This window comes from Streptomyces sp. NPDC048383 (genome assembly GCF_040651775.1).
In the GTDB taxonomy this organism is placed as follows: domain Bacteria; phylum Actinomycetota; class Actinomycetes; order Streptomycetales; family Streptomycetaceae; genus Streptomyces.
On sequence record NZ_JBEZKS010000047.1, the window covers coordinates 1 to 55,183 of the forward strand.

Genomic DNA, 55,183 nt, shown 5'->3' on the forward strand with positions numbered 1-55,183 from the left:
TCCGCACGGCCCGCACCACCGGCATCGACGCCACCCCGGCGGAGGCGGCGCTGTTGTGCGGGCCCCTCCGGCGCATCCGCCGATCGGGGTCGGTCCGTCGGCTTCGTCACGGGACGCGGCGCGTCAGGACACCGTCGTCCGGGCCCCGCACAACAGCGCCGCCTCCGCCGGGGTGGCGTCGATGCCGGTGGTGCGGGCCGTGCGGAGTTCCGGGAGGGTGAGCCCGTACAGGGCGCGGACCGCGATGAGCGGGACGCCGTTCGGGCCGCCGACGAAGTGTCACGAAGTGTTCAGCCACGGGTGGAGCATGACGTCCCGGGGTCCTCGGGCGCATCGGGATAACGTCGGCGGCATGACGCAGTCGTTCCCTTCCACCGCCCGTGACGTGCGGGTCGTCGCCCATCGGGGGGCTTCGCACGAGCACCCCGAGCACACCGCCGCCGCCTACCGGCAGGCCATCGCCGACGGGGCCGACGCCCTGGAGTGCGATGTGCGGCTCAGCGCCGACGGGCGGCTCGTGTGCGTGCACGACCGGCGGGTGGAGCGGACTTCGGACGGGCGCGGGGTGGTGTCGGAGCTGACGTACGAGGAGCTCGCCGTCCTCGACTTCGGTGGCTGGAAGGGCGCGGAGCACCGGGGAGCCCGGGTGCTGCTCTTCGAGGACCTGCTCGCGGAGGTACTCGCCGCGCCCCGGCGCGTCGGGCTGGCGGTGGAGACCAAGCACCCCACGAGGGCCGCCGGCCGGCTGGAGGCCGAACTCGTACGGGTCCTGCGGGCGCACGGCCTGGCGGACGGCGCGGACGGCCGCGTCGAGGTGATGAGCTTTTCCCGCGGCGCCCTGACCCGGCTGCACCGGCTGGCGCCCGGGCTGCCCGCCGTGTACCTGATGGAACGCCGACTGCGGCCCGCGCGGCCCCCGTACGCGACCCACGCGGGCCCGGGCATCGAGTTGGTGCGTCGGGATCCGGGACTGGTGGGGCGGCTGAAGGCGAAGGGGCTGGCGGTGCGGGTGTGGACCGTGGACGAGCCCGAGGACGTGGAGTTGTGCGTACGGCTCGGCGTGGACGCGATCATCACCAACCGCCCCCGGGACGTGCGGAAGCTCCTGCGCGACCTGTGAGACGGCCGCACGGCCGGAACGCCGGCCCGCCGAACCGGCGGGCCGGACGGTGGATCACCCGGCCGGGGTGCGCCGGCCGGGCGTGGGGGGACGCGGGGACGTGGGGGCGTGCCCCAAGGGCGGGCGGGGGTGTGGTTACGCGAAGCGCTGGTTCGCGGCACCGTTGCAGGGTTGCAGGCGCAGTTGCTCGTGCGCGGCCGCCAGCGTCAGGCACATGCCGGTCGCGGCGGCGGGGCGCAGGGTCGCGCCGTCCCGGACGAACTGCTGGTTGGCGCCGCCGTGGCAGTTCCAGAGGATGAGGCCGCTGCCGTTGCCGTAGCCGCCGGGGACGTCGAGGCAGCGGTCATGGGTGAGTTCGACGCGCAGGGACTTGCGGGCGGTGTCGTACCACCAGCCCTGGTTGCGGCCGCCGTGGCAGTCCCAGCCGACGACCTTGGTGTTGTTGGCGCTGGAGGAGCCGGAGGCGTCGAGGCAGTTGCCGGTCGCCGCGTTCGTCAGGGGTGCGTGGAGGTCGTCCCAGGCGCCGGCCTGGAGGACGGGGGTGCCGGTGCTCGCCGGGTCGGCGCAGGAGGCCTCGCGCAGGCCGGAGTCGTAGAGCTGGGTGAGGCAGGACGCGAAGGCGCCGTGGCCGCGGTGGTTGGGGTGGAAGGACTGGCGGGCGGTGTTCTCGTCCCACGGGAAGTGGTCGCCGAGGTCCAGGTAGAGGCCGCGGGCCCAGGGGTCCTCCATGCAGACCTCGTGGCCGTGGAAGAGCCGCGAGTTGTCCAGGTAGAGGGCGCCGGAGTCGCGGGCGGCGGCGCGCATGCCCTTCTCGAAGGTGGGGACGGCGTGGTTGCGGCCCCAGGCGGCGTCGGAGTCGTAGCCGGCGCAGCCACCGGGGAGCTTGCCGGGGAAGTTCGGGTTGTCGCCGAAGTCGGGGCCGATGGGGCTGGGGTAGCCCATGACGACGAGCTTGTAGTCGGATTCGGCGTACCCCGCGTCGCGCATGACGGTCTTCAGGTCGGCGACGGTCGACTGGACCTTGGGCTTCAGGCCGTCGACGCGGGCCTGCCAGCCGGGGGCGTACTTGGGTTCGCAGGTACCCTGGATGAGTACCCATCGGGTCACGCAGTCGGTCATGACGGGGCCGAACTGCAGGTCGTCGTTGGCGCCGGCGACCAGCACCACCATCTTGATCCTCGTGTTGCGCGCCTTGATCGCCAGGCTGTCGCTCTGGACGAGTTCGTCGGCGTACTGCTTGCTGCCGCCGATCCGGATGTTGCCCGTGTACCCGCCGGAGCAGGCCACGTTGAAGGTCAGGTCGGTCGGGATGCCGGTGCGGTGGATGGCCGCGTCGGGCGAGCGGTGGCACTGGTTGGTGGGCGTGTTCGTCGCGGGGTCGTAGGCGCCGACGCCCTCGCCGGAGATCTCGCTGTCGCCGAGCGAGATGAGCCCGGTCTTGCGCTGGGCGGGCGGCCGGATCGCCGGGTCGCCGTAGATCCGGGTGGCCTCGGCGGCCCGGACGGTTTCCAGTTCCGGCGGCAGGGGGGTCACAGCGGCCGCGGCCACCGGAGCCGCCCGGGCCGCCGGAGCCGCTTGGGCCATGGGGGTGATGGCGGTGACGCCCCCGAGGGCGGCCGCGATCGCCGCGACCGAAGCGAAGGTAGATCTGCATCTGGATTTCGTACGCGCACGTGCCATGAACGCCTCCCCGAAATCGGTGTTACCCACGGTATTTACTGGTGGGTAGGGGAGTTGGGAACACTTTGAACAAGACAATTGCTCAACTTTTCCAGGAGGTCACGCACATGACTGAAGATCAGCAGCCCGAAGCGTTCCGGATCGAGCACGACTCGATGGGTGACGTACGGGTGCCCCTGCACGCCAAGTGGCGCGCCCAGACGCAGCGCGCCGTGGAGAACTTCCCCCTGTCGGGACAGCGACTGGAGCGCGCGCACATCGCGGCCCTGGCCCGGGTCAAGGCGGCCGCCGCCGTGGTGAACGCCCGGCTGGACGTCCTGGACGCGGACCTCGCGGAGGCCGTCCGGTCGGCCGCCGAGGAGGTCGCGGACGGCCGTTGGGACGAGCAGTTCCCCCTCGACGTGTTCCAGACGGGGTCGGGGACCTCGTCGAACATGAACGCCAACGAGGTGATCGCCACCCTGGCCACCGAGCGGCTGGGGCGCGAGGTGCACCCCAACGACCACGTCAACGCCTCGCAGAGCTCCAACGACGTGTTCCCCTCCTCCATCCACATCGCCGCCACCGCCGCCGTCACCGGCGAGCTGATGCCGGCGCTGGAGCACCTGGCGGCCGCGCTGGAGCGCAAGGAGACCGAGTTCGCCGAGGTGGTCAAGGCCGGCCGCACGCACCTGATGGACGCCACCCCGGTCACCCTGGGGCAGGAGTTCGGCGGGTACGCCGGCCAGGTCCGCTACGGGGTCGAGCGGCTGCGGGCGGTCGTCCCCCGGCTGGCCGAACTCCCGCTCGGCGGCACGGCGGTGGGGACCGGAATCAACACCCCGCCGGGGTTCTCCTCCGCCGTGATCGCCGAGGTCGCCCGGGCCACCCGGCTGCCGCTGACCGAGGCCCGCAACCACTTCGAGGCGCAGGGCGCGCGCGACGCCCTCGTGGAAACCTCCGGAATGCTGCGGACCATCGCCGTATCACTCACCAAGATTTCGAACGACCTGCGCTGGATGGCCTCCGGACCGCGCACAGGATTGGCCGAAATCAATCTCCCGGATCTGCAACCGGGGTCCTCGATCATGCCCGGCAAGGTCAATCCGGTCGTCCCGGAAGCCGTTCTCATGATCGCCGCCCAGGTGATGGGGAACGACGCGACCATCGCCGTGGCAGGTGCCGCCGGCAATTTCGAACTCAACGTGATGCTCCCGGTGATGGCGCGGAACCTGCTCGAATCGATCCGCCTGCTCGCCAACGGCAGCCGGCTCCTGGCCGACCGCACGGTGGACGGGATCACCGCGAACGCCGAGCGTGCCAGGGAGTACGCCGAGTCCTCGCCCTCCGTGGTGACCCCGCTGAACCGCTGGATCGGGTACGAGGAAGCGGCCAAGGTCGTCAAGAAGGCGCTCGCGGAACGCAGGACGATCAGGGAGGTCGTCCTGGAGTCCGGCTACGTGGAGCGCGGAGACCTCACCCTCGAACAACTCGACGAGGCACTGGACGTCCTGCGGATGACCCGCCCCTGACCCGGCCCCGAGCTGTTACCGGACAGGGGCCGAATCCGGTCGTTTACCGTCCCCGGCCACCTCGGTGACCTGCACCGCAGCCACCGTACGGGCGCCAGCCCTAAGATCTGCGCATGACAGGTACCTTCCGGCCCGGGGACGGCCCGGCGCGGCACGGAGCGCGCGACGGGGCGCGTGGCACGCACTGGACGCCCGGGGAGCAGATCCTCTGGCGCTACCGCGACCACGCCCCCGGGCTCCAGGGGCCGGTGCACATCTGCCGCCCGGTCACCGTCGTGCAGGACACGGACGAACTGCTCGCGGTGTGGATGGCACCGGGCACCGAGTGCGTCAAGCCGGTCCTCGCCGACGGCACCCCCGTGCACCAGGAGCCGCTCGCCACCCGCTACACCGCGCCGCGCACCACCGTACGGTCGCGCTGGTTCGGCAGCGGCGTGCTGAAGCTGGCCCGGCCCGGGGACCCGTGGTCGGTGTGGCTGTTCTGGGACCGGGGCTGGCGGTTCAAGAACTGGTACGTGAACCTGGAGGAGCCCCGCGCCCGGTGGGCCGGTGGAGTGGATTCCGAGGACCACTTCCTCGACATCGCCGTCTATCCGGACCGCAGCTGGGAGTGGCTCGACGAGGACGAGTTCGCGCAGGCCCAGCGGACCGGCCTGATGGACCCGCACCAGGCGCGGCGGGTGCGGGAGGCGGGCCGCGCGGCGGTCGAGGTGATCGGCGCGTGGGGGGCTCCGTTCTCCGGCGGCTGGCCCGACTGGCGGCCCGATCCGACCTGGGACGTTCCCCCGCTCCCCGAGGATTGGGACCGCACCCCGGCGCATATGACCTCATGAGACCCTTGATGCGCCCCCGGGGTGGAAACGTAGGATCGACCTCCGCCGGTCGCGCGCGGGGCGAAAATCAGGTCCCGTGAACGCAATTGACCTGCGGCGACCGGGACTTGACCGGAGGTCAACGCCGAACGAGAGGTAACGAGCGGGACGCGGAACCAGGGGGCGGAGGTGTCCCCGCCGCTGAGCGGGTATACCGCGACTGACCGAGTTGAGTGCAGCGCACATCCAGCGCAAACGGACGGAATTCCACGCGTGACGGAGTACCCCACCTCTCAGGAGGGCCCGCAGCCCGCCGGTGTCTCCGGCGGGGGTTCGGACGAGGCAGGCCACGGCAAGGCCCCGATCGCGGCCGCCGAGGCCGTACGCACGCATGCGCAGGTTCCGGTCTCCGGCCAGGGCGGCGCCGCCGAGGTACCGCGTCCGCGCGGCACCGGCGCCCCGGGCCCGGGCTCCGGGCAACCCGCCGAAGCCGCCCGGGCCTCCGGGCACGGCGCGGCGGACCCCGGTCCCGGCGGCGCCCGCACCCGCGACGACCAGGCCGCCCGCAACGCCGGCCGGCGTGACGCGGCGGACGCCGGTCCGGGTCCCGCGGCGCCGGCGCGCACCGGTCCGCCGGGCCCCCGCGCCCCGCTCGGAACGGCCCCCCTGCTGCCCTCGGCGCCCGAGGGCCCCTCCCCCGCCGGCGGCGGGACGGCGATACCGGGCTCGGGGACCGGGGAGGTGACGGCGGCGCGGCGCGAGGGCGACCGGCTGCGGTTCGTCGGCGCGGCGACCCGGCGCATCGCCCGCGGCATCGACCTGGACGAGATCGTGCTCGGCCTGTGCCGGGCGACGGTGCCGACCTTCTCCGACGCGATCCTGGTCTACCTGCGCGATCCGCTGCCCGTCGGCGACGAGCGGCCCGTCGGCCCGGTCGTCCTGCGGCTGCGGCGCACCGACCGGCTCCGGCCGATCGACGACCTCACCGACGGCGGGACCGGCGACCCCGCCGGGGCCGCGGGCGCCGCGGGCGAGCTCGACTTCAGTCAGCTTCCGCTCGTCGGCCCGCAGGGCGACCTGCCGGCCGCCGAGCTGTGCGAGATCCAGCCGGGCGGGGCCCTCGCCGAGGTGCTGCGCGGCGTACGGCCCGTCTTCGGGTCGGCCGCCGGGGCCAAGGACGCGCTGCCGGAGCTGCTGGGCTCCGAGCATCCCGTGCCGCGCGGCCAGCGGGCCATCCTGGCCCCGCTGCGGGGCCGCCGGCGCGTGATCGGCGCGGCGGTGTTCCTGCGCACCCCGGACCGGGACGCGTTCGAGCAGAACGACCTGCTGGTCGCCGCGCAGCTGGCGACCCACACCGCGCTCGGCATCGACAAGGCGGTGCTGTACGGCCGCGAGGCGTACATCGCCGACGAGCTCCAGCGCACGATGCTGCCCGACAGCCTGCCCCAGCCCACCGGGGTCCGGCTCGCCTCCCGCTACCTGCCGGCCGCCGAGACGGCCCGGGTCGGCGGGGACTGGTACGACGCCATACCGCTGCCCGGCAGCCGGGTCGCGCTGGTCGTCGGCGACGTGATGGGCCACTCCATGACCTCCGCCGCGATCATGGGCCAGCTCCGCACCACCGCGCAGACCCTGGCGCAGCTGGACCTGCCGCCCGCCGAGGTCCTGCACCACCTGGACGAGCAGGCCCAGCGGCTGGGTTCCGACCGGATGGCCACCTGCCTCTACGCGGTCTACGACCCGGTCTCGCACCGGATCACCATCGCCAACGCCGGCCACCCGCCGCCGGTGCTGCTGCACCTGGGCGGTCGCGCCGAGGTGCTGCGGGTGCCGCCCGGTGCCCCGATCGGCGTAGGCGGTGTCGACTTCGAGGCCGTGGAGCTGGACGCGCCGGCCGGCGCCACCCTGCTGCTGTACACGGACGGGCTGGTGGAGTCCCGGCTGCGGGACGTGTGGACCGGCATCGAGCAACTGCGCGAACGGCTGGCGACCACCGCCCAGCTGACCGGGCTGGACCACCCGCCGCCGCTGGAAGCGCTCTGCGACGACGTGCTGGACATGCTCGGTCCGGGCGACCGGGACGACGACATCGCCCTGCTGGCGGCCCGGTTCGACGGGATCGCGCCGAGCGACGTCGCGTACTGGTTCCTGGACCCGGAGGAGACCGCTCCGGGCCGGGCCCGCCGGTTCGCCCGCCGGGCGCTCGCCCGGTGGGACCTGGAGGAGCTCAGCGACTCCCTGGAGCTCCTCGTCAGCGAGGTCGTCACGAACGCCGTGCGGTACGCCGAACGGCCCGTGACGCTGCGGCTGCTGCGCACGGACGTGCTGCGCTGCGAGGTCGGCGACGACTCCCCGCAGTTGCCCCGGCAGCGGCGGGCCCGGGACACCGACGAGGGCGGGCGCGGCCTGTTCCTGGTCAACCGGCTGGCGCGGCGCTGGGGCGCGACCCGGCTGAGCAGCGGGAAGGTGGTCTGGTTCGAGCTCCCGTTGCCGGGGGCGCAGGACCTGCGTTGACGGGTGTACGCGCGGGAGGGTGCCTCGCTGCGGCGCGAGCCGGGAGGCAGCCACTGATCCCACCGACTCCCGGGGAGGGCCGCTCGTGAGCCAGGCCGCGCCGAAGGTCCCGTACACGCCGAGCCGGCCCCGGTCGCACGTCCCGACCCGGACGCACCACCGCCCCGCGGCGTGATCGCTGCGGGGCGGTGGTGCGTACGGCCATGGGTACGGGCGGGCCGTACCCGGGGCTACTCCTCCTGCGGCGGGTTGGGCCGGGGGAAGATGAACGACCTCGTCGGATCGGCCGACTTCGTCGGGTCGACGGTCTTGGTCGGATCGACGGTCTTCGTCGGACCGGTCGACTTCGTCGGGTCCGGCTTGGTGCTGCTCTGCGACGGGTTCGGCGAGGTCGCCGGCCGGCTCGGGCTGGTGCTCGTCGTCGGGCTGGTCGCGGGCGAGGTGGAGGGGGCCGGCGGGGACACGCTGCGGCTCGGCGCGACGGGAACGCCCATGCGCGCCTCGGTCAGGCTGAACTCGGCCGTGTCGACGCCCTTGAGCGCGGCGAGGGTGTAGGCCTTCCAGATCTCGGCGGGGAAGCTGGAACCGCCCGCGCGGCCCTTGCCGGCGGTGCCGGTCAGGGTGACCTGCTTGTGCGTGTTGGGGTCCTCACCGAACATCGCGACGATGGTGACCAGTTCCGGGGTGTAGCCCGTGAACCAGGCGGCGACGTTGAGTTCGGCGGTGCCGGTCTTGCCCGCGGCCTGGTAGGCGCCGCTGCGCACCGCCTGGCCGGAGCCCTCGGCGACGACCCCGGTGAGCACCTTGGTGACGGTGTCGGCGGTCTGGCGGGTGATGGCCTGGCCGCCGATCGGATTGACCGGCTCGAACTCGCCGTCCTTGTGCTCGGCCGACTTGATGATGGTCGGGGTGACCTTCTTGCCGTGGTTGTCGAGGGTGGCGTAGACGGCGGCCATCTCGACGGTGTTGGCGCTCATGGTGCCCAGCGACATGGCCGGCTGGTTCTCGTCCCAACCCTTGCGGTCCACCATGCCGAGCTGGAGCGCCGTCTTCTTCACGTTCCTCGGCTTCGTGTCGACGATCATCTGCGCGTACACCGAGTTGACCGAGGAGTTCGTGGCGTCCTGGACCGTCATCATCGGGTCGCCGTAGTTGATGTCGTCCTGGTTCTGCGGGCTGAACGGGATGTCGCTGCCGACGACCTTGCGCTTGCTCGTGCCGTCGTACAGGGCGTTCGGAGTGATCTCCTTGCCGTCCTGCGTGGTCGCCCCGTTCTCAAGGGCGGAGGCCAGCACGATCGGCTTGAAGGTCGAGCCCGGCTGGTAGTCGTTGCGCAGCGCGTTGCTCGCGGACTTCTCCGTGAGGCCCTGGCCGCCGTACATCGCGACGATCGCGCCGGTCTTGGGGTCGACCGAGGTGGCGCCGGCCTGGACGTTCTGGTCGACGGGGCGGTCCTTGGTGTTCTTCCGGTCGAGCTTGGACTCCAGCTCGTCCTGGACCGCCTTCTCCAGCGCGGCCTGTTTCTTCTTGTCGATGTTGAGGACGATCGTCCAGCCGCCGGCCGCGATGTCGGCGTCGGTGATCTTCTGCTTGTTCAGCTCGACCTCGGCGGCCTGGACCAGGTAGCCCTTCTGCCCCTCCATACCCGGGCGGGGCTTCGGCTTGATCGGCTCCTGGAACTGCAGGGTCTTGCGCTTGGCCTCGTCCAGCTCGCCCATCTCGACCATGTTGTCGAGGACCGCGTTGAAGCGGATCATGACGAGGTTCTTGCCGTTCGGTCCGGCGGTCGCCCAGTCGTACTGGCTGGGGGCCTGGATGACGGCGGCGAGGTAGGCGCCCTGCTCCAGGGTCAGCTTCTCGGCGTCGACGCCGTAGAAGGCCTGGGCCGCGGCCTGGATGCCGTAGGCGTTGCGACCGTAGAAGTTGGTGTTGAGGTAACCGGCGAGGATGTCGTCCTTCTCCATCCGCTGGTCGACCTTGAGGGAGATGATCAGCTCCCGGATCTTGCGGGTGGGCGACTGGTCCTGCGTCAGGTAGTAGTTCTTGACGTACTGCTGGGTGATCGTCGAGCCACCGGCGGTGCCCTTGCCCCGGACGGTGTTGAAGAGGCCGCGGCCCACGCCCATCAGGTCGATGCCGCGGTCCTTGTAGAAGGACTTGTTCTCGATCGCGATGAACGCGTTGCGCACGTCCTCCGGGATCTTGTCGATCGGAAGGTTCTCGCGGTTGATCTCGCCGGTGCGGGCCATGACCGAGCCGTCGGCGTACTTGTACGTATTGCTCTGGAGCGTCGCCGTCTTGTTCGGGTCGGTGGGCTCGTCCACGAGGAAGTAGAGGAGGACGACCGTGCCTATGCCGAGCAGGATCATCACGAAGAAGGCGCCGAGGATCTTCTTCCAGGTGAAGAAGCGGCGTATGCCGGTTGGTCTGCCGGCGCTGCCATTGGCGCGCCCGCGCGGCGTATTCCGCGCACCGCTGCGCTGCTGCGCTCGTCGCGCTTCTGCTCGGCCCATCGCTCCCGCTCCGCTCGATTACCCCCCCGACGTCAGCTCAGAAAACTAACACCGCAGGCTGTGACAAAGGTTGGTCATCCCTGATCAATACCGGTCAATTCGGACGTGAGAATCAGCACCCACTCCAATGGAACCGACGCTCACGATGCCTGAAGGGTTGCGGACTCCGCAAAAAGTGATATCACTTTGATAGACGCTTCGGCCCGTCCCGATCGGACGCCGAGCAACAAACGGGGGTATTCCATGACAGCGACAGTGGGCACACGACCGAGCGAGGTACGGGAGTTCGCGGCGCGCAGCGTCGGCGGCGGGGCGGCCCTGCTGGGCGGACTGGTGGGGGTGGTCGCGGGAGCGGCCGTGATCGTCGTCGGCGCGAACGCGTCGACCGTCGCCGCACAGGCCTCCCTGATCCTCCTGGGCATCCTCCTGACCCTCCTCTCGATCGTCGCCATGACCGGGCTCAACACGGTGGCGCCGGGCGAGGCCAGGGTCGTCCAGTTGTTCGGCCGCTACCGGGGCACGATCCGCGACGACGGGCTGCGCTGGGTCAATCCGCTCACCTCCCGCGAGAAGATCTCCACCCGGGTCCGCAACCACGAGACCGCCGTCCTGAAGGTGAACGACGCCTACGGCAACCCGATCGAGCTGGCGGCCGTCGTGGTGTGGCGCGTCGCCGACACCGCGCGGGCCGTGTTCGAGGTGGAGGACTTCACCGAGTTCGTCGAGACGCAGACCGAGGCCGCCGTCCGGCACATCGCGATCGAGTACCCCTACGACTCCCACGACGAGGGCGGACTCTCGCTGCGCGGCAACGCGGAGGAGATCACCGAGAAGCTCGCCGTCGAACTGGCGACCCGCGTCGAGGCGGCGGGCGTGCACATCATCGAGTCCCGCTTCACGCACCTCGCGTACGCTCCGGAGATCGCCTCGGCGATGCTCCAGCGCCAGCAGGCCGGGGCCGTCGTCGCCGCCCGCAAGCAGATCGTCGAGGGCGCGGTCGGGATGGTGGAACTCGCCCTCACCCGCCTCGCCGAGGAGGACATCGTGGACCTGGACCCCGAGCGGAAGGCCTCCATGGTCTCGAACCTGATGGTGGTGCTCTGCGGCGACCGCGCGGCCCAGCCCGTCATCAACGCGGGCACCCTCTACCAGTGAGTCCCGCAGGCGGCGCCCGGCCCGGCGACGAGCCCGAGGGCCCCGAGCCGGGGCGGGGCGGTGCGGAGCCGGGCGCCCCGGAGCAGGGCGGCCGGCCCCGACCCGGGAAGCAGGCGCGCAAGCAGGTGCTGCTGCGCCTCGACCCCCAGGTGTACGAGGCCCTCTCCCGCTGGGCCGGGGAGGAACTGCGCAGCGCGAACGCGCAGATCGAGTTCCTGCTCCGCCGGTCCCTGTCCGACTCCGGCCGGCTGCCGGGCGGAGCCGCCCCGATCAGGCCGCGCGGCCGCCCGCGCAACACCCCCGAGCCCTGAGGGCCCCCTGACGGCTCCCCGCGCCCGCCCCGGGGCAAGTCGGCCCCGCCCTCAGTCGGTGGGCCACACCGGCAGCGGACGCACCGCCTCGCGCAGGGCGCCCGCGATGGCCCGGAACTCCTCCTCCCGGGCCGTGCCCGTACGGATGGCCAGGGCGATCCGCCGGGAGGGGGCCGGCTCGGCGAAGTACCCCGTCGACAGGTGCTCGTTGCGGGCGGTCTCCAGTCGCAGCGCGGTGCGCGGCAGCAGGGTCACGCCCAGTCCCCCGGCGACCAGTTGTACGAGCGTGGACAGCCCGGCGGCCGTCGTGGTGACGTCCGCGCCGACGGTCCGCCCGGCCTCGCGGCAGATGTCCAGGGCCTGGTCGCGCAGGCAGTGCCCCTCGTCGAGCAGCAGCAGTTGGAGCCCGCGCAGCTCCTCGCGGGGGATGTCCCGGCGCCCCGCGAGCGGGTGTCCGCGGGGCGCGAGCAGGACGAAGTCCTCGTCGAAGACGGGCAGTTCGGTGACCCCGGGGACGCCGAGCGGGACGGCGAGCAGCAGCAGGTCCAGCCGGCCGCCCGCGAGGCCCTCCAGCAGCGAGGCCGTCTGTTCCTCGTGCACCTGGAGGTCCATGCCGGGGTAGCGGCGCTGGAAGAGCCCGAGCGCGGTCGGCAGCAGGTACGGGGCCACCGTGGGGATCACCCCGAGCCGTAGGACCCCGGTGAAGGGGGCCCGTACCGCCTCGGCCTCCTCCAGCAGCCCGCCCAACGCGTCGAGCACGCCCCGCGCCCGCAGGGCGATGCGCTCGCCCGCCGGGGACAGCAGCACCTTGCGGGTGGTGCGTTCCAGCAGCCGCACCCCGAGCGCCTCCTCCAGCGCGGACACGGCCCCCGACAGCGCGGGCTGGCTCATTCCGATCGCCGCGGCGGCGTCCCGGAAATGCAGGTGCTCCGCCACCGCCGCGAAGGCGCGCAGCTGCGCCAGCGTCGGCTGCTTCGGTTGCTTGGACTGCTTGGACTGCTTGGACTGCTTCGGTCCTCTACTACTGACAGCCACTGATAGGTACCTCCGATCACCCGACACAAGACTAGCTATTTCCGTAATCAATGCAGCTGTGTCAGCATGTGAGATCCGTCCAACCCCTTCGGAAAGCCCCCATAAGGGTCACTTTCCATTTCGCAAGGAGAGTTCGTGCTCACTGTCGGTGACAAGTTCCCCACCTACGATCTGACCGCCTGCGTCTCGCTCGAAGCGGGCAGCGAGTTCGCTCAGATCGACCACAAGACCTACGAGGGCAAGTGGCGCGTGGTGTTCTTCTGGCCGAAGGACTTCACCTTCGTCTGCCCGACCGAGATCGCCGCCTTCGGCAAGCTGAACGACGAGTTCCTGGACCGTGACGCCCAGATCCTCGGCGTCTCCGGCGACTCCGAGTTCGTCCACCACGCCTGGCGCAAGGACCACGCCGACCTGCGTGACCTGCCCTTCCCGATGCTGGCCGACTCCAAGCACGAGCTGATGCGCGACTGCGGCGTCCAGGGCGCCGACGGCTTCGCGCAGCGCGCCGTCTTCATCGTCGACCAGAACAACGAGATCCAGTTCACGATGGTGACCGCCGGTTCCGTGGGCCGTAACCCCAAGGAGGTCCTGCGGGTCCTCGACGCCCTGCAGACCGACGAGCTGTGCCCCTGCAACTGGACCAAGGGCGAGACCACCCTCGACGCCGGCGCGCTGCTGGCCGGTGAGTGACGGATGTCCCTCGACTCCCTGAAGTCGGCCGTACCGGACTTCGCCAAGGACCTGAAGCTGAACCTCGGTTCGGTCATCGGGAACCAGAGCACCCTGTCGCAGCAGCAGCTGTGGGGCACCGTCCTGTCCTGCGCCATCGCGGCCCGCTCCCCCCGCGTCCTGCGTGAGCTGGAGCCGGAGGCGAAGGCGGCGCTGACCCCGGAGGCGTACGCCGCCGCCAAGTCGGCCGCCGCGATCATGGCGATGAACAACGTCTTCTACCGCACCCGCCACCTGCTCTCCGACCCGGAGTACGGGACGCTGCGCGCGGGCCTGCGGATGAACGTCATCGGCAACCCCGGTGTCGAGAAGGTCGACTTCGAGCTGTGGTCGCTCGCGGTCTCCGCGATCAACGGCTGCGGCCAGTGCCTGGACTCGCACGAGCAGGTCCTGCGCAAGGCCGGCGTCGACCGCGAGACGGTCCAGGAGGCCTTCAAGATCGCCTCGGTGATCCAGGCCGTCGCCGTCACCCTCGACGCGGAAGCCGTCCTCGCCTCCGAGTGACCTCCCGCCGCGCGTACGAAGGGGCCCCCGCCGCCGATTCCGGCGGCGGGGGCCCCTTCGTTCACTTCCTGAGCCGGACCATCAGGGCCCGGGCGTCCTCGATCAGGGCCGCCGTGACGGTGTCCTCGTCCCGGCCCGGATCCCCGGCCGGGGAGAACCACTGGAGGTTGACCGTGAAGACCGCGCCCCCGTCGAGCACCTGGATGCGGGGCGACTCCACGTTCCGGAAGAACAACGCCCGCTCCCCCAGCCCGGGAACCTCCTGCACCTCGCCGGTGACCGGCCAGTTCAGGGAGGTGATCGGGGGGCCGGCGCCGAACTCCGCCTCGGGGTCCGTCCGCTTGTGCAACTCGACCAGGACCTGGCCGTAGTAGGCCGTCCGGCCCTCGGCCTCGTCGTTCGTCGTGGCGAAGTCGCAGTACGACCAGTCCATCGCCGGACTTTCGGAGTGCCGCCTCGGCCCCTGCTCCTCCAGGGGCCCCGCGAACTCCGAGACGGCCTTCAACTCGGCTTCCTCGCACAGGTCCTCGGAGTGCCGGTAGGCCAGCGGCGGCGCACTGGGGAAACGGTCCTGCACGACCAGTACCCCCGCCCACACCGCGGAGGCCAGCACGACCCCGCCCAGCGCCCAGAGCCAGGACCGGCCGGGCCCGCCCCCGCCCTCCCGCGGCGGCGGCCCGAGCGCCCCCGCCGACTCGGCGGGGCGGTCCGAGGTCCACTCCCCTTCGAGCTCAGGCTCGCTGATCATCCCCGGCCTCCCGCACGGCGACCTCCACCGCGGTCGCCCCGTGCGGACCGGGGCCGCTCAGGGCCGCGATGCCGCGCTGCTCGCGGGAGTACGCCCGCAGGTAGCCGACCACCGTGTTGGTGACGGCGGCCAGCGGTACGGCGACCACCGCTCCGCCGATGCCCGCGACCATCCCGCCGGCCGCCACCGCCAGCACCACCGCGAGCGGGTGGACGCGTACGGCCCGGCCGAGGATGAAGGGTTGCAGGACGTGCCCCTCGATCTGCTGCACCGCCAGCACCACGAGGACGACCATCAGCGCGGTGAACGGTCCCTCCGTCACCAGCGCCACCACCACCGCCAACGCGCCGGAGATCACGGCGCCGACGAGCGGGATGAACGCGAACAGGAAGATGAACACGGCCAGCGGCACGGCCATCGTCACGTCGAGGAAGTAGAGCCCGAGGCCGATGAAGACCGCGTCGATGAGCGCGACGAGCACGGTGCCGCGCACGTACGCCGTCAGCGTGCGCCAGGCGCGCGGACCGGCGCCCGCGACACCGGGCCGGGCCGCGGCCGGGACCAGGCCGAGGACCCAGGTCCAGATCTTCTTGCCGTCGTAGAGCAGGAAGAGCGTGGAGAACATCGCGAGCAGCATGCCCGTCATCACCTCGACGAGCACCGTCACACCCTGCAGACCGGCGGAGGTGATCTCCTCGGTGTTGGTGCCGATGGTCTCGCTGAGGTTCTTCGCGACGTCGTTGATCTGCTTCTCGGTCACGTGGAACGGGCTGTCCAGCGCCCAGGTCTTGAGTTCGTTGATGCCTTCGCGAAGCCGGTTCGAGAGGTCGTCGAGGTTGTCCATCACCTGCCAGACGACGAACCAGCCGACCAGCCCGATCACCACGAACCCGAGGATCGCGGTGACGGCGGTGGCCAGGCCGCGCGGCAGCCCCAGCCGGCGCAGCCGGACCACGAACGGCTGGAGGAGCGCGGTCACCAACATGGCGGCGGCGAAGGCGAGGACGACCAGGCGCACTTCGCTGATCACCCTCATCAGCACCCACAGCAGTCCGGCGAGCAGCAGCAGCCGCCAGCTGGCCTCCGCGGCGACGCGCACCCCCCAGGGGATGACGCTGACCGGGTCGGGGCGCTCCGGGGCGCCGCCCGGGCCCGCGCCGACGCGCGCGGGCGTCGCCCGCTCCTCGGCGCTCACCGCGGGGGCGGGCGGCGGCGGTTCGCCGACCGCGCCGCCGGCGGACTCGGCCTCGACCTCGGCCCGCCGTTCGTCCAGGCGCGCCTCCATCCGGCTGAGCCTGCTCCCGAGCCGGCCGAGCCAGCCTGCCGTCTTCGCCATGTCGTTCCCTTCCCCCCGCCCGCCGCGTCGGCGTGCCTCGTCCGGCCGCGCCCCGCACGACCGTACACGCGAGCAGCCCCGCACCGGAGGACGGTGCGGGGCTGCTCGGGGTCGGGCGGACCGACTAGTACCAGTTGTTGGCCTGCCAGAAGCTCCAGGCGCCGCAGGGGCTGCCGTAGCGCTCGTTCATGTAGTTCAGGCCCCACTTGATCTGGGTGGCCGGGTTGGTGCGCCAGTCGGCGCCGGCCGAGGCCATCTTCGTACCGGGGAGCGCCTGGACGAGACCGTACGCGCCCGAGGAGGCGTTGACGGCCTTGTAGTTCCAGGTGGACTCGTGGTTGATGATGTTGGAGAAGCACTGGAACTGGCCCGACGGCACCATCTGCTGGGCCATCGCCTTGACCTGGGCGACCGTGTAGGAGCCCTGGACGGGGAAGTCGGCCGAGTCGCGGGACGCGGACCGGCTGGCGATCTCGCCCTCCTCCTCGCGCTCCGCCTTGGCCTTGGCCTCCAGGTCGGCCTTTTCCTTGTCCTTCTTCGCCTTGTCGGCCTTCTCGGCCTCGGCCTTCTTGGACTTGGCGTCCTCGGCGGCCTGGACGCGAGCGGCCTCCTCCGTCGAACGCTTGGCGTCGGTGTCGGCGGCGTGGGCGATGGCGTCGGCCTGCTGCGCGAGGGTGGCGCTCTGGACCTGGGCCTGCTCGTCGACCGGGATTTCAGCGAGGAGAGTCGCGCCGGAAGCGGTCGTCTCGAGATCGTTCGAGGAGGGGTCGCCGGTGGCGACTCCCACGACTGCGCCGACGGTGGTGACCGCGGTGGCCGAAGCCACTGCGAAACCCCGAACCGAGATCCGGCTCACACGGTGTCCTTCCAGCAGCGTCCGCAGTGACCGCGCGGGCGCAAGAGTGCCCCTCGACACTGGCCTCCGTGGTGGTGCGGTCACTGGAGGCGCGGGCCCGTGGGCAACTCCCCTGCGGGAGTCGCCGCGTGCTGCTCGGGCGGCATACGGCCAACGGTTGTGGAGTTGTGGTGCTGCGCGTACCTCACGGGAGGTACAGGTGTGCCGTATGCGGGGCCTGACGGGAAACAGACTCTGCCGGACCCCGACGCCGCAGGGCAATTCTCCGTTGCGTGGGAAAGGTCACACCTGCCCTGCGGCAGTCGATTGCGACAAAGGGCTGTGCGACGCGACGCCGCCCGGCTAGGCTCTTGGCCTTTTGCCGGGCGGCGTCAACTGGTGCTGCGGTTAGGGGGCTTTTGGCCCGTTCGGGATCAGAGGTTCTCCAACATCTCGGTGACCAGCGCGGCGATCGGGGAGCGTTCGGAGCGGGTCAACGTGATGTGCGCGAACAGTGGATGCCCCTTCAGCTTCTCGACGACGGCGACGACTCCGTCGTACCGGCCGACCCTCAGGTTGTCCCGCTGGGCGACGTCGTGGGTCAGGACGACCCGCGAGTTGGCGCCGATCCTGGAGAGCACCGTCAGCAGGACGTTGCGTTCCAGGGACTGCGCCTCGTCCACGATGACGAAGGCGTCGTGCAGCGAGCGGCCCCGGATGTGGGTGAGCGGCAGGACCTCCAGCATCCCGCGGTTCAGCACCTCCTCGATGACCTCGCGGCCGGCGACGGCCGAGAGGGTGTCGAAGACCGCCTGCGCCCAGGGGCTCATCTTCTCGGAGGCGTCGCCCGGCAGGTAGCCGAGGTCCTGGCCGCCGACCGCGTACAACGGCCGGAAGACCATCACCTTCTGGTGCTGCCGGCGCTCCAGGACCGCCTCCAGGCCGGCGCACAGCGCCAGCGCGGACTTGCCGGTACCGGCCCGGCCGCCCATGGAGAGGATGCCGATCTCCGGATCGAGCAGCAGGTCGAGGGCGATGCGCTGCTCGGCGCTGCGGCCGTGCAGCCCGAAGGCCTCGCGGTCGCCGCGTACGAGCTTCACGTTGCCGTCGGCCGTGACCCGGCCCAGTGCCTTGCCGCGCTCGGACTGGAGGACCAGTCCGGTGTGGACGGGCAACTCGGCGGCCTCCGGGACGTAGAGGCGCTCCTCGGAGAAGAGGAGGTCCACCTGTTCGCCGGAGAGGGCGAGCTCGCTCATGCCCGTCCAGCCGCCGTCGGTGATGGCGAGCTCGGCGCGGTACTCCTCCGCCAGCAGCCCCACGGAGGAGGCCTTGATGCGCAGGGGAAGATCCTTCGACACGACCGTGACGTCGTAGCCCTCGGCCTGGAGGTTGCGGGCGACGGCGAGGATCCGCGAGTCGTTGTCCCCCAGTCGGAAGCCGGCGGGCAGGACGCCCGGGTCGGAGTGGTTGAGCTCGACGCGCAGGGTGCCGCCCAGATCCCCCAGCGGGATGGGGGCGTCGAGACGTCCGTACCGGACCCGGAAGTCGTCGAGCAGGCGCAGGGCCTGGCGCGCGAAGTAGCCGAGTTCGGGATGGTGCCTCTTTGCCTCCAGCTCGGTGATCACCACGATCGGGAGCACGACCTCGTGCTCGTCGAAGCGGGTGATCGCGTTGGGGTCTGCCAGCAGGACGCTGGTGTCGAGGACGTAGGTGCGCCTGTCGGGCAGGCGGCGCTTTGTGCTGGTCACCACGGAAGGACGTACCCCCTCGGAAGAGGTCGGGCCATGAAGACCGGACCGGTCAACGGCGCCAATGCGCGGGCCGCGTTCCGGCCCTCCCGTCCGACCGTGCGAACCGCACGCGCGTCCTGGTGCAAAGGGCCTCCCGGGCGGACGGCCCTGTGCCGTCCGCTGAGACTCGACACCCGTGGATCGGACGTCGACCTGCCAGGGTTATGCCCTCGAACACGCGCGGCCATGCCACGGCATATGACGGACGCTCGGTGAACCCCTGGTGAAGGCCTTGCGCGGGGGACGAACGGGGGCAGAGGGGATGTTCACGTACGGAGCAGCCGCCGGCCGCCGCGAAGGCGGCGGCGGGGGCGGCGCCGGGAGGGATCAGCTGCCGTAGCGCCGGTGCCGGGCGGCGTAGTCGCGCAGCGCGCGCAGGAAGTCGACCTTGCGGAAGGCCGGCCAGAACACCTCGCAGAAGTAGTACTCCGAGTGGGCGCTCTGCCACAGCATGAACCCGGACAGCCGCTGCTCACCGCTGGTGCGGATCACCAGGTCCGGGTCGGGCTGGCCGCGGGTGTAGAGGTGCTCCGCGATGTGGTCGATGTCGAGGACCTCGGCGAGTTCCTCGAAGGAGGTGCCCTTCTCGGCGTGCTCCAGCAGCAGCGAGCGGACCGCGTCGGCGATCTCCTGACGACCGCCGTAGCCGACCGCGACGTTGACGAGTATCCCGTCGACGTCGTGCGTGGCCTGCTCGGCCTCCTTGAGCACGGACTGGGTCCGCGAGGGCAGGATGTCGAGGTTCCCCACGTGGTGGACCCGCCAGCGGCCGTCCGCCGCGAGGCCCCGGACCGTGTTCTCGATGATGTTGAGCAGCGGGCGGAGCTCCACCTCGGGCCGGTCGAGGTTGTCCGTGGAGAGCATCCACAGGGTGACGACCTCGACGTCCGTCTCGGTGCACCAGCCGAGCATCTCCGAGATCTTGTCGGCCCCGGCCTGGTGGCCCTGCTCCGTCGTGCCTCCGGACGCCTTGGCCCAGCGCCGGTTCCCGTCCAGGATCACGCCGATGTGCTTGGGCGACGCGTCATGGTCGAGGCGGCCTTCCACCCGGCGTGCGTAGAGCCTGTACACCAGGTCGCGCAGCTTCACGATCTTCGAGCCCCTCCGTGCAATGCCCCCGAGCGAATTGCGGTCTCCCCCGAGGCCGCCACATTACTGCGCGGTGGGATGGGGTACCCAACTCGGTCTGTCACAAGTCCGTGATAGGGAGGACATCGTGACTGATACCAATCCCTATCGGGCAGAGCCTTCGCGCTACGACTCCATGGAGTACCGCCGCACCGGCCGCAGCGGCCTCAAGCTCCCCGCCGTCTCCCTCGGCCTCTGGCACAACTTCGGCGACGACGCGTCGCTGCAGAACCAGCGGGCGATCCTGCGCCGGGCCTTCGACCTCGGCGTGACCCACTTCGACCTGGCCAACAACTACGGGCCGCCCCCGGGCTCGGCCGAGCTCAACTTCGGCAAGATCTTCGCGCAGGACTTCGCGGCGCACCGCGAGGAGCTGGTGCTCTCCACCAAGGCCGGCTATTTCATGCACCCGGGTCCGTACGGGGAGTGGGGCAGCCGCAAGTACCTGCTCGGCTCGCTCGACGCCTCGCTGAAGCGGATGGGCGTCGATTACGTCGACGTCTTCTACTCGCACCGCTTCGACCCGGAGACCCCGCTGGAGGAGACCATGGGCGCGCTCGCGTCCGCGGTCCAGCAGGGCAAGGCGCTGTACGTCGGCGTCTCCTCCTACACCGCGGAGCAGACGGCCGAGGCGGCCCGGATCCTGACCGGCATGGGCGTGCGGCCGCTGATCCACCAGCCCTCGTACTCCATGATCAACCGCTGGACGGAGGAGGACGCGCTGCTGGACACCCTGGAGGAGGCCGGCATGGGCTGCATCTCCTTCGCGCCGCTCGCCCAGGGGCTGCTGACGGGCAAGTACCTCAAGGACATCCCGGCGGGCTCGCGGGCCACCCAGGGCAAGTCCCTGAACCCCGAGCTGCTTTCGGACGACGTCGTCCGTCGACTGAACGGCCTGAACGAGATCGCCGCCCGACGCGGGCAGTCGCTGGCGCAGTTGGCGCTCAAGTGGGTGCTGCGCGACGACCGGATGACCTCGGCGCTGATCGGCGCTTCGAGCGTGAAGCAGCTGGAGGAGAACGTGGCCGCGTTGGCGGCGGCGCCCTTGTCGGAGCAGGAGTTGAAGGAGATCGACTCCTTCGCGGTTTCCACCCCCGGCACCAACATCTGGGCCCAGCGCGGCTGACCTGCGGCGATGTCGCACGACTGAGGTGGGGGCGCGGTGAACAAAAAACGGGCCGGTCCGTGGGGGGGATACGGACCGGCCCGAGGGGGGGGTTCCACCATAACCCTTCGTAAAGCATGCTGCGTGCATCGGCGCGAAATGATTACGCTCCGAATCCGCCCAGCAGCACTCCGGTGAGCGCACCGGCCGTCATGAAGGGGCCGAAGGCGAAGCCCTGCTTGCGGGTGGCGCGGCCCCTGAGGAGCAGGCCCAGCCCGTACAGGGCCCCGTAGAGGAAGCCCAGGAACGCGCCGACCATCCATACCCCCCACCCGTACCACCCAAGGGCGACCCCCAGGGGGAGCGCCAGCTTGACGTCGCCCAGGCCCATCCCGGCGGGGTTGATCAGGAACAGCACGAGGTACGCCGCCCCGAGCGCGCCCCCGCCGAGCAGCGCGAGCCGCCAGGAGCCCGCGGCGCCGGGGAGCAGGGCGGCGGCGCCGAGGAGGCCGGCGGTGGCGGCGGCGAGCGGCAGGGTGAGCACGTCGGGCAGGCGGTGCACGGCGAGGTCGACGAGGGCCAGCAGGACCAGGACGGGCGCGAGGGCGACGAACACGGCCGCCTCGGGGCGCGGCGCGACGGCGGCGGCGAGAACGGCGCAGAGGGCGGCGGTGCCGGCCGCCGCCGCGGCGGCCCCGGAGCCGGTGGTCCCGTAGCGGTGTTCCCCGAGTGGGGCGGGGCGGCAGCGGGCGGGGCCCAGCCAGCCGGGGATCGGGTGCCCGTCGGGGCAGTGCGCCCGCCAGGACTCCCGCGACGGCACGGAGAGCCGGTAGGCGGCGCGGGGCAGCAGCAGCCCGGCGCCCGCGCCGTAGGAGGCGGCGAGGATGGCCGCGAGGATGCCCATGCCGTGACGGTAGGCGCTGCGGGGGGCCGGCGGGGAGGTTCCGTCGGCCGCACGCGGTCCGTGCCCCCGCGGCCCCGACCCCCCGCCCCCTGGCCGGGCGCCCCGCGACCCGGCAAGGTGGCCGCATGGGGAAGTGGGCGGACGGGTACGGGACGCTGCGGGCCGGGGCCGTGACGGTGCGGCTGGAGGTGGCCGCCTCGTACGGGGCGCGCACGCGGGGGTTGCTGGGGCGCGACGGGATCGAGGGAGCCATGCTGCTCGCGCCGGCGGCGAGCGTGCACACCTTCCGGATGCGCTTCCCGATCGACGTGGCGTACCTGGACCGGCACTTGGGGGTCCTCGCGGTCCGCACGATGGTCCCGGGCCGGCTCGGCCTGCCCCGCCCGCGTGCCCGGTACGTCCTGGAGGCGGAGGCGGGCGCGATGGGGCGGTGGGGCGTGCGCGCGGGCACCCGCGTCGAGCTGACCGGGCCCGGGCGGCGATGAACGGGGTCGGGGCGACCCCGACCGCGGCCCGCGCCGCGATGACCGGAACCGGACGCACCCCGGACGGCCCCCCGAACGGGCCCGGACGACCCCCCGACGGCCCTTGGGCGGCGCCGGCGTCGGCGTCCACCGGGCGGGACGGCGGCGCCACGTGCTGGGGCCACGGGCTCACGGGCGGTAGGTTGGGGCGGTTGAGCTGGGGTGGCAGGGGAGCGGCATGAGCGGTATGAGCGGCATGACGGAGAACGCGCACATCAAGGCGCTGGAGCAGATCATGCCGGCGACGCACGGCGCCGACGAGGACATCGACTGGCAGGCGGCCGAGGCCGTCTGGGGAACCCGGTTCCCCTCCGATTACGTGGCCTTCATGGGCCGGTTCGGCGCGGGCTCCATCAACGGCGAGGCCGGCGTGCTGCTGCCGCTGCCCAAGCCGGGGTTGCAGTGGGACCCGGCGGAGATGGCCGAGGAGACCGGCAACGCCCGTCAGGTGTGGGAGGCCGAGGGCGGTCGGGCCGCCTTCGACGTGGACCCCGAGTCGATCATCGCCTGGGGGGTCACCGGCGGGTCGGACATCCTGTGCTGGCTGACCTCCGATCCCGATCCGGACCGGTGGCCCGTCCTGGTGGTCGGGCGGCACACCGCCGACTCCTTCGCGGTGCACCCGTACGGCATGGCCGAATTCCTGCTGCTGCTGTGCTCCGACGAGTTCGACGTGAGCCCCGTCAGCATCACCTTCTGGGACGCGGGCCACCTGAGCTTCGTGCACTGGCGCAAGGCGCAGCAGCGGTGGCAGGAGGGCCGCAATCCGGAGACGGGCGAGCCCGACCCGTACGCGGGCGAGTTCGCCGACTGATTTTTTCCGGACACCCACAGCCCGTTTCCTTGGCCGGAAACGGGCTTTTTGGTGTGTCTACGCGCGTCCGATTTCTCGATCATTTATCGGAAAACACCAGCTGGAATAGGAGCACTTGGAGCATTGAACATAACTTCCGCCCCCATGGAATCAGCCACCCGGTGGACAGGAGAGAATTCCGGCCAACGGGCCATGGCGGGACACCCCGGCCCCGAGCAACTCATAAGTAATAACGGGACTCAAAAGAAAATCAGGGGAACCCACCGTGCGAAGAAGAATGTTCGGCCCGGCCGCTTCGGCCGCCGTGCTAGGCCTCCTGCTACCGCTGTCCGGCTGCGGAGGTTCCGACAGCACGGCGGGGGACGACGGCACGCTGCGGCTGGTGGCCGCCGAGTACGGCAACACTCCGGCCAACAGCTCCAAGGCCTTCTGGGACAAGGCGACGCGTGATTTCACGGCCGCCAACCCCGGCATCAAGGTCGAGGTCCAGCTCCTGCCGTGGGCGGACATCGACCGCGAGGTCACCCGCATGGTGAACGCCGGCAAGGCCCCCGACATGGCCCTCATGGGCTCCTACTCGGACTTCGCCGCGCAGGGCAAGCTGTACTCCGCCGACGAACTCCTCTCCATCACCGCGGAGGCGAACTTCCTCCAGCCGCTCGCCGAGGCCGGTTCGGTCGGAAGCACCCTCTACGGCCTGCCGTTCGTGGCGAGCAGCCGCCTCCTCTTCTACAACGAGGCGCTTTTCGCGAAGGCCGGCATCCAGTCCGCCCCCAAGACCTGGACGGACCTGAAGACCGACGCCAAGGCGCTCAAGGACAAGGGCGTCAAGTACCCGTACGCGATGCCGCTGGGCCCCGAGGAGGCGCACGCGGAGGCGATGATCTGGGAGCTGAGCAACGGCGGCGGGTACGCCGACAGCAGCGGCAACTACAGCCTGGCCTCCGAGCAGAACGTGGCGACGTTCCGTTGGATCAAGGAGAACCTGATCACCCCGGGTCTGGTCGGTCCGACGCCGCCGGCTCAGCTCAACCGCGCGGACGCGTTCGCCGCCTTCCTGCGCGGCGAGGTCGGCATGGTCAACGGCTACCCGTCCCTGCTGCACGAGGCGACCGCGAAGGGCATCGGGGTCAAGGCCGTGCCCATGCCGGTGTCGGACAGCCTCGGGACCGGGGAGAGCACGCCGACCGTGGGCGTGGCGGACTGGATGATGGCGTTCAAGCAGAACGGCAAGGGCAAGCAGATCGGCACGTTCCTGGACTTCATCTACCAGGACAAGATCCTTTCGGACTTCGCCGACCGCTACCACCTGCTGCCCTCGACGGTCACCGCCGCGCGCAACCCGGCGGGCGGCGGACTCGGCTCCACCGACGAGGCCTTCCTGACGGCCCTGCGCGGCGCGCAGCTGTACCCGGTGAACGACCCGTCGTGGGTGACGGTCAGCGACTCCATCAAGCGCAACATCGGCCGCGCCGTGGAGCCGTCCGTCGATCCGAAGACCGTGCTGGAGGAGATCGCCACGAAGGCGAACGAGGCCGGCAAGAAGCACTGAAGGACCCGGAGGACCCCCCGAACACGGGACCTTCGACTCCCTGCCCCACCCCATCCCGTGCGGCAGAATGGCTGACGGCACTTGATCCAAGGCCGTGGCCCAGTCGCCCGCCGAGCACCCACAAGGTGCGCGGGGCGACCGGCCTCCCTCCTCCCCCCGTGGTCACCGCCTCAGCGCTGCCGCCCGTTCTCCGCGGAGAAAGCCGTCCGGTACTGACCGCAGTCGGAGTCCCAGCGCAGCGTGCCCGTGAGCGTGCCGTAGCCCGAGCGGGTCAGCGACCATTCCACCGTGTACTCGCCGGTGTCGCACGCGATCCGCTTGCCCGCCTCGACCTTCCGGCTGCTCGACGCCGGCTGATCCGTCAGTTCCCGGTGCACCTCGGCCGCCTTGGCGCCCTTCGCGGTGCGCAGGACGGCGTGCACGACGATCGGGTGCTTGCCGTCCTTGGTGGTCAGCGCCTTCTTCAGCAGCTTGGAGTCGGACACCGACCAGGCGAACTCGTACGAGGGCTGCCAGGCCAGCGTCTTGGGGTCGGGGACCTGCCGTTCGTACTCGCGGGCGCCCTCGGGGCCGGGGCCGGTCACCGTCTTGTACTGGATGCCCGGGTGGAACCGGAAGCGGCCTTCCACCTTGTGCATGTCGTCCTTGGTCCACAGCGACTTCATGGCCTTCTCGCCGCCGGCCGGGTCCTGGAGGTACGAGGTGCTCGGCGCGGCGCCGGCGACGCCCTGACCGAGGGCGGGGGCGAGGGCCGCCGCGGCGGCGACGAGGGCGAGGGCGGCGGTACGGGTGTGGTTCACGCCCCGCCCAACGGGCGCCCGCGGCGGGCCGGAACGAAGGGCCGGGCGCGTTCACCCGTACGGAGCGGACGCGGCGCCCCCAGGTGACGAACGCCGCGCCGGCCCGGAACGCGGTCCGGACGCCCCCCGCGACGGGCATCGCGTACGGGTACACCCGCCGCCGGCGCCGATGCGGGGAACGTGTCGGGCGGCGTCAGGCCTGGCCGGTCTCGAAGCGGGTGACGCGACCGTCGGGGGTGACGTCGAAGCGCCAGGCGGTGCGCATCTCGCCCCAGGTGTCGTTGCGGTAGTCGACGACGAGGGAGCGACCGTCGGCGGACTCGGACGCCACGGACATGTGGCCGTTGCAGGAGAACACCTCCTTCTCGGTCCACTGGCTGACGTCCCGGTCCGAGCCGTCGTCGGACATGGTCGCGCCGGGGGCGAGGACGGCCTCGAAGGCGGCCCGGTCACCGGCGTTGACGGCGGTGACGAAGGCGCGGACGGTGGGGTCGGTGAGCTGGGCCGGGTCGATCACGGGAGCCTCCTGGTCGGGCGTACGGGCCCTCGTACGGGCCCGCTGCGCGCGACCAGGGAACACCGGGGGCGGCGCCGGGGCGCCGACCCTCACCCGTTCGCCGCCGGACGGCGTGTCAGGGGTCGGGGGCCCGGGGCTCGGTGCGGCGGGCGTCAGGCCCGGTCGGGGGCGGTGCGGACCGGGAAGCCGGTGGGGCGGTCCTGCTCCCTGAGCCAGGTCAGCACCTGGTCCAGGGCGTCGACGGTCTGCCGGCGGTCGCCGCCCCCGTCGTGGAACAGCACCGTGGGACCGTTGCCGATCTCGCGCTGGACCGCGGCGACGATGGCGGCGGCGCCCGGCTTGCCGAAGTCCTTGGTGTCGACGTTCCAGCCGAGCGGGCGCATGCCGTGGGCCGCCGCGATGCGCCGGCTGTCGGGGGTGAACGCCCCGCCCGGGGCCCGGTAGTACTCGACCTTCGCGCCCGCTCCGGCCGCCTCCTCGATCAGCCTCTTCGCGTCGAGGATCTGCGCCCGCTGGTAGGCGACGGGCTTCTTGTCCATGGTCGTGTCGTGGTCCATGGAGTGGTCGCATAGCCGGTGGCCGGCCGCGACGACCTTCTTGACGAGGTCCGGATGGGCCTTGGCCTGGAGTCCGACCATGCAGAAGGTCGCCTTCACGTCGTGTGCGGCGAGGACGTCGAGGACCTCGGGGGTCCAGCGGGGGTCGGGGCCGTCGTCGATGGTGATGTTGACGGCGTTGCCGCCGCCCTCGGAGGCGTGCGCGATGGTCTCGGGGACGGTGGTGGGTGATGCGGGGGCGCCGGGCGCCGCGCCGGGGCCGGTCGGGCGGGCGGCGGGGGCGCGGGAGCCGTCCGTACCGATGAGCGCGGTGACCCCCACCGCGGTCACCACGACGGCCGCGGCCGACGCCGCGACGGCTGTGCGACTCCGGAGACCGAGCTTCTGCGTACGCGTCATGAGTCCACTCCCCATCCGCCCTTGAAGGGTTATGTGGGTCAGGACGCCTTCGGACGCACTGGGGTTCCACCCAATTGCCCTATAAATTGCAGGTAATGAGGACTTTGGTCCTTCATAGGCGCAGATGACACGACAGGCGCGGCAGCCTCGGCAGGCACGACGGCCCCGGCCGCCCCGAGGAGCTCCCGCGCACCTCGGGAACGCGAACGGCGGGCCCGGCGCGGGGGGGTTCGTCCCCGTGCCGGACCCGCCGGTTCGGTGTCCGTGCTGCGTGCTGCGTGCTGCGTGCTGCGTGCTGCGTGCTGCGTGCTGCGTGCTGCGTGCTGCGCGGGTGTACGGCGTGCCGCGTGACGTGTGACGCGTACTGCTCGGTGTGAGGGTGCCGGGTGCCGGCCGGCGGCCGGCGGCGCGGGCGTCAGTGCGCCGGCGTGTCCTGCGGGGTCGGGCCCGCGCCCCGCAGCGGGACCTCCTTGACGAACCAGGCCGCCACGAAGCCCAGTACGGCGACGGCCGCGCCGAGCAGGAAGGCCGAGTGCGTACCGGCGGCCACCGCGTGCTGGTAGGCGTCGCGCACGGCCTCCGGCAGCTTGGCGAGGCTCGCCGCGTCCAGTTGGGCCGAGCCCGCGGCGGCGGCGGCCTGCGCGCCCTGCCGCTCGACCATGGTGTCGGTGACCTGGGTGGTGAACAGGGAGCCCATGAGGGCGACGCCGAAGGAACCGCCGAGCGTACGGAAGAGGGTGGCCGAGGACGAGGCCACGCCCATGTCCTTCATCTCGACGCTGTTCTGCGCGACGAGCATGGTGATCTGCATCAGGAAGCCGAGGCCCGCTCCCAGGACGGCCATGTAGACGCCGGAGACCAGACGCGAGGTGTCGGTGTCCATCGTCGCGAGCAGGAACAGGCCGACGACCATGAAGGCCCCGCCGACGATCGGGAAGATCTTGTACTTGCCGCTGTTGGTGGTGACCCGGCCCGCGATGAGCGAGACGAGCATCATCGAGAGCAGCATGGGCAGGAGCAGCAGCCCGGAGTTGGTGGCGGAGGCGCCCTGGACGGCCTGCTGGAAGAGCGGCAGGTAGAGCACGCCGCCGAACATCGCGAAGCCGACGAGGAAGCCGATCACGGACATGAGGGTGAAGTTGCGGCTGCGGAAGATGTGCAGCGGCATGATCGGCTCGGCGGCCTTGGTCTCGACGTACAGGAAGGCGGCGGTCGACGCGATGCCGACGGCGATCAGACCGAGGACCTCGACGGAGCCCCAGGCGTACTCGGTACCGCCCCAGGTGGTGACGAGGACGGTCGAGGTGATGGCGATGGTCAGCAGCGCCGCGCCCAGGTAGTCGATCTTGCTCTTGGACCGCTTCTTGGGCAGGTGCAGCACGGCGGAGACCATGGCGAGGGCCACGGCGCCGAGCGGCAGGTTGATGTAGAAGGACCACCGCCAGCCCATGTGGTCGGTGATGGTGCCGCCGACCAGCGGGCCGCCGATCATGGCGAGGGCCATCACGCCGGCCATCATGCCCTGGTACTTGCCGCGCTCGCGGGGCGGTATGAGGTCGCCGATGATCGCCATGACGCCGACCATGAGACCGCCGGCGCCCAGACCCTGGACGGCGCGGAAACCGATGAGCTGGCCCATGTCCTGGGCCATGCCGCTGAGGACGGAGCCGATCAGGAAGATGACGATCGAGACGAGGAAGGAGCCCTTGCGCCCGTACATGTCGCCGATCTTGCCCCAGATGGGGGTGGAGGCGGCGGTCGCGAGGGTGTAGGCGGTGACCACCCAGGACAGGTGCTCCAAGCCGCCGAGTTCGCCGACGATGGTCGGCATGGCGGTACCGATGATCATGTTGTCGAGCATCGCGAGCAGCATCGCGATCATGAGGGCCATGAGGACGACGCGCACGCTGCGCGGCTTCGGTCCCGTTTCCACCTCCTCCACGGGTACGGCCGTCTTGACTGTCTCGCTCATGTCCACTCCCCTGGCACCGACACTTCGACTCACACCCGCCGGGAACTTACTTGCCGCCCGGCTAGTTCACTACACTGGGGACGGTAGACGTGTCACTAGCCGGTCGTCAAGTAAGTACATGTGTCGTACGTAAGTGTGGGGAGAACCATGTCCAACAGCTCCAGCGGCGGTCCGCAGCAGCGGCGCGGCAACACGCGCCAGCGCATCCAGGACGTCGCGCTGGAGCTGTTCGCCGAGCAGGGGTACGAGAAGACCTCGCTGCGGGAGATCGCCGAACGGCTGGACGTGACGAAGGCGGCGCTGTACTACCACTTCAAGACCAAGGAAGACATCATCATCAGCGTCTTCGACGACTCGACGCGGCCGATCGACGAGCTGATCGCCTGGGCGCAGGAGCAGCCGCCGACACTGGAGACGAAGCGTGAGGTGCTGCGCCGCTACAGCGAGGCGATGGCCGCGGGGGCGCAGCTGTACCGCTTCATGCAGGAGAACCAGGCGACGATGCGGGAGCTGAGCATCGGCGAGACCGTGAAGCGGCGCCTGTTCACCCTGGTGGAACTGCTGCGCACGGAGGAGGGCCCACTGACGGACCAGGTCCGCTGCGTGAGCGCGCTGTTCACGTTGCACGCGGGGATGATGTTCCTCCAGCACGTGGAGGGCGACCCGGAGGAAACCCGTCAGGCGGCGCTGGAGGTCGCGACGGACCTGATCACGCAGGCGCACCACGAAGGCAAGTAGCCGGTCGCGCGCCTGCTAGCCCCGGCCCGGCACCGTGCGGGCCCGACGAGCGGCCGACGGCTGCCGCAGGGCCGCCCGCCGGGGCCGGCCCGTCCGACGCCGACGGCAACAGCCGCCGGCACGGCCGCAGCCGAAACGCCCGCCGCGCGGAGCCCGTTCGCCCGGAACCCACCTACTCGTTCAGGTACCCGGCGGCACCGGCCCGGGGCAGCCCGGCCCAGGTTCGCGTCCCGCCACCGGGCTCCCGCGACTCCCCGAACCCCCAGGACCCGCCGCAGTCCCGTACGACGGCCGCCATCACCCGCAGGGAGGCCCGCCGACGCGCCTCGCAATGGGCGGCGAGGCGGGGGTGCGGGTGCGGCGCGTGGCCGTCGTAGACGCTGAGCCGCAGGATGTCGTCACGGAAGCGCACGGCGAGGTAGAGGCTCGGCCCGGGATCCAACTGCCGGGCGGTGGCGATCAGTTCTTTAGCCCACACGCGGCTTCGCGGGCCCGGCACACGGCAGACCGCATTTAGCGACTTGGCGCCGAGCTGCGCAGGATGAGGCCGGCCGCCGACGTGACGACCGAGTCCGCAGCGGGACTGCTCGGCGTCGACCGATCGAAGGTCTCCGCCATCGAGCAGGGCATCCGCGCCATCAGCGAGGGACGGCTGCGCACACTGGCCTGCCACTGCGACTGCGTGGACGAGGAATACGTGGGCGCCCTCGCCGCCATGACGCAGCCCCACAAGCGCGGTTGGTGGGAGCGCTACCGGGGCTTCCTGTCAGCGCCGGTGCCCGACATTGCCGAATTGGAGGCCCACGCGACACGCATGCGGTGCGCCCATTCGGTACACATCCCCGGACTCCTCCAGACCAGCGACCACGCCTTGACACTGTTTCGACTCGTCCTCCCCGCCCTGCCGGATCACGAGATCGCCTTGCGACTTGCCCACCGGCTGGAGCGCAAGCAGGTATTGGAGGGCGAGGAGGCACCGGAGTACGTCACGGTCGTTCACGAAGCCGCGCTCCGCATGCAGTGCGGTGGACGTGACGTCGCTCGGGCCCAATTGGAGCACCTGAACAGCGCCGCGGAACGAGACAATGTCGTCCTGCGTGTGCTGACCTTCGATGCGGGCGGGTTCCCGGGGCGGGTCGGACCGTCAACTACCGTGCAGGCCCTGTGCCACGACTCGACACGGTCCAGGTGGACAGCACGCACGGACCCGACTTCCTGCACACGGAAGCCCAACTGGACACATAACGGGCCCTGCTGGACTGGATGGAGAAGCTCAGCCTCTCCCCCGAGGCATCGCGGGACTTCATCCATACCGTGGCCCGCCAGCTCTGAGAGGAATTCAATGGCCGACATCACCTGGGAAGAGGCGTTCTACGGCGAGGGGGCAAGCGGCTACCGGATCGGTATGGACGGAGACGGCAACAGCTCCATCGCCGTCGCGGGGGCGGAATCCGCGCACCTCACCGACTCGGCGGAGTCGCTGCGCCAACTGATCCGGGACATCAAGGCCGGCAAGGCCGACCACCTCCTCACCGACTGACGCCCGCGCCCCCCGGCGGCGCGCGGGGCGCCCGGCGCGGCGTAGGGACGGTCAGGCCGGCCGGTCGAGACGGCGTTCCGAGGCGGTGATCGGAACGTCGTTGATGCTGGCCTCCCGGCGGCGCATCAGGCCGGCTTCGTCGAACTCCCACTGCTCGTTGCCGTGGCTGCGCCACCACTGGCCGGAGACGTCGTGCCACTCGTACTCGAAGCGGACGGAGATGCGGTTGCCGGTGTACGCCCAGAGCTCCTTGCGGAGCCGGTAATCCAGTTCCCGCTCCCACTTGTCGGCGAGGAAGGCGCGGATCTCGGCGCGGCCGGTGAGGAAGCGGTCGCGGTTCCGCCAGACCGAGTCCTCGGTGTAGGCGAGTGCGACCCGTTCCGGATCGCGACTGTTCCAGGCGTCCTCCGCCGCCTGGACCTTCGCCCGGGCGGACTCCTCGGTGAACGGCGGCAGGGGCGGACGTACGGCGGCTGAACCCATGGCAGGGCCTCCCGGGATCGATCGGAACGCAGAGAACGAGCGTTCTCACCGTAGAGAACGATCGTTTTCCCGGCAAGCCGGATGCGACTACGCTTTCCCCATGGACTCCCCCGTGCACGACGACGAGGCCCGGACCCGACTCCTCGACGCCGCGGAGGCCCTCTTCTACGCCGAGGGCATCCAAGCCGTCGGCATGGACCGCATCCGCACCGAATCCGGCGTCGCCCTCAAGCGGCTGTACCGGATCTTCCCTGCCAAGGAGGCCCTGGTCACGGCCTATCTGGAACGCCGGGACCGGCGCTGGATCGCCGGTCTGCGCGAAGCGCTCGCCGGCGCCCCCGACCCGGTCGAAGCGGTCTTCGACTGGCTCGCGGCCTGGTTCTCGGAGCCGGACTTCCGCGGCTGCGCGTTCCTCAACGCCTACGGGGAACTGGGCACGGGGCCCGCCGGCGTGCTGGACGTCGTCCACCGCCACAAGGCGGAGCTACGGAACCTCCTGGCCGGCCTGACCGGCCCGGGCGACCCGCCCGGCCTCACCGATCAGCTGCTGATCCTGGTCGAGGGCGCGACGGTGGTGGCGGCCCTCGACCCCGGCCCGGCCCCAGCCCACCACGCCGCCGCGGCGGCCCGCACCCTCCTGGGCCGAGCCCACGCCGCCGCCGTCCGCGCCTAGCTCGCGCCGCGGGGGAAGGTGATCTCCACGCGACGGTTCTTCTTCCGGCCTTCCTCCGTGCCGTTGTCCGCGATGGGGTAGTCCTCGCTGTAACCCCGCACGTCGAAGGTGACCGAGGGGTTCGTGACGGTCTTGACCAACTCGGTCTGCACCGCGTCGGCCCGCTGCTTGGACAGCTCCTTGCCGTGTTCGTAGCTGCCTTGGTCGTCAGTGAACCCGAACACCCGCACGCGGGTGGCCTTCTGCTGGTTGATCTCGTTGGCGATGGCCTGTATCCGGGCCGCCGCCTGGGCGTTGAAGACCGCACTGTTCTCGGGGAACAACACCTCGGACTGCAACGCCATCATGACGGTCTGGTTCGTCTCCTGCCGCCGCTGCTCCCCACCGAGGTCCTCGACGACCTCGGCGATGTCGAGCACCTTGACGGGCGCGAGCGTCCCGCCTTGCGGGATCTTGAGCCCGGGTGCGCTGGAGTCGATGGCGACGGGCGCGGCGGCGGACGGCTCGGTGCCGGGGGGCACGGAAGGCTTTGGATCGTCGGCCTGAGCGCTCGTGGCACCCACGAAGTGGACTCCGGCGATGACGAGACCGACGACGGCTGTCGAAGCGGCGGTGCGGTGGCGTTTTGTCATGGCGTCACCCAGAGATCTTCAGCGTGGTTGAGGCGAACGTAGGAAAGTTGAAGTCGACTTCAGTGGTTGTTGCCGGCGGCGCAGGGAACTGGGCGAAGAAGGGAATCGACTGAGCCGGGTCGATGATGACGACGCCCGTGGTGCATAGGCAGCGACCTTCCGTGTCCCGTAGCACGTAATAGCGCTTCTTACCTGCTTTGTCGACCAGATTGACACCCGCTACGGAAACACCACTTGCCTTAAGTTCATTGCCTCGCCAGGCTGCCGTGTTTCCGAAGGGCTTGTCACCCGTGTTCTTGATCTGTCCGCTGATCGTCACGAACCCTCCTGCATCCCGGACAGCCGAGTTGATGTCCAAGACCATGCCTGCTTCACCCTTCAGCGTTGCCACCACCTGCTCGGGCGCAGAGGGCTGGCTGGCACTCGGGGAAGGGCCCTTGCCCGACCCGGAAGCTCCAGGTTTCGGCGTCGAGCTCGCCGCAGGGGGATTGGGCTGCCCATCGTCGCCCTCACCGCATCCGGCCAAGGTGAACAGCAATGCCGCCGAAACCATGCCCGCTGCTCCCTCGCGCGCCTTGACCTTACGCCGCATGCTCATCGCAGCCGCTTCCTCGTCTCTCATTGATGTCAGCTGACCAAGCGCACGTCGAAAAGGCTTCGCGCCAGCGCCTTCCAAGGGTCTGGATTCATGGGATCGAACCTCACCGTCACACCACCTCTGCACTTGAAGACCACGGAGGGAGAGGGTGTGGGGCCCGTTACCGCAGGGTCCGGGGTCGTCGGAGTCGCAGTCCCGGGCGACGCAGTCGCAGGGCCCGACGGCGCTGAGCCAAGTTCACAACGCGGGACGACCTCAGCCGTGGCGTTCGCCTTCGCATGCATGCCATCGGTTCCCGGAACCACCGAGCTACCGACAGTACCGTTCGTCGTCACCTCGACGGTGAACCGCAGCGTTGACCGCGCACAGGACGCCGTCGCGTCATTGCGCTGCGCGAACTCTTCAGCAGCCCCGCAGGCGAGCGTCCCATCGAAGGCACCGCCCTTCAGGAGGTCTCTCCAGTCCTGCGGCTTCAACAACGCGAGATCCAAAGAGGGATCCAGGCTGTCGCGCGCTTCCCGCCCCGCAGCCAGCGCTGCCGCGTCCGCCGCCCCTTGGGCATCACTGCGCACGACAGCGGCCTGGCCGAAGACGAAAAAAACTAGCGCCGCAAACACCAACGCAACCACCGCAACCGCGTACAGAGGGAAAACCTGTCCCCTGTCACACCGCCGAATACGTGTCACGAACCAGCCGTTAGGCTGGCGATCGCAGTAGTGATGCGCCCAACGATCGCGGTGCCAATGCCCGTACCGACCATGGCGCCAATGATCACGACAATCACCAGGATGATGCCCAGGTATTCGAAGGCCGTCTGGCCGCGGTCCTGGTTGGCGTAGCGCTTGCGGAGTCGGGTGATCGCCGTGTCCGTCCAGGTGTTCAGTCGGATCGTGGCCTTCAGCAGCGAGTTGTGTGACATGGGGGTCCCCTCCCGGGCCGGTGCCACTGTTGATGGGCGGACGGTACGGGGAGTTACGGGTGATAACCAAGGGTCCCGGGGCCCAAATGCGGACCCATTGCGTCCTGTGGTCAGCCATGGCCGGTCACCCCCGGGCGGGCGGTTCCCAGCCAGCGGGCTATCGCTTCGCTGCGGGTGGTGGTCCTGAGCTTCGCGAAGATGCGGTTGATGTGGTTCTTGACCGTCTTCTCGCTGATGAAGCAGGCGCCGGCGATCTGCTGATTGTTCATTCCGGACGCGATCAAGTCCATGATCTCGGTCTCCCGCGAACTCAGCCCGTATGGAACAGAGTTGTGCATGCGCTCCGAAGAGGATGCCACACTTCGTTGCGGTTGCGAAGAGGCACGGAGGTCTTCCAGCAAGGTCGTCGCGACCGACGTCGAGAAGTGGGCGCGGCCCGCTCGGATGTCGCGGACCGCGCGGATCAGGTCGTCCGCCGTGAACTCGCCGTGGACCAGGTAGCCGCCCGCGCCCAGGAGCAGGGTTTCGCGGATCGTGTCGGCTTCGCGGCTGTGCGTCAACATCAGGACGGGGGCCAGCGGTACCAGGTGCGGGAGCGCGGAGATGCCGTCGACGCCCGGCATGCGGACGTCCAGCAGGATCACGTCCGGGGTGTGGCGGCGGGTCAGGCTCAGGGCCTCGCGGCCGTCGCGGGCCTCGGCCACCACGTGGAGGTCGTCGGTGGCGGCCAGCAGGGCGGCGAGGCCGGCCCGGACGACGGGGTTGTCGTCGGCGATGAGGACGCGGATCGGCATCATGGCTCAGCCGCCTCCGAGAAGGGCGCCGAAGTCGACGTCCGCACCGTAGACGAAGCCGCACACGAGCAGGATCAGGGTGCCCGGGAGCATGAACATGGTGACCGCGAAGGTGGCCTTGGGGACGGCCCGGGCGGCGCGCCGGCGGGCGTTCTGGGCATCGGTGCGGCGCATGTCCTCGGCGATGGCGATGAGGGTCTCGACGATCGGGGAGCCGAGTTCCTCGCCCTGTTGGAGGGCGGTGACGAACTGGGCCACCTGCTCGGAGTCGTTGCGGCGGCGCAGTTCGTCGAAGGCCTGGCGGCGGCTGACGCCCATGTCCATCTGCTGGAGGGTGATGCGCACCTCGTCGGCCCAGGGGCCCTCGTACTTGTGCGACACGCGCTCCAGCGCCTGACGGAAGCCGAGCCCGGCGCTGACGACGACGGCGAGGACGTCGAGGAAGTCGGGCAGGGTCCGCTCGATGTTGTCGCGGCGCACCCGGATCGCGGACCACAGGCCGGCCTCGATCCAGAACAGGCCGAAGGCGACCATCAGGAGGGCCGGGACCAGCCGGCCGTTCATCAGCATGGCCAGGGCGCCGAGCCCGCCGAGGAATCCGTACACGGCGCGGCGGGCGGCGTAGCGGTCGATGGTCAGGCCTGACGGGTTGCCGGCCATGTCGATCTGGCGGCGCTTGCGGGCGACCTGCTTGGGGCCCATCAGGCGCAGGACCAGCGGGGCCCAGCGGATCCCGAGGCGGTCGACGAGGGAGCCGACGGCGGTGGTGCGGGTGGCGCCGACCTCCAGGGCGAGTGCGAGGTCGGTGGGGAGTTTGACGTCGGCGCGGTAGAGGCGGATGCCGTGGAGGATGCCGAACACGGCGAGGCCGAGGGCCAGGGCGAGGGCGAGGGGCAGCAGCGCGGTCATGTGGTCGTCCGCCTCACACGTCGATCTTCGAGAGGCGGCGGATGAGGACGAAGCCGAGGGCGAAGAGGCCGAGGGAGACCAGCACCGCCACCTGTCCGACGAAGGCGCCCGTCATCCGGTCGAGGGCGCCGGGCATCATCGTGTTCACCAGCAGCAGCGAGCCCACGCCGATCGCGGGGACCAGGTACGCGGTGACGGTGACTTGGGAGAGCTGCGTACGGATCTCCCTGCGGGTTTCCTTGCGCTGTTCCAGGGTGACGGTGAGGTTGCGCAGGCTGTCCACGATGGCGCCGCCCGCCCGCGCGGACAGGACGAGGGTGGAGACGAGGACGACGAGTTCCCGCGACGGCAGCCGGTCGACGATCTCGCCCAGGGCCTCCTCGATGGAGTGGCCGACGGCGAGGCGGTCGGCGACCCGGGAGAGTTCCTCGCCGGCCGGGGCCTCCAGTTCCTCCGCCGCGATGCCGATGGCGGTGCGCAGGGCCAGGCCGGCCTGGGTGGCGTTGGCGAGGATGCGGGCGAGTTCCGGGAGCTGGTTGATGAAGCGTTCGGTCCGGCGGGCGCGCTGCCAGTTGAGGAAGGCGTTGGCTGCCCAGATGCCGATCAGGCCCGCGAGGGGGCCGAAGAACGGCGCCAGCAGGGAGGCGGAGACCAGCCAGACGCCCGCGATGGCCATCAGCATGTAGACGAAGAACTCGCCGGGGGTGAGGTCCATGCCGGTGGTGGCCAGCTTCAGTTCGAGGCGGCGTCCGAACCGGGTTTCGCGCAGTCGGCGGTCCACGGCGGGGAAGCGGCGTCGGCGGCCCGTCGGTTCGGGGGCTCCGGTCGCCGAGAGGCGCTCGATGAGGGCGGCGCGCTGCGCGTGGCCGGAGGCGTAGGCGTGCACGCCGAGGGACACGAGGAGGCCGGCCAGCAGGGTGGCGCCGAGGGTGAGGAGGACGAGGTTGTTCACAGGACGGTCCGGGAGGTGAGCGGGTCGAACGGCTCGTACCGCTCGTCCGACAGGGCGACCCCGAATGCCTGGGGAATCGGCTGACTGTTCATGTAGAGGCGTTCCGCGATCCGGCGCGGCAGCGGGTGGTACGCGAAGTGGCCGTGGACGCGCCCGTCGGCGCCCATGGGCTGGGCGACGTAGCGGCAGACGGTGGTGATGCGGAACGGCTCGCGGCCGTGCGAGTCGAGGATGGAGATCTCCGTGATGCGGCGCGAGCCGTCGCCGAAGCGGGTCAGCTGGACGATGACGTTGACCGCGCTGTTGATCTGGTCCTGGAGCGCTTCGAAGGGGATCTCCACCTCCGACATGGACGCGAGGGTCTGCAGGCGCATCAGGGCGTCCTGGGAGCTGTTCGCGTGGACGGTGGCGAGGGAGCCGTCGTGGCCGGTGGACATGGCCTGGAGCATGTCGAGGGTCTCGCCGCCGCGGACCTCGCCGACGATGATGCGGTCGGGGCGCATGCGCAGGGAGTTGCGTACGAGGTCGCGGATGGTGATCTGACCCTTGCCCTCGACGTTCGGGGGCCGGGATTCGAGGCGGATCACGTGCGCCTGCTGGAGCTGGAGCTCGGCCGAGTCCTCGATGGTGATGACGCGCTCGCCCTCCGGGATGAGTCCGGAGAGGGCGTTGAGGAGGGTGGTCTTGCCGGTGCCGGTGGCGCCGGAGACGATCACGTTCATCTTCGCCTGGACCAGCCCGGACAGCAGCAGGAGCATCTGCTCGTCGAGGGAGCCGAGGCCGATCATCTCGTGCAGGGTGAAGGCGCGCGGGAAGCGGCGGATGGTGAGGGTGGCGCCGGTCAGCGAGAGCGGCGGGATGATGACGTTGACGCGCTCGCCGCTGGGCAGGCGGGCGTCGACCATCGGATTGGCCTCGTCCACGCGGCGGTTGACGGTGGAGACGATGCGCTCGATGGTCTGCATGAGCTGCTCGTGCGAGGCGAAGCGGATGGGGAGCTGCTCGACGCGGCCGGCCCGCTCGACGAAGATCTGGTCCGGCCCGTTGACCATGATCTCGCTGATCGAGGCGTCTTCGAGGAGCGGTTCGAGCACGCCGAGTCCGAGGGCCTCGTCCACGACGCGGCGCACCAGTTGGGCACGTTCGGCGGTGGACAGGACCGGGCCCTCGCGGCTGATGATGTGCCCGAGTACGCGTTCCAGGCGTGCGCGGCGCTCGGCGGGCGCGAGCGCGGACATCTCGGCGAGGTCGATCTCTTCGAGCAGCTTGGCGCGGTACGAGGAGACCAGCCGGCCGTCCTCGCGCGGGCTGTGCCGGTCGTCGGGGGTGTTGACCCGGGAGCGCAGGCTCATGGGCGGGCTCCGATCGGGTTGGGGTCGTCGTTGGGCATGACGGCGGTGCTCCGTGCCTGGTGGGGGCCGAGCCCGGGGATGATCGAGTTGGCGGTGAGGGTGACGGTCACGCTGACCGCGTCCGCCGAGGTGCTCCAGGCGAACGTGGCGCCGGAGGCCAGGCCACCGCTGATCGCGGACCTGCCGGCCGCCTCCCCGCGGTCCGGGTTCCGGGCCTCGACCCGGGCGGCGGTGCGGGCGGCGGTGCCCGCCTGTTCCTCCGCGTACGCGATCCAGCCCAGCTGGATCGCGCAGAGCGCGACGAACAGCAGGATCGGTACGAAGCCGATGTATTCCAGGGCCACTTGGCCCCGGTCGGAGCGGATGCGCCGCCGGTCCACGTCAGTTCGCCTCCTTCTCCGTAGCCGCGCCGCCCGTGCCCGTGATGGTGCCGAAGTTCAGGGCCGGGTGGAACACGGGGATCTTGAGTTTCACCGTCGTCCGGTAGATGTCCCCGTCCGGTTCGCAATCCACTTCCATGGACCAGGCGGAACCGATGTGTTCGCCCGCCGCCGCCGCGCACTCACTCCGATCACCCTTGACCGCCCCCGCCCGCGCCGCCTCGTCGGCCGCGTTGCCGACCAGGGAGAAGGCGTAGCCGATCAGTACGCACTCCCACACCGCCGCGACGAGCAGCAGGATCAGCGGGACCATGCCGACGAACTCGACGGCGACCTGACCCCGGTCGGGGTCGGTGCGTGCGGACCGGCGGGCGGCCATCCGTCAGCCCTCCCGGCCGCGGCGCAGCCGGGCCACCGGGCCCGAGGGGCGGACGGCGAGGGCGTGGCCGGGGCCGGCCTTGGGGTCGTCGGGGGCGGGGCCGGCGAGCAGGCCCAGTTCGCCGGCCAGGGTCCACAGGGCCTGTTTCACCGTCGAGCGGTTGTCGAGGTCCTGGACGCGGCCGGCGTCGACGACGCCCTGGAGTTCCTTGAAGGCGGCCGGGACGGGGGTGCGGGCGACCCGGGTCTTGGTGATCTTCTCTATCAGCGCGGGCTGGATCTCGGTGTGCTTGCTCCAGCGGTTGACGACCACGGTGGTGTCCTCGGCCTTGCGCACCTGGAGCCGCTCCCACATGCGGACCATCCGCTTGGCGGCCCGTACGCAGACCACGTCCGGGGTGACGACCAGGACCGCCACGTCGGCCATCTCCACGGCGGTGGCGTTGGCGCCGGTCACCTGGGTGCCGCAGTCGACGACGACGAGTTCGTAGCGGGCGCGCAGGGCGGCGATGACGTGGCGGGCGGCGCGGTCGTCGACCTCCTCGCCGCGTTCGCCCTCGCCCGGGGCCAGCAGCAGCGCCAGGCCGGTGCGGTCCTCGTAGACGGCGTCCTGGAGGACGCGCGGAGAGATGTCCTGGATCCCGGCGAGGTCGGCGACGGAGCGTCGGAACTGCACGTCGAGGTACGAGCCCACGTCCCCGGCCTGGAGGTCGAGGTCGACGAGGGCGGTGCGGCGGCCGGAGGCGGCCGCGGCCAGGGCGAACTGGACGGCGGCGAAGGTGGTGCCGACGCCGCCCTTGGCGCCGGTGACGGTGACGAGCCGGCCGCCGGGCCCGGTGGGCGCGTCGGCGCCCCGGCCCAGGTGGCGGCGTACGCCGGCGGACCACTGGGCGGCGGCCTGGACGCGGGCGGCGAGTTCCTCGTAGCCCAGCGGCAGTCCGACGAGGCCGCGCGCCCCGGAGTCCATGGCGGCGGAGAAGACGCCGGGGCCGGCGTCGGAGGAGAGCAGGACCACGCCGACCGCCGGGAAGCGCAGGGCGACCTCGCGGATGAGTTCCAGGGCAGGGACGGGTCCGATCCGTTCGTGGACGAGGACCACTTCGGGCAGTTCGTCGACGGATTCGGCGGCCATCCGGCCGAGGGTGTCGAGCAGGGAGGTGGAATCGGGGACGGGAGCGGCCGGCTCGGCGTCCGGGAGCTGGCTGAGCAGGGCCACGATGGCGCGGGCGGCGTCCGCGTCACCGGCGGCGGGCAGGATACGAGTGGTCATCCGCGCCTCACTTGTCCCCTTCGAGGGTGTACGTGCGCTCGCTCGGGCCGGGCGCCGAGTCGGTGCCGGGGGCCACGAGGGCCAGGCGCACGTGCTCCGCGAAGGATTCGGCGTACGCGACGCGCTGGGTGTCCTTGGTGGCCAGGGCGAAGGTGATCGGGACGGCCTCGGTCGGGCCGGTGCGGTCGCTGTTCTTCTCCAGGGCGGTGAGTTTGCCGACGCCCAGGACGCGGGCGTTGGCGACGATGATGACCGACCGGGACGGGTCGGTGTCCTTGGCGCCCTTGAAGGTGGCGAGGATGTTGACCTTGGCGCCGGAGGTGATCTTGCCGGCCACGCCCGTCGCCGCGTCAATCATGATGGCGATCTCCTGCTCACCGGGCTGGAGCTGCGGTTTGTCGACGAACATGTCCGTCTGGAGCAGCGACCCCTTCTTCAGGGTGGTGAGCGCGATCTTGTCCTTGAGGGCCCCGAGGTCGGTGACGGCCGTGCCGGACAGCCAGCGCTTGGGGACCGTGACCTCCTCGAACTGGCCGGCGCCGAGGGAGCTGTAGGGGGCGATGTCGCCCTTGACGCGGTAGGCGACGACCTCGGACCCGACCTTCGAATTGACGTCGCCGATGACCACGAGGACCCCGCCGAACGCCGCGAGGGCGCACAGGACCGACAGCAGGAGCAGGATGACGCCGCGGCGCTGGCGTGAGTTCATGAGCCGTACTACCTCGCCGTTCTTCGTTCGTTCGGGCCGGTCAGGAGCTGGATCTGGAGCGGGCGGCCGCTTCGGGCGGCGGCGGCGCGAGCGGGGCGGCGCAGAATCCGCAGCGGTCGCCGATGAGCTCGAAGCCGCACCACCGGCACTCCTCGCGGCGCACGGAGGCGACCAGTTGGTAGAGCACGGAGGGGTCGGGGATGGCCGCGGCGAACTCGACCAGCTTGGGGGTGGCCCACCAGCCGGCGGAGTCGGCCGGCAGCGGGTTCTCCATGACGCCCTGCACCTGCCAGGCGGGGGCCAGTTCGGCCGCGACCCAGTCGGAGGACGACTGCCCGCGGGCGAAGGTGAGGTGGGTGGCGAAGTCGGGTCCCGGCGGCAGCACGCCCTCGCGGGTGCCCGCCGTCCCCTGCGGGCCGAGCTTCGCGAGGTGCGGTGTCGGGTGGGCCAGTACGGCGAACTGGGCGCTCGGCGACCAGGACCGGGCGTGCGCCTTGAGGCCGACGGGGATCCGGTCGAGCTTGGCGACGCTGCCGAGCAGGGCGCCCGCATAGATGTAGTGCGAGAGCAGTCGGGCGGCCGAGGCGATGACGCCGGGGCTGAAGTCGCAGACGCTGAGCTGGCGCAGTTGACGCACCAGCACGGCGGTTCCCAGCGGCGGGAGATCGATGTCGACGAACGCGATCCGGTCGGTCTCCAGGATGGCGCGGACGGTGTGCAGGCGGCGCGCGGTGGCCGCCGGCAGCCACGGCGGTACGACGACCACGAGGTGGCCGTGCCGCTCCAGCAGGGCGGAGGTCTCGGCGAGGGCGCCCTCCAGGTCCGCCTCGCCGGGCGGGCGCAGGACGGCGGCGCCCGGCGTGTGCCGGTCAGGGGCCGGCAGCACCAGATCGGCGCTGGTGACAGCGATGGCGGTCGGCACCCGAATTCCCCCCGTTCACCCGGTACACCACGCACGTTCCCCTGGCCGTCACGTCCGCGCACGTACTGCGCGACCGCAAACTTCCGACGTGCCTCCCCCTTGCCCCAGCACCATATCCGCGACCTCCCTGGTGGGGCAGGGGCTTGCGGATTCCCGTACCGCGAGCACGTGTCACAGGTGGCCGGAAACCCGGACAACCGGGAATCCGGGGCCATTCATTTCAAGCCACTTCGCAAAGCCCCTTGACACGGGGATTGGTCTGGACCAACTTGGCTGCGCCAGCACTTGGTTGCGGGGAACCCCACTCCCCCTCGTTCCGCTTGTCCCTTCCTCCCCCCACGGAGCCCACGTGAACCGCATACGTTCCCTTGCCCTGCTGGGCGCGGCCACGCTCGCCGCCGGCGGGCTCACGGCCCTCGCCTCCGGCACCGCCCAGGCGGCCGACGTCAACGTCGTGCGCAACGGCGGCTTCGAGTCCGGCCTGGCCAACTGGTCCTGTTCCGGCGGCAGCGGCGCCTCCGTCTCCTCCCCGGTGTTCGCCGGGACGGGCGCGCTGCGCGCCGCCCCGGCGGGCCAGGACAACGCCCGCTGCAGCCAGACCGTCACGGTCAAGCCGAATTCGACGTACACGCTGAGCACCCAGGTCCAGGGCGGCTACGTCTACCTCGGCGCGACCGGTACCGGCACGCAGGACGTCTCCACCTGGACGCCGGGTTCCGGCGCCGGTTGGCAGAAGCTCTCCACGACCTTCTCCACCGGCCCGAACACCACCCAGGTCAGCGTCTGGACCCATGGCTGGTACGGCCAAAGCCCCTACGTCATCGATGAGTTCAGCGTCGTCGGCCCCGACGGCGGCGGCGGCACCGACCCCGGTCCGAGCATCCCGGGCGCCCCCGCCGGCACCGCCGTTTCCGGCCAGAGCGCGAACGGGCTCACCCTTTCGTGGAACGCGGTCAGCGGCGCGGCCGGCTACCACGTCTACCAGGACGGGGTCCGGGTCAAGTCCGTGACCGGCGCCTCCACCCCGATCACCGGGCTCGCCGCGGCGACCTCGTACTCCTTCCAGGTCAGCGCGTACAACGCGGCCGGCGAGGGCACCAAGTCGGCGCCGGTGACCGGTACGACGACGGGCGGCGGCCCGGGCCCCGGCCCGAACCCGGCCGTCCCCAAGCACGCGCTGACCGGCTACTGGCAGAACTTCAACAACGGCGCGACCGTCCAGAAGCTCTCGGACGTCTCGAACGAGTACGACATCATCGCCGTCTCCTTCGCCGACGCCACGACCACGCCGGGCGCCATCACCTTCAACCTCGACTCGGCGGGGCTGAACGGCTACACCGTGCCCCAGTTCAAGGCGGACATCGCCGCGAAGAAGACGGCCGGCAAGTCGGTCATCCTCTCCATCGGCGGCGAGAAGGGCACGATCTCGGTCAACGACTCCACCTCGGCCAACAACCTGGCGAACTCGGCCTGGGCGCTGATGCAGGAGTACGGCTTCAACGGCATCGACATCGACCTGGAGAACGGCCTCAACCCGACCTACATGACGCAGGCGCTGCGCGCCCTGTCGGCCAAGGCGGGTCCGTCCATGGTGCTGACCATGGCGCCGCAGACGATCGACATGCAGTCCACGCAGGGCGGCTACTTCAGGACGGCCCTGAACGTGAAGGACATCCTGACCGTCGTCAACATGCAGTACTACAACAGCGGCGCGATGAACGGCTGCGACGGCAAGGTCTACGCGCAGGGCTCGGTGGACTTCCTGACCGCCCTGGCCTGCATCCAGTTGGAGGGCGGCCTCGACCCGTCGCAGGTCGGCATCGGGGTCCCGGCCTCGCCCAGCGGCGCCGGCAGCGGCTACGTGTCGCCGACCATCGTCAACAACGCCCTGGACTGCCTGGCCCGCGGCACGAACTGCGGATCCTTCAAGCCGTCGAAGACCTACCCGGGTCTGCGCGGGGCGATGACCTGGTCGACCAACTGGGACGCCAAGGCGGGTAGCGCCTGGTCCAACGCGGTGGGTCCCAAGGTCCACGCCCTCCCCTAGGCGGTACGTGTGGGGGTGGCCGATTCAGATCGGCGCACCCGGCAGGTTCTTGACCCGGACATGCCATGAGAGCACGCTGTGCGCGTCCGCACGGCTACCCCCACACTCCCGACCCAGGAGAACGCATGCGGCTCCACACCCGCCGGAGGGCCGCCGTCACGGCGGCCCTGCTGGCGCTCGCGCTCGGCGCACCCGCCTACGGCCTGAGCGCCACGGCAGCCCAACCCGCCAATCCGTCCACCGCCACCCAGGACGAGTCCATCGTCCAGTACCGGATCCACGGGCCGTCCACCGTCGCCGACCGGACCGCCCTGCTGAGCTCCGGGGTGTCGATCGACGAGGTGGACGACCACACCGTCGTCGTCAGCGCCGACACCATGCAGGCCAAGGACCTCCGCAAGCGCGGCTACCAGCTGACCGCGCTGCCCGGACCCCCGGACCGCTCCGAGCCCGGCATCGCGTCCGGCGCCATGGACTTCCCGTCCGCCGACTCGAAGTACCACAACTACGCCGAGGCGACCGCGGAGATCGACCAGCGCATCGCCCAGTACCCCGGGATCATGAGCAAGCGGGTCATCGGCAAGTCGTACCAGGGCCGGGACATGTTCGCGATCAAGATCAGCGACAACGTCGGCACCGACGAGGCCGAGCCCGAGGTGCTCTTCACCGCGCACCAGCACGCCCGCGAACACCTCACCGTCGAGATGGCCCTGTACCTGCTGAAGGAGTTCGGCTCCAAGTACGGCACGGAGTCCCGGATCACCAACGCGGTCAACAACCGCGAGATCTGGATCGTGCCGGACCTCAACCCCGACGGCGGCGAGTACGACATCGCCTCCGGCTCCTACCGTTCCTGGCGCAAGAACCGCCAGCCGAACTCCGGCTCCTCCTACGTCGGCACGGACCAGAACCGGAACTGGAACTACAAGTGGGGCTGCTGCGGCGGCTCCAGCAGCAGCAAGAGCTCCGAGACCTACCGGGGCCCGGCCGCCGAGTCCGCCCCCGAGGTGAAGGTGGTCTCCGACTTCGTGCGCAGCCGCGTCGTCGGCGGCAAGCAGCAGATCAAGGCCTCGATCGACTTCCACACCTACAGCCAGCTCGTGCTGTGGCCCTTCGGCTGGACGTACAACGACACCGCGCCCGGCCTGACCGCCGACGACCTCGCCGCCTTCAAGAAGGTCGGCACCGGCATGGCGGCCAGCAACGGCTACACGCCCGAGCAGTCGAGCGACCTGTACATCACCGACGGCACGATCGACGACTGGCTGTGGGGCAGCCAGAAGATCTTCGCCTACACCTTCGAGATGTACCCGTCGAGCTCGGGCGGCGGCGGCTTCTACCCGCCCGACGAGGTGATCGACCGCGAGACCTCCCGCAACAAGGAGGCCGTGCTCCAGCTCCTGGAGAACGCGGACTGCATGTACCGCTCGATCGGCAAGGAAGCCCAGTACTGCACCTGACGGGTCACCGGCCGCACGGCCCGAGGGGGCGCCCCGCCGCCAGGGGGCGTCCCCTCGGCGCGCTCAGCCCAGGACGGCCAGCGCGTCGATCTCGACCAGCAGCCCGGCGGGCAGGCCCACGTAGACCGTGGTGCGGGCGGCCGGCGCCTCCTTGAGGCCCTGCTCCTCGAAGTAGGCGTTGTAGATCTCGTTCATCTCGGCGAAGTGCGCGGTGTCGGTCAGGTAGACGCGGATCATCATCGCGTCGTCCCAGGTCGCGCCGCCCGCCTCCAGCACGGAACGGACGTTCTCCAGCGTCTGCAGGGTCTGCGCGCGCAGCGTCGGCCCGGCCGGCGTCGGCGCCTGTCCCGCCACCGCGGGCAGGAAGCCGACCTGGCCGGCGACCTGGAGGAGGTTGCCCTTGCGCACGCCGTGCGAGAACCTCGCGGGCGGCGCGGTGTGGGTGTCGGGGGTGATGGCGGTCTTCTCGGTCACGGGGCGTCCTCGCTGGGTTCGGAGCCGGAGTACTCCCGGCTGATGGTGTCGGCGCTGCGGCGTACCAGGGGCAGCAGTTCGAGCAGTTCGTCGGGGCCCGCGACCACACCGGGCGCCGAGACGGACATCGCGGCGACGACCCGCCCGCCCGGGCCGCGCACGGGCGCGCCCACGCAGTTGAGCGCCTCCTCGTGGCCGCCCAGGTCGGCGGCCCAGCCCTGCCGGCGCACCAGGGCCAGCTCGGTCAGGAAGGCGTCCGCGTCCGGGGTGGAGCGGGCGGTGTAGCGGGGGTATTCGATGCGCGCGGCCAGGCTCCGCCGGTCGGCCTCCGGCAGGTCGGCCAGGATCACCTTCGCGACGGCGGCCACGGTCAGCGGGACGGGCTTGCCGATGCGGGAGTACATCCGGACCGGGTAGCGGCTGTCGACCTTGTCGATGTAGACGACCTCGTCGTCCTGGTGCAGCGCCAGGTGGACGGTGTGCCCGGTGAGCCGGTTCAGCTCGACCAGGTGCGGGTGCGCGACCTCGCGCACGTCCAGGTTCTCCACCGCCTCCGCGGCCAGCGCGAACAGGCCGGCGCCGAGCCGGTAGCGGCCGTCCGGCTGCCGGTAGACGAAGCCGTGCGCGTGCAGGGTCCGCAGCAGCCGCAGCGCGGTGCTCTTGTGGACGCCGAGCCCGTCGGCGACGTCCCCGAGCCCGGCCGGGCCCTTCGCGAGCGCCGGCAGGATCTGCAGGGCACGCTCCACCGACTGGCTCACGCCGTGTCCTCTCCTCCGTCCGCCCGCGCGGCGGCGGGTTCCGGCGCCGCACCGGGCTCCGCCCGTTGACCCGCCGTCATCCGGGATGTTAGACAGCATGCAGCGGCATACGCAACGCCCGTTGCGGTACGCGCAACACGCCCGGGAGGCACCCGCACATGCCCAGCGATCCCGTCCAGGCCCTCGCCGACGAACCGGTCGACCACCGGTTCAAGGGCCTCCCCCCGGACGCCGAGCGCGCCGGCCTGACCGTCGGCGCCCTCGCCGCCGAGGCCCGCAACCTGCACACGGGCGGGTTCACCACGCCCGTGCTCACCCTCGACGCGGACGCGCTGGAACACAACCTCACCGCGCTCGGGGAATACTCGAAGCGCCACCACCTCGCCTTCGCCCCGCACGGCAAGACCTGCATGTCCCCGCAGCTCTTCCGGCGCCAGCTGGAACACGGCGCGTGGGGCATCACCGCCGCCGTCCCGCACCAGGCCCGCGTCTACCGCGCCTTCGGCATCGGGCGGATCTTCCTCGCCAACGAGCTCGTCGACCCCGCCGCCCTGCGCTGGGTCGCCGCCGAACTCGCCGCCGACCCCGCCTTCCGCTTCGTCTGCTACGTCGACTCCGTGCGCGGCGTCCGGCTCATGGACCGGGCGCTGGCCGGGCAGCCGGCCGTCATCGACGTCGTCGTCGAACTCGGCGCCGGCGAGGGCGCCCGCACCGGCGCCCGCACCGAGGAGGACTGCCGGGCCGTGGCCGACGCCGTCGCCGCCACGGACACCCTGCGCCTCGTCGGCGTCGCCGGCTACGAGGCCGAGGTGCCCGGCGCCGACCCGGCGGGCGTCCACGCCTACCTGCGCCGGCTCACCGCTCTCGCCGTCGAGTTCGACAAGGCCGGGCGGTACGCCCCCGACCTGGAGGAGATCGTCGTCAGCGCCGGCGGCTCCGCCTGGTTCGACGCCGTCGCCGACGTCTTCGCCGAACTCCCCGCACTCTCCCGGCCCGTCCTGAAGCTGCTGCGCTCCGGCGCGTACGTCTCCCACGACCACGGCTGGTACGGCCGCCTGACCCCCTTCAACCGGATCCCCGAGGAGGGCGGCCTGCGCCCCGCCTTCCGGCTGTGGACCCAGGTCGTCTCCCGCCCCTCCGCCGGCCAGGCCTTCGTCAACGCGGGCAAGCGCGACGTCGCCTACGACCTCGGCCTCCCCGAGGCCGAACTGGTCCGCGACGCCCTCACCGGCGAGGAACGGCCCGCGACCGGGGTCCGGCTCGTCAAGCTCTCCGACCAGCACGCCTGGCTGGAGACCGACTCCGCCGAGGACGTCCAGGTCGGTGACTGGGTGGCGCTCGGCATGTCCCACCCGTGCACGATCTTCGAGAAGTGGCCGCTGATCCCGGTGGTGCGGGCCGACGGCACCGTCACCGACTACGTCCGCACCTTCTTCTAGGCGCCGGCCGTGGACCTGGTCATCCGGGGGGCCCGCGTCGCCGACGGCACCGGCGGACCCTCGTACACCGCCGACGTCGCCGTGCACGAGGGCCGCGTCGTCGACATCGGCCGGATCACCGGCGGCGGCCGGCGCACCCTCGACGCCCACGGCCTGGTCCTGGCCCCCGGCTTCATCGACATGCACGCCCACAGCGACCTCGCGCTGCTCCGCGACCCGGACCACCGGGCGAAGGCCGCCCAGGGCGTCACCCTCGAAGTCCTGGGCCAGGACGGCCTGTCGTACGCGCCCGCCGACGAGCGCACCCTGGACGCCGTACGGGCCGCCATCGCCGGCTGGAACGGCCCCGGCGACGACGTCGACTTCGACTGGCGCACCGTCGGCGGCTACCTCGACCGCCTCGACCGGGCCCACGGCGGGGCCGGCATCGCCGTCAACGCCGCCTACCTCGTCCCCCAGGGCACCGTCCGCGCGTACGCCCTGGGCTGGGACGACCGGCCCGCGACCGCCGCCGAACTGGACCGGATGCGCCGGCTCGTCGCCGAGGGCCTGGAACAGGGCGCCGTCGGCATGTCCTCCGGCCTGACCTACACCCCCGGAATGTACGCCTCCGGGTCCGAACTCACCGAACTGTGCCGGGTCGTGGCCCGGTACGGCGGCTACTACTGCCCCCACCACCGCAGTTACGGTCACGGCGCCCTCGCCGCCTACGCCGAGATGGTCGACCTCACCCGGCGGGCCGGCTGCGCCCTCCACCTCGCGCACGCCACCATGAACTTCGGCGAGAACGAGGGCCGGGCCCCCGAACTCCTGGCCCTGCTGGACGCGGCGCTCGACGCGGGCGCCGACATCACCCTCGACACCTATCCGTACACCCCCGGCTGCACCACCCTCGTCGCGCTGCTGCCCGGTTGGGCCAACGAGGGCGGCCCACAAGCCGTCCTGGCCCGGCTGCGCGACGACGCCGAGGCGGAACGGATCCGGCACGCGTTGGAGGTCGAGGGCGCCGACGGCTGCCACGGCGTCCCCGTCGACTGGTCGACGATCGAGATATCCGGAGTCGGCGACCCGGACCTCGCCCGGTACGTGGGCACCCGCCTCGACGGCTGGGACACCGCCCGCGCCCTGCTGCTCGGCGACCGGCTGGCGCCGACCGTGCTCCAACACGTCGGCCACGAGGACAACGTCCGCGCGATCATGCGCCACCGCGTCCACACCGGCGGCTCCGACGGCATCCTGCGCGGCGCCAAACCCCACCCCCGGGCCTGGGGCACCTTCCCGCACTACCTCGGCCGGTACGTCCGCGAACTCGGCGTCCTCGGCCTGGAGGAGTGCGTCGCCCACCTCTCCGGCCGGCCGGCGGCCCGGCTGCGGTTGCCCGACCGCGGTCTGGTCCGCGTCGGATACCGGGCCGACCTCGTCCTGTTCGACCCCGACACGGTCGCCGCCGGCTCCACGTACGAGCGGCCCCGGGCGCTGCCGACCGGTATCCCGTACGTGCTGATCGACGGACGCTTCGTCATCCGGGACGGGCGCAGGACGGACGTCCTGGCCGGGCGTTCCGTGCGCCGGACGGCCTTCTCCGTCTGACACCTACGATGGCGCCATGGTCGCCTTCGCCCTCGCCGCCCTCCTCTTCGTCGCCTTCGGCATAAGCGCCCGGAGGGACCGCCGCCGCTTTCGCAACGCCGTCCTGCTCGGGCTGACGGGCGTGGCGCTCTCCTTCGCCGTGGTGCTGCAAGTCGCGGCCCTGCCCGGCTGGCTCGCGGTCGCCGCCCTGCTGCTCGTCCTGTCCGTGCCCACCCTCGGCCTGGTGGCCGCCGGGGGTTTCCTCGTCGCCAACGGCGTGACGATGGTCCGCAAGGAGGGCACGCGCCTGCCCAACCTGCTGTCCCTGCTCGCCGGCCTCGGCATCTTCGCGATGATCGCGCTGCTGGTCTTCGTCGGGGTCTCCGACTCGGCGGTCCTCACCGGGGCGGTCGCGACCCTCGCCCTGGTCGTCGGGTATGTCTCGTTCGTGTTCCTGTCCTTCGTCGGGTACGCCTTCCTCTACGGCCGGATCAAGGTGCGCGGCGACGTCGACCACGTGGTGATGCTCGGCTCGGGCCTGATCGGCGGGGACCGGGTGCCGCCGCTGCTGGCCTCGCGGCTGCGCAAGGGACAGCAGATCCACGACGCCCAGGTGGCGCGGGGCGGCCGGCCGCCGGTGCTGCTGGTGTCGGGCGGCAAGGGCTCCGACGAGAAGGTCTCCGAGGCCCGCGCGATGGCGGACTGGCTGATCGCGCAGGGCGCGCCGGCCGAGCACGTACGGCTGGAGGACCGGTCGCGCACGACCGAGGAGAACATGCTGTTCAGCCGGGAGATCATGGAGGCGCAGACGCCCGGCTACCGGTGCGTGGTCGTCACCAACAACTTCCACGCGTTCCGGGCCGCGATGATGGCCCGCAAGGCCGGCGTCAACGGGCAGGTCGTGGGGGCGCCGACCGCCCGCTACTTCCTGCCGACGGCCACGCTGCGCGAGTTCGTCGCGGTGTTCTGGGAGCACCGACGGGTGAACCTGGCGATCTGCGGGGCGCTGACCGCCTTCGGCACGCTGGTCTCGGTGGCGGCGCTGCTCACGTTCTGACGGGCCGCGGGAGGGGAGGCGGGCGAACGGCGGGGGCGCCGTGACTCCCCCCTCGGTCGTCACGGCGCCCCCTGGTCACGCGGCTCGCGCGGCGGCTACAGCCGCTGCCACAGGGCCGGGACCGCGGGCGGCTCCCAGCCGGTCTGGGCCTGGTGGCCCTGGAGGCAGCGGTACGTGGCGCCGCCGTAGGTCACGGTCGCGCCGGTGGCGTAGACGCCGCCGGCCTTCCAGGTGCCGCCGGGCTCGGGGTCACCGGGGCCGGGGCCGGGGCCCGGGTCGCCGCCGGTGGTCTTCAGGGTGAGCCCGTAGGCGGACAGGATCGGGTTCAGCGGCTGGAAGAAGGTGGTTCCGCCGCTGGAGCAGTTGCCGGAACCGCCGGAGGTGACGCCCTGGGCCTGGCTGCCGGATATGTAGGAGCCGCCGGAGTCGCCGGGCTCGGCGCAGACCGTCGTCCGGGTCACGCCCGAGATGGTGCCCTCGGGGTAGGTGACGCTCGTGTTGTGCTGCTGGACGGTTCCGCAGTGCCAGCCGGTGGTCGAGCCGGAACGGCACACGGAGGACCCGACGGGTTGCAGCACCGAGCCGGTGACCTGCACGTTCGCCCCGCCGCTGCCCTTGACGAAGGGGGTCGACGTCCAGTTGGCGTTCGCGGCGACCCAGGCCATGTCGTTGCCGGGGAAGACGGACGCCTGGAAGGAGCCCTGCGCGACCTGGTTGAAGCCGCTGGTGGTGGTGCCGGCCCGGCCGCAGTGCCCCGCCGTCGCGAAGCCCTGGGTGGCGCCCTTGGTGACGGGGAAGCCGACGGAGCAGCGGCCGCTGCCGTTCATGTAGTACGCGTCGCCGCCCCGCAGGTCGTACAGCGGGCGGGGCGCCTCGGCGGTACGGACGACCGTGGCCAGGGCGGAGTCGGTCCCGGTCGCGGCGAGCAGCCGGGCGGCGGCGCCCGGCCGGGTCTCCTCGATGACCAGGGTGTTGGTGCGGGTGTCGACGTAGCGCACCGGCGTCTCGGCGGTGGCGACCCGGTCCAGGGCCGACTTCGCCGCGTCCAGGTCGCTCAGCGACCGGCCGACGAGCCGGGCCTCGGCGCCGGCCGCGCGGATCGCGGCGGTGTCGGCGGCGCGGGTGGTGGCGACGGTCAGGGTGCCCGCGTCGGCCCCGTCCAGCCAGGCACCGGCGAAGGCGGTGCCGAGCCGGTCCCGCAGCCGGGCGGCGGTGGCTCCGGCCTCGGCCTCGTGGGCGAGCCGCGTCCGGGCCCGGGTGGGGGTCAGGCCGAGGTCGCGCTGCATGGCGGCGAGCAGTTCGGGTGGGGCGTCGGCGGTGCGCAGGGTCTCGGCGGCCGAGGCGGCGGCCGGTCGGGGCGCGTCCGAGGCGGTGGCTCCGCCGGTGGCTGCCAGTAGCAGCCCGGCGGTGGCCAGGGCGGTACACGCCCCGCGGGCGTGTCGCTTGAGCATGGGGGATCTCCTCGGTTCGGTGGGGGTCCTCGACACCGTAGGAATCCGAACCGCCGTACGGGAGCCGTCGGTTGGCCCCTCCCCCGGTGGTATGGCCGACCGGCGCGGGCCGCCGGGGCGCCTGCGGGGAGCGGCCGGGGCGCGTTCACGGCCCGGCCGAGGTGCGTTCATGGCCCGGCCGAGGTGCGTTCATGGCCCGGCCGCCGCACGATGGGGGCCAGGGGGCAGTGGAAGGGGTACGCGATGGACAGTGAATCGGACCAGCAGCCCACCCGGTCGGACCGGCTCTTCACCGGCGGGGAGCGGCCCTACGACCCTGAGGACCTCGTGATGGCGACCGGCCACGACCCGACTCCGGAGCGGATCGAGAAGGCTCGCCTGATGATCGAGAAGGAGGGTCCGCAGGTCATCGAGCGCTACCTGCCGTAGCCGCCCCCGCCTCGGCGGGCGACCGATGACGCTGCTGTGGGTCCCGGCCCGGGGTGCACACCTCGGGCCGTGGCCCGTTGGTCACCCTCTGCGATGCCGTGTGGCCCGTCCAGCCCCTGGAGGGACCCGACCGCCGCGCCTCCGGCCACGGCCGAGGCCGACCGGGCCAGGGCGTCGGCGTGCGCGGCCCGGGCGTGCTCCAGCACCGCCGGAGCCCGGGTGGCGGTGGGCGCGGCCGGATGCCAACCCAGCAGGTGCCGCCACACCAGCGGGCTCCCGGCGAGCGGCCGGGCCAGTACCCCGGGGGTCACCGGGAACGTCGCCCGGCACAGCCCCACGGCCCGCCCCACCTGGACGAGGTGCACGCACGAAGCGGTGTCCGTCTCGTACACGCAGGCCGGCGTGAACCCGGCGCGCACGCACGCCGCCGCGAAGCAGTCCCCGAAACAGCCGTCGCCCGGTACGTCGGTCCAGGCCTCGGCGGCCAGCTCCGCCAGCTCGATCTCCGCCCGGTGGGCCAGCGGGTGGTCCTCGGCCAGCATCACGTGCACCGGGTCCCGCGCCACCTCCATCCAGGCGAGCCGCCCCGGCTCCGGCGGCGGGCTCTCCCCGCACACCCCGACCAGGGCGAAGTCCAACCGCCCGGCGGCCACCCCGGCCGCGACCTCGCGCTCCGACCAGGACGTGTACGTCGTCACGGACACCCCGGGCTCCCGCCCGGCGAGCCGGTCGACGAGCCCGCCGAGCAGCGGCCCGTGCGTCCCGCCGAGCCGGTATCCGTCCGCGCCCTGCCGGGCGAAGCGCACCGCCTCCTCCTGCAACTCGCACACGGCGGGCAGCACCACCCGGGCCCGCTCCAGCACCAGCTCCCCGAGCGCGGTGGCCCGTACGCCGTCCCGGCCGCGCAGGAACAGCGTCCCGCCCAGCGCCCGTTCGATCCGTTTGAGCTGCGCGCTCAGCGCGGGCTGCGCGAGCCCGAGCACGGTGGCGGCGCGGGTCAGGCTCCCGGCGTCGGCGACGGCCCTGACGATCTTGAGGTGCCTCAGCTCCAGGTCCATGGTCCGAGCTTGGTCCAGACCTGTGCGCATGCGCTACGGGTGTGCCGCATCCAGAATCGAGGGAGGCTCGTTAGCCGTCCGGGGGGCCGCCCTACGGAGGTCAGTAGAGATGAACAGCGTCACCGTCGCCGTCGACTGGGACCACCCCACGGACCCGCGCCCCGGACCGCGGCTCGACCACGTACGCACGTACGTGAGCAGCGGAGGCGCGGACGGTCACCTCTGGCACGGCGTCCCCACCCTCCTGCTCACCACCGTCGACCGGCACACCGGTCTGGCCGTGCGCACCCCGCTGATCTACGGTCAGGACGCCGGCCGGCACCTCCTGGTGGCCGCCGGCACGGGCGGCCCGCACCACCCCGCCTGGTACGAGAACCTCACCGCACGGCCGGAGGTCCGCCTCCAGGTGGGCCCGACCGGCCTCTCCGGCCGGGCGCGCACGGCGAACCGGGCGGAGCGGGAGACGTACTGGGAGGCGATGACGGCCCTGTGGCCCCTCTTCGACGACCACCAGGCCACGGCATGGCCGCGCGAACTCCCGCTGGTGATCGTCGAGGGCGACGGCGGGCGCCCTGACCTGCGGAGGCTCTAGGCGGCCGGCGCGTCGAAGCGCACCGAGCGGACCTCCAGCTGGTCGGTGGTTGGGTTGCCGTTCGCCCGCAGCCGCCACTCCCGACCCGTGCAGCTCGCGCCGGAGAACACGGTCACCGGGGTGTCCGTCCGGTTGTGCGGGCCGTAGCCGGGGGGTACGTCGTCGTCACCGACGGCGTGGAGGTTGACGCACTTGCCGCTGTGCGGGTCGTGCAGGGTGATCCGCTCCTCGTGGCCGAGGTCGGTGACGTACTTGTACGAGAAGTCCCCCGTGGCCGCCATGGACGACCCGGGCAGCGAGAGGACCAGCGCGAAGGCGCCGAGGGCGGCGGCGACGGTGTTGCGGAGCTTCATGACGGGGTGGATCCCTTCCGAAGGCGGTCTAGGGGTGGTGCTGCGGCCCGACCCTAGGAGGCTTCGGGGGCGGCGAATCGATCCGTCTCCACCGCCCGGCCCGGCGTGGCTCCGCACCACCACCCGTTCGGGCCCCGCCTCGGCCGGGGCCCACGTTGTCCGCCTCGATGAACGCCACCACCGCCGTGAGGGGCTAGTCGGCGACGACACCCGTGTTCTGGCAGGCGGTCAGCAGCCAGCGGCCGTCGTCCTGCTTCGAGACCACGTACAGCGGGGCGCCCCTGGTCTCCCCGGCCGGCGACCGGTAGATCTGACTGACCTTGACGGCCGCCACGTCCGGCCGGATGAACAGCACGTGGGCGACCTCGTAGCTGACCTCCCC

56 protein-coding genes and 1 pseudogene (1 of these 57 cut by a window edge) are annotated in these 55,183 nt (G+C 71.5%); 23 read left to right on the forward strand and 34 right to left on the reverse strand.

Annotated features, from left to right (window positions below; all coding sequences use genetic code 11):
* Window positions 1-352 precede the first annotated feature (352 nt).
* Window positions 353-1,120, forward strand: coding sequence for a glycerophosphodiester phosphodiesterase family protein (locus tag AB0D46_RS27625; protein ID WP_362881334.1), 768 nt, complete (start codon window positions 353-355; stop codon window positions 1,118-1,120).
* 135 nt (window positions 1,121-1,255) lie between these two features.
* Here AB0D46_RS27625 and AB0D46_RS27630 read toward each other — a convergent pair whose 3' ends face one another.
* Window positions 1,256-2,800 carry a ricin-type beta-trefoil lectin domain protein gene (locus AB0D46_RS27630; protein WP_362881335.1) on the reverse strand — a complete coding sequence of 515 codons (1,545 nt, stop codon included), beginning with the start codon at window positions 2,798-2,800 and terminating at the stop codon, window positions 1,256-1,258.
* Window positions 2,801-2,907: 107 nt separating this feature from the next.
* On the opposite strand from AB0D46_RS27630, the gene AB0D46_RS27635 reads away from it, so the two are divergent.
* From AB0D46_RS27635 to AB0D46_RS27645, 3 genes are all read left to right on the forward strand, one after another.
* The gene (locus AB0D46_RS27635) at window positions 2,908-4,311 is read left to right on the forward strand and encodes a class II fumarate hydratase (RefSeq protein ID WP_362881336.1); all 1,404 of its coding nucleotides are present in this window, start codon (window positions 2,908-2,910) and stop codon (window positions 4,309-4,311) included.
* 113 nt (window positions 4,312-4,424) lie between these two features.
* A complete protein-coding gene (locus AB0D46_RS27640) occupies window positions 4,425-5,144 on the forward strand; it encodes a DUF402 domain-containing protein (RefSeq protein ID WP_362881337.1) in 720 nt (239 codons plus the stop codon).
* Window positions 5,145-5,396: 252 nt separating this feature from the next.
* Complete coding sequence (locus AB0D46_RS27645; protein ID WP_362881338.1) at window positions 5,397-7,637, forward strand: SpoIIE family protein phosphatase; 2,241 nt, start codon at window positions 5,397-5,399, stop codon at window positions 7,635-7,637.
* Window positions 7,638-7,867: 230 nt separating this feature from the next.
* On the opposite strand, the gene AB0D46_RS27650 is transcribed toward AB0D46_RS27645, so the two are convergent.
* On the reverse strand, window positions 7,868-10,150 hold the full coding sequence (locus AB0D46_RS27650; protein ID WP_362881339.1) for a transglycosylase domain-containing protein: 2,283 nt from the start codon (window positions 10,148-10,150) through the stop codon (window positions 7,868-7,870).
* A 243-nt stretch (window positions 10,151-10,393) separates the two neighbouring features.
* Between AB0D46_RS27650 and AB0D46_RS27655 the strand changes: the two genes are divergently transcribed.
* Together AB0D46_RS27655 and AB0D46_RS27660 are read left to right on the forward strand one after the other, a co-directional pair.
* Window positions 10,394-11,305 carry an SPFH domain-containing protein gene (locus AB0D46_RS27655; protein ID WP_362881340.1) on the forward strand — a complete coding sequence of 304 codons (912 nt, stop codon included), beginning with the start codon at window positions 10,394-10,396 and terminating at the stop codon, window positions 11,303-11,305.
* Window positions 11,302-11,616 (forward strand): AT hook motif protein, encoded by a 315-nt coding sequence (locus AB0D46_RS27660; RefSeq protein WP_362881341.1) that lies wholly within the window; start codon window positions 11,302-11,304, stop codon window positions 11,614-11,616. Before AB0D46_RS27655 ends, AB0D46_RS27660 begins: the two co-directional genes overlap by 4 nt.
* 51 nt (window positions 11,617-11,667) lie before the next feature.
* On the opposite strand, the gene AB0D46_RS27665 is transcribed toward AB0D46_RS27660, so the two are convergent.
* Complete coding sequence (locus AB0D46_RS27665) at window positions 11,668-12,651, reverse strand: hydrogen peroxide-inducible genes activator (RefSeq protein ID WP_362881342.1); 984 nt, start codon at window positions 12,649-12,651, stop codon at window positions 11,668-11,670.
* Between the two features lie 135 nt (window positions 12,652-12,786).
* Here AB0D46_RS27665 and AB0D46_RS27670 point away from each other — a divergent pair, with 135 nt between their 5' ends.
* Together AB0D46_RS27670 and AB0D46_RS27675 are read left to right on the forward strand one after the other, a co-directional pair.
* On the forward strand, window positions 12,787-13,341 hold the full coding sequence (locus AB0D46_RS27670; RefSeq protein WP_281204983.1) for a peroxiredoxin: 555 nt from the start codon (window positions 12,787-12,789) through the stop codon (window positions 13,339-13,341).
* A 3-nt stretch (window positions 13,342-13,344) separates the two neighbouring features.
* Window positions 13,345-13,884, forward strand: coding sequence for an alkyl hydroperoxide reductase (locus AB0D46_RS27675; protein WP_362881343.1), 540 nt, complete (start codon window positions 13,345-13,347; stop codon window positions 13,882-13,884).
* A gap of 61 nt (window positions 13,885-13,945) precedes the next feature.
* On the opposite strand, the gene AB0D46_RS27680 is transcribed toward AB0D46_RS27675, so the two are convergent.
* The 5 genes from AB0D46_RS27680 to AB0D46_RS27700 all read right to left on the reverse strand — a co-directional run bounded on the left by AB0D46_RS27680 (window position 13,946) and on the right by AB0D46_RS27700 (window position 19,682).
* On the reverse strand, window positions 13,946-14,632 hold the full coding sequence (locus AB0D46_RS27680) for a hypothetical protein (RefSeq protein WP_362881344.1): 687 nt from the start codon (window positions 14,630-14,632) through the stop codon (window positions 13,946-13,948).
* Complete coding sequence (locus AB0D46_RS27685) at window positions 14,616-15,968, reverse strand: AI-2E family transporter (protein WP_362881345.1); 1,353 nt, start codon at window positions 15,966-15,968, stop codon at window positions 14,616-14,618. Before AB0D46_RS27685 ends, AB0D46_RS27680 begins: the two co-directional genes overlap by 17 nt.
* 124 nt (window positions 15,969-16,092) lie before the next feature.
* Window positions 16,093-16,842: a transglycosylase SLT domain-containing protein gene (locus AB0D46_RS27690; protein ID WP_362881423.1), complete on the reverse strand. Its 750-nt coding sequence runs from the start codon at window positions 16,840-16,842 to the stop codon at window positions 16,093-16,095.
* Between the two features lie 395 nt (window positions 16,843-17,237).
* Window positions 17,238-18,554: a PhoH family protein gene (locus AB0D46_RS27695; RefSeq protein ID WP_362881346.1), complete on the reverse strand. Its 1,317-nt coding sequence runs from the start codon at window positions 18,552-18,554 to the stop codon at window positions 17,238-17,240.
* Window positions 18,555-18,920: 366 nt separating this feature from the next.
* Window positions 18,921-19,682: an isoprenyl transferase gene (locus AB0D46_RS27700; RefSeq protein WP_362881347.1), complete on the reverse strand. Its 762-nt coding sequence runs from the start codon at window positions 19,680-19,682 to the stop codon at window positions 18,921-18,923.
* A 127-nt stretch (window positions 19,683-19,809) separates the two neighbouring features.
* On the opposite strand from AB0D46_RS27700, the gene mgrA reads away from it, so the two are divergent.
* On the forward strand, window positions 19,810-20,847 hold the full coding sequence (gene mgrA, locus AB0D46_RS27705) for an L-glyceraldehyde 3-phosphate reductase (protein WP_362881348.1): 1,038 nt from the start codon (window positions 19,810-19,812) through the stop codon (window positions 20,845-20,847).
* 142 nt (window positions 20,848-20,989) lie between these two features.
* Here the strand turns inward: mgrA and AB0D46_RS27710 are convergent, their stop codons facing one another.
* Entirely contained in the window at window positions 20,990-21,730 is a 741-nt protein-coding gene (locus AB0D46_RS27710; protein ID WP_362881349.1) for an A24 family peptidase, read from the reverse strand.
* A 125-nt stretch (window positions 21,731-21,855) separates the two neighbouring features.
* Between AB0D46_RS27710 and AB0D46_RS27715 the strand changes: the two genes are divergently transcribed.
* The 3 genes from AB0D46_RS27715 (at window position 21,856) to AB0D46_RS27725 (ending at window position 24,620) form a co-directional block, all read left to right on the forward strand.
* Window positions 21,856-22,215: a DUF192 domain-containing protein gene (locus AB0D46_RS27715; protein ID WP_362881350.1), complete on the forward strand. Its 360-nt coding sequence runs from the start codon at window positions 21,856-21,858 to the stop codon at window positions 22,213-22,215.
* Between the two features lie 217 nt (window positions 22,216-22,432).
* Window positions 22,433-23,068, forward strand: coding sequence for an SMI1/KNR4 family protein (locus AB0D46_RS27720; RefSeq protein ID WP_362881351.1), 636 nt, complete (start codon window positions 22,433-22,435; stop codon window positions 23,066-23,068).
* 277 nt (window positions 23,069-23,345) lie between these two features.
* Window positions 23,346-24,620, forward strand: a complete 1,275-nt coding sequence (locus AB0D46_RS27725) for an extracellular solute-binding protein (RefSeq protein ID WP_362881425.1) — start codon at window positions 23,346-23,348, stop codon at window positions 24,618-24,620.
* A gap of 170 nt (window positions 24,621-24,790) precedes the next feature.
* On the opposite strand, the gene AB0D46_RS27730 is transcribed toward AB0D46_RS27725, so the two are convergent.
* The 4 genes from AB0D46_RS27730 to AB0D46_RS27745 form a co-directional block, all read right to left on the reverse strand.
* Window positions 24,791-25,420 carry a hypothetical protein gene (locus AB0D46_RS27730; RefSeq protein ID WP_362881352.1) on the reverse strand — a complete coding sequence of 210 codons (630 nt, stop codon included), beginning with the start codon at window positions 25,418-25,420 and terminating at the stop codon, window positions 24,791-24,793.
* 193 nt (window positions 25,421-25,613) lie between these two features.
* A complete protein-coding gene (locus AB0D46_RS27735; RefSeq protein ID WP_362881353.1) occupies window positions 25,614-25,937 on the reverse strand; it encodes a nuclear transport factor 2 family protein in 324 nt (107 codons plus the stop codon).
* A 152-nt stretch (window positions 25,938-26,089) separates the two neighbouring features.
* The gene (locus AB0D46_RS27740; RefSeq protein ID WP_362881354.1) at window positions 26,090-26,893 is read right to left on the reverse strand and encodes a polysaccharide deacetylase family protein; all 804 of its coding nucleotides are present in this window, start codon (window positions 26,891-26,893) and stop codon (window positions 26,090-26,092) included.
* Window positions 26,894-27,308: 415 nt separating this feature from the next.
* Window positions 27,309-28,865, reverse strand: a complete 1,557-nt coding sequence (locus tag AB0D46_RS27745; RefSeq protein ID WP_362881355.1) for an MDR family MFS transporter — start codon at window positions 28,863-28,865, stop codon at window positions 27,309-27,311.
* 147 nt (window positions 28,866-29,012) lie between these two features.
* Between AB0D46_RS27745 and AB0D46_RS27750 the strand changes: the two genes are divergently transcribed.
* Window positions 29,013-29,603 (forward strand): helix-turn-helix domain-containing protein, encoded by a 591-nt coding sequence (locus AB0D46_RS27750; RefSeq protein WP_362881356.1) that lies wholly within the window; start codon window positions 29,013-29,015, stop codon window positions 29,601-29,603.
* A gap of 172 nt (window positions 29,604-29,775) precedes the next feature.
* Here the strand turns inward: AB0D46_RS27750 and AB0D46_RS27755 are convergent, their stop codons facing one another.
* A complete protein-coding gene (locus tag AB0D46_RS27755; protein WP_362881357.1) occupies window positions 29,776-30,102 on the reverse strand; it encodes a hypothetical protein in 327 nt (108 codons plus the stop codon).
* 42 nt (window positions 30,103-30,144) lie between these two features.
* Between AB0D46_RS27755 and AB0D46_RS27760 the strand changes: the two are divergent.
* Together AB0D46_RS27760 and AB0D46_RS27765 are read left to right on the forward strand one after the other, a co-directional pair.
* Window positions 30,145-30,935 (forward strand): annotated as a pseudogene (locus AB0D46_RS27760) (helix-turn-helix transcriptional regulator).
* A gap of 10 nt (window positions 30,936-30,945) precedes the next feature.
* Window positions 30,946-31,143: a hypothetical protein gene (locus tag AB0D46_RS27765; RefSeq protein WP_362881358.1), complete on the forward strand. Its 198-nt coding sequence runs from the start codon at window positions 30,946-30,948 to the stop codon at window positions 31,141-31,143.
* 51 nt (window positions 31,144-31,194) lie between these two features.
* Here AB0D46_RS27765 and AB0D46_RS27770 read toward each other — a convergent pair whose 3' ends face one another.
* Window positions 31,195-31,626: a nuclear transport factor 2 family protein gene (locus tag AB0D46_RS27770; RefSeq protein ID WP_362881359.1), complete on the reverse strand. Its 432-nt coding sequence runs from the start codon at window positions 31,624-31,626 to the stop codon at window positions 31,195-31,197.
* 100 nt (window positions 31,627-31,726) lie between these two features.
* Here AB0D46_RS27770 and AB0D46_RS27775 point away from each other — a divergent pair, with 100 nt between their 5' ends.
* Window positions 31,727-32,299 (forward strand): TetR/AcrR family transcriptional regulator, encoded by a 573-nt coding sequence (locus tag AB0D46_RS27775; protein WP_362881360.1) that lies wholly within the window; start codon window positions 31,727-31,729, stop codon window positions 32,297-32,299.
* Here the strand turns inward: AB0D46_RS27775 and AB0D46_RS27780 are convergent.
* The 13 genes from AB0D46_RS27780 to AB0D46_RS27840 form a co-directional block, all read right to left on the reverse strand.
* Window positions 32,296-32,931, reverse strand: a complete 636-nt coding sequence (locus AB0D46_RS27780) for an OmpA family protein (protein ID WP_362881361.1) — start codon at window positions 32,929-32,931, stop codon at window positions 32,296-32,298. The genes AB0D46_RS27775 and AB0D46_RS27780 overlap by 4 nt on opposite strands.
* Before the next feature lie 4 nt (window positions 32,932-32,935).
* The gene (locus AB0D46_RS27785) at window positions 32,936-33,529 is read right to left on the reverse strand and encodes a hypothetical protein (RefSeq protein ID WP_362881362.1); all 594 of its coding nucleotides are present in this window, start codon (window positions 33,527-33,529) and stop codon (window positions 32,936-32,938) included.
* A 29-nt stretch (window positions 33,530-33,558) separates the two neighbouring features.
* The gene (locus AB0D46_RS27790) at window positions 33,559-34,215 is read right to left on the reverse strand and encodes a pilus assembly protein TadG-related protein (RefSeq protein WP_362881363.1); all 657 of its coding nucleotides are present in this window, start codon (window positions 34,213-34,215) and stop codon (window positions 33,559-33,561) included.
* Complete coding sequence (locus AB0D46_RS27795) at window positions 34,212-34,448, reverse strand: hypothetical protein (protein ID WP_362881364.1); 237 nt, start codon at window positions 34,446-34,448, stop codon at window positions 34,212-34,214. Before AB0D46_RS27795 ends, AB0D46_RS27790 begins: the two co-directional genes overlap by 4 nt.
* A 110-nt stretch (window positions 34,449-34,558) precedes the next feature.
* Window positions 34,559-35,245, reverse strand: a complete 687-nt coding sequence (locus AB0D46_RS27800) for a response regulator transcription factor (protein WP_362881365.1) — start codon at window positions 35,243-35,245, stop codon at window positions 34,559-34,561.
* 3 nt (window positions 35,246-35,248) lie between these two features.
* Entirely contained in the window at window positions 35,249-36,139 is an 891-nt protein-coding gene (locus AB0D46_RS27805; RefSeq protein ID WP_362881427.1) for a DUF5936 domain-containing protein, read from the reverse strand.
* Between the two features lie 25 nt (window positions 36,140-36,164).
* Entirely contained in the window at window positions 36,165-37,103 is a 939-nt protein-coding gene (locus AB0D46_RS27810) for a type II secretion system F family protein (protein WP_362881366.1), read from the reverse strand.
* Window positions 37,100-38,455 carry a CpaF family protein gene (locus AB0D46_RS27815; RefSeq protein ID WP_362881367.1) on the reverse strand — a complete coding sequence of 452 codons (1,356 nt, stop codon included), beginning with the start codon at window positions 38,453-38,455 and terminating at the stop codon, window positions 37,100-37,102. The genes AB0D46_RS27810 and AB0D46_RS27815 overlap by 4 nt, the downstream gene beginning before the upstream one ends.
* Window positions 38,452-38,835, reverse strand: coding sequence for a TadE/TadG family type IV pilus assembly protein (locus tag AB0D46_RS27820; RefSeq protein ID WP_362881368.1), 384 nt, complete (start codon window positions 38,833-38,835; stop codon window positions 38,452-38,454). Before AB0D46_RS27820 ends, AB0D46_RS27815 begins: the two co-directional genes overlap by 4 nt.
* Window position 38,836: 1 nt before the next feature.
* Window positions 38,837-39,214, reverse strand: coding sequence for a TadE/TadG family type IV pilus assembly protein (locus AB0D46_RS27825; protein WP_362881370.1), 378 nt, complete (start codon window positions 39,212-39,214; stop codon window positions 38,837-38,839).
* A 3-nt stretch (window positions 39,215-39,217) separates the two neighbouring features.
* Window positions 39,218-40,483: an AAA family ATPase gene (locus tag AB0D46_RS27830; RefSeq protein WP_362881371.1), complete on the reverse strand. Its 1,266-nt coding sequence runs from the start codon at window positions 40,481-40,483 to the stop codon at window positions 39,218-39,220.
* A gap of 7 nt (window positions 40,484-40,490) precedes the next feature.
* The gene (gene cpaB, locus AB0D46_RS27835; RefSeq protein WP_362881373.1) at window positions 40,491-41,192 is read right to left on the reverse strand and encodes a Flp pilus assembly protein CpaB; all 702 of its coding nucleotides are present in this window, start codon (window positions 41,190-41,192) and stop codon (window positions 40,491-40,493) included.
* 40 nt (window positions 41,193-41,232) lie between these two features.
* Window positions 41,233-42,114 (reverse strand): hypothetical protein, encoded by an 882-nt coding sequence (locus AB0D46_RS27840; protein WP_362881375.1) that lies wholly within the window; start codon window positions 42,112-42,114, stop codon window positions 41,233-41,235.
* A 349-nt stretch (window positions 42,115-42,463) separates the two neighbouring features.
* Here AB0D46_RS27840 and AB0D46_RS27845 point away from each other — a divergent pair, with 349 nt between their 5' ends.
* Both AB0D46_RS27845 and AB0D46_RS27850 read left to right on the forward strand, forming a co-directional pair.
* Window positions 42,464-44,161 carry a glycosyl hydrolase family 18 protein gene (locus AB0D46_RS27845; protein ID WP_362881376.1) on the forward strand — a complete coding sequence of 566 codons (1,698 nt, stop codon included), beginning with the start codon at window positions 42,464-42,466 and terminating at the stop codon, window positions 44,159-44,161.
* Window positions 44,162-44,286: 125 nt separating this feature from the next.
* Complete coding sequence (locus AB0D46_RS27850; protein ID WP_362881378.1) at window positions 44,287-45,621, forward strand: M14 family metallopeptidase; 1,335 nt, start codon at window positions 44,287-44,289, stop codon at window positions 45,619-45,621.
* A 63-nt stretch (window positions 45,622-45,684) separates the two neighbouring features.
* Here AB0D46_RS27850 and AB0D46_RS27855 read toward each other — a convergent pair whose 3' ends face one another.
* Together AB0D46_RS27855 and AB0D46_RS27860 are read right to left on the reverse strand one after the other, a co-directional pair.
* Window positions 45,685-46,095, reverse strand: coding sequence for a RidA family protein (locus AB0D46_RS27855; RefSeq protein WP_362881380.1), 411 nt, complete (start codon window positions 46,093-46,095; stop codon window positions 45,685-45,687).
* Window positions 46,092-46,853, reverse strand: coding sequence for an IclR family transcriptional regulator (locus AB0D46_RS27860; protein ID WP_362881382.1), 762 nt, complete (start codon window positions 46,851-46,853; stop codon window positions 46,092-46,094). The genes AB0D46_RS27855 and AB0D46_RS27860 overlap by 4 nt, the downstream gene beginning before the upstream one ends.
* Before the next feature lie 158 nt (window positions 46,854-47,011).
* Between AB0D46_RS27860 and AB0D46_RS27865 the strand changes: the two genes are divergently transcribed.
* Genes AB0D46_RS27865 through AB0D46_RS27875 form a run of 3 tightly spaced genes read left to right on the forward strand, consistent with a single transcriptional unit; the run spans window position 47,012 to window position 50,918 of the window.
* Window positions 47,012-48,292, forward strand: coding sequence for an alanine racemase (locus tag AB0D46_RS27865; RefSeq protein ID WP_362881383.1), 1,281 nt, complete (start codon window positions 47,012-47,014; stop codon window positions 48,290-48,292).
* Window positions 48,293-48,301: 9 nt separating this feature from the next.
* Window positions 48,302-49,882 (forward strand): D-aminoacylase, encoded by a 1,581-nt coding sequence (locus AB0D46_RS27870; protein ID WP_362881385.1) that lies wholly within the window; start codon window positions 48,302-48,304, stop codon window positions 49,880-49,882.
* 16 nt (window positions 49,883-49,898) lie between these two features.
* Complete coding sequence (locus AB0D46_RS27875) at window positions 49,899-50,918, forward strand: YdcF family protein (protein WP_362881387.1); 1,020 nt, start codon at window positions 49,899-49,901, stop codon at window positions 50,916-50,918.
* Window positions 50,919-51,013: 95 nt separating this feature from the next.
* On the opposite strand, the gene AB0D46_RS27880 is transcribed toward AB0D46_RS27875, so the two are convergent.
* The gene (locus tag AB0D46_RS27880; protein WP_362881388.1) at window positions 51,014-52,369 is read right to left on the reverse strand and encodes a carbohydrate-binding protein; all 1,356 of its coding nucleotides are present in this window, start codon (window positions 52,367-52,369) and stop codon (window positions 51,014-51,016) included.
* Window positions 52,370-52,612: 243 nt separating this feature from the next.
* Between AB0D46_RS27880 and AB0D46_RS27885 the strand changes: the two genes are divergently transcribed.
* Window positions 52,613-52,798 (forward strand): hypothetical protein, encoded by a 186-nt coding sequence (locus AB0D46_RS27885; protein ID WP_362881390.1) that lies wholly within the window; start codon window positions 52,613-52,615, stop codon window positions 52,796-52,798.
* On the opposite strand, the gene AB0D46_RS27890 is transcribed toward AB0D46_RS27885, so the two are convergent.
* Window positions 52,786-53,856 (reverse strand): LysR family transcriptional regulator, encoded by a 1,071-nt coding sequence (locus AB0D46_RS27890; RefSeq protein ID WP_362881392.1) that lies wholly within the window; start codon window positions 53,854-53,856, stop codon window positions 52,786-52,788. The genes AB0D46_RS27885 and AB0D46_RS27890 overlap by 13 nt on opposite strands.
* 109 nt (window positions 53,857-53,965) lie before the next feature.
* Between AB0D46_RS27890 and AB0D46_RS27895 the strand changes: the two genes are divergently transcribed.
* Complete coding sequence (locus tag AB0D46_RS27895; RefSeq protein WP_362881394.1) at window positions 53,966-54,448, forward strand: nitroreductase/quinone reductase family protein; 483 nt, start codon at window positions 53,966-53,968, stop codon at window positions 54,446-54,448.
* On the opposite strand, the gene AB0D46_RS27900 is transcribed toward AB0D46_RS27895, so the two are convergent.
* Window positions 54,445-54,801 carry a hypothetical protein gene (locus tag AB0D46_RS27900; protein WP_362881396.1) on the reverse strand — a complete coding sequence of 119 codons (357 nt, stop codon included), beginning with the start codon at window positions 54,799-54,801 and terminating at the stop codon, window positions 54,445-54,447. The two genes, AB0D46_RS27895 and AB0D46_RS27900, sit on opposite strands and share 4 nt — an antisense overlap.
* A gap of 193 nt (window positions 54,802-54,994) precedes the next feature.
* Window positions 54,995-55,183, reverse strand: the end of a protein-coding gene (locus AB0D46_RS27905) for an SgcJ/EcaC family oxidoreductase (protein ID WP_362881398.1). Its footprint extends 216 nt past the window's final position; only the last 189 of its 405 coding nucleotides appear in the window; its start codon lies beyond the right edge, outside the window — the gene reads right to left on this strand; its stop codon occupies window positions 54,995-54,997.

Coding starts and splice junctions, on each gene's coding strand:
- AB0D46_RS27685 (WP_362881345.1), bottom strand. CDS start 15,968: ATGGCGAAGACGGCAGGCTGGCTCGGCCGGCTCGGGAGCAGGCTCAGC.
- AB0D46_RS27890 (WP_362881392.1), bottom strand. CDS start 53,856: ATGGACCTGGAGCTGAGGCACCTCAAGATCGTCAGGGCCGTCGCCGAC.
- AB0D46_RS27675 (WP_362881343.1), top strand. CDS start 13,345: ATGTCCCTCGACTCCCTGAAGTCGGCCGTACCGGACTTCGCCAAGGAC.
- AB0D46_RS27750 (WP_362881356.1), top strand. CDS start 29,013: ATGTCCAACAGCTCCAGCGGCGGTCCGCAGCAGCGGCGCGGCAACACG.
- AB0D46_RS27745 (WP_362881355.1), bottom strand. CDS start 28,865: ATGAGCGAGACAGTCAAGACGGCCGTACCCGTGGAGGAGGTGGAAACG.
- AB0D46_RS27785 (WP_362881362.1), bottom strand. CDS start 33,529: ATGAGCATGCGGCGTAAGGTCAAGGCGCGCGAGGGAGCAGCGGGCATG.
- AB0D46_RS27725 (WP_362881425.1), top strand. CDS start 23,346: ATGTTCGGCCCGGCCGCTTCGGCCGCCGTGCTAGGCCTCCTGCTACCG.
- AB0D46_RS27865 (WP_362881383.1), top strand. CDS start 47,012: ATGCCCAGCGATCCCGTCCAGGCCCTCGCCGACGAACCGGTCGACCAC.
- AB0D46_RS27850 (WP_362881378.1), top strand. CDS start 44,287: ATGCGGCTCCACACCCGCCGGAGGGCCGCCGTCACGGCGGCCCTGCTG.
- AB0D46_RS27655 (WP_362881340.1), top strand. CDS start 10,394: ATGACAGCGACAGTGGGCACACGACCGAGCGAGGTACGGGAGTTCGCG.
- AB0D46_RS27880 (WP_362881388.1), bottom strand. CDS start 52,369: ATGCTCAAGCGACACGCCCGCGGGGCGTGTACCGCCCTGGCCACCGCC.
- AB0D46_RS27650 (WP_362881339.1), bottom strand. CDS start 10,150: ATGGGCCGAGCAGAAGCGCGACGAGCGCAGCAGCGCAGCGGTGCGCGG.
- cpaB (WP_362881373.1), bottom strand. CDS start 41,192: ATGAACTCACGCCAGCGCCGCGGCGTCATCCTGCTCCTGCTGTCGGTC.
- AB0D46_RS27795 (WP_362881364.1), bottom strand. CDS start 34,448: ATGTCACACAACTCGCTGCTGAAGGCCACGATCCGACTGAACACCTGG.
- AB0D46_RS27720 (WP_362881351.1), top strand. CDS start 22,433: ATGAGCGGTATGAGCGGCATGACGGAGAACGCGCACATCAAGGCGCTG.
- AB0D46_RS27680 (WP_362881344.1), bottom strand. CDS start 14,632: ATGATCAGCGAGCCTGAGCTCGAAGGGGAGTGGACCTCGGACCGCCCC.
- AB0D46_RS27635 (WP_362881336.1), top strand. CDS start 2,908: ATGACTGAAGATCAGCAGCCCGAAGCGTTCCGGATCGAGCACGACTCG.
- AB0D46_RS27895 (WP_362881394.1), top strand. CDS start 53,966: ATGAACAGCGTCACCGTCGCCGTCGACTGGGACCACCCCACGGACCCG.
- AB0D46_RS27815 (WP_362881367.1), bottom strand. CDS start 38,455: ATGAGCCTGCGCTCCCGGGTCAACACCCCCGACGACCGGCACAGCCCG.
- AB0D46_RS27770 (WP_362881359.1), bottom strand. CDS start 31,626: ATGGGTTCAGCCGCCGTACGTCCGCCCCTGCCGCCGTTCACCGAGGAG.
- AB0D46_RS27775 (WP_362881360.1), top strand. CDS start 31,727: ATGGACTCCCCCGTGCACGACGACGAGGCCCGGACCCGACTCCTCGAC.
- AB0D46_RS27710 (WP_362881349.1), bottom strand. CDS start 21,730: ATGGGCATCCTCGCGGCCATCCTCGCCGCCTCCTACGGCGCGGGCGCC.
- AB0D46_RS27740 (WP_362881354.1), bottom strand. CDS start 26,893: ATGACGCGTACGCAGAAGCTCGGTCTCCGGAGTCGCACAGCCGTCGCG.
- AB0D46_RS27640 (WP_362881337.1), top strand. CDS start 4,425: ATGACAGGTACCTTCCGGCCCGGGGACGGCCCGGCGCGGCACGGAGCG.
- AB0D46_RS27800 (WP_362881365.1), bottom strand. CDS start 35,245: ATGATGCCGATCCGCGTCCTCATCGCCGACGACAACCCCGTCGTCCGG.
- AB0D46_RS27900 (WP_362881396.1), bottom strand. CDS start 54,801: ATGAAGCTCCGCAACACCGTCGCCGCCGCCCTCGGCGCCTTCGCGCTG.
- AB0D46_RS27875 (WP_362881387.1), top strand. CDS start 49,899: ATGGTCGCCTTCGCCCTCGCCGCCCTCCTCTTCGTCGCCTTCGGCATA.
- AB0D46_RS27885 (WP_362881390.1), top strand. CDS start 52,613: ATGGACAGTGAATCGGACCAGCAGCCCACCCGGTCGGACCGGCTCTTC.
- AB0D46_RS27715 (WP_362881350.1), top strand. CDS start 21,856: ATGGGGAAGTGGGCGGACGGGTACGGGACGCTGCGGGCCGGGGCCGTG.
- AB0D46_RS27825 (WP_362881370.1), bottom strand. CDS start 39,214: ATGGCCGCCCGCCGGTCCGCACGCACCGACCCCGACCGGGGTCAGGTC.
- AB0D46_RS27625 (WP_362881334.1), top strand. CDS start 353: ATGACGCAGTCGTTCCCTTCCACCGCCCGTGACGTGCGGGTCGTCGCC.
- AB0D46_RS27780 (WP_362881361.1), bottom strand. CDS start 32,931: ATGACAAAACGCCACCGCACCGCCGCTTCGACAGCCGTCGTCGGTCTC.
- AB0D46_RS27765 (WP_362881358.1), top strand. CDS start 30,946: ATGGCCGACATCACCTGGGAAGAGGCGTTCTACGGCGAGGGGGCAAGC.
- AB0D46_RS27630 (WP_362881335.1), bottom strand. CDS start 2,800: ATGGCACGTGCGCGTACGAAATCCAGATGCAGATCTACCTTCGCTTCG.
- AB0D46_RS27830 (WP_362881371.1), bottom strand. CDS start 40,483: ATGACCACTCGTATCCTGCCCGCCGCCGGTGACGCGGACGCCGCCCGC.